At 50.9% G+C, this 57,671-nt stretch carries 50 protein-coding genes (2 of these 50 running past the window's edge); 23 read left to right on the forward strand and 27 right to left on the reverse strand.

From position 1 onward, the window contains the following. Positions 1 to 1,323, reverse strand: partial view of an L-fucose/L-arabinose isomerase family protein gene (locus ACYVJM_RS11965; RefSeq protein WP_461148458.1) — the 5' portion only. It extends 174 nt beyond the left edge of the window; 1,323 of the gene's 1,497 nt are visible here — the first part of the coding sequence; its start codon is at positions 1,321 to 1,323; the stop codon falls past the left edge of the window. Between the two features lie 119 nt (positions 1,324 to 1,442). Further along, positions 1,443 to 2,696, reverse strand: coding sequence for an MFS transporter (locus tag ACYVJM_RS11970; RefSeq protein WP_461148459.1), 1,254 nt, complete (start codon positions 2,694 to 2,696; stop codon positions 1,443 to 1,445). 210 nt (positions 2,697 to 2,906) lie between these two features. Here ACYVJM_RS11970 and xylA point away from each other — a divergent pair, with 210 nt between their 5' ends. The 3 genes from xylA to ACYVJM_RS11985 all read left to right on the forward strand — a co-directional run bounded on the left by xylA (position 2,907) and on the right by ACYVJM_RS11985 (position 5,075). Beyond that, on the forward strand, positions 2,907 to 4,247 hold the full coding sequence (gene xylA / locus ACYVJM_RS11975; protein WP_461148460.1) for a xylose isomerase: 1,341 nt from the start codon (positions 2,907 to 2,909) through the stop codon (positions 4,245 to 4,247). Positions 4,248 to 4,389: 142 nt separating this feature from the next. Then, a complete protein-coding gene (locus tag ACYVJM_RS11980; RefSeq protein WP_461148461.1) occupies positions 4,390 to 4,608 on the forward strand; it encodes a PLDc N-terminal domain-containing protein in 219 nt (72 codons plus the stop codon). Beyond that, positions 4,605 to 5,075: a DUF2059 domain-containing protein gene (locus ACYVJM_RS11985; protein WP_461148462.1), complete on the forward strand. Its 471-nt coding sequence runs from the start codon at positions 4,605 to 4,607 to the stop codon at positions 5,073 to 5,075. Before ACYVJM_RS11980 ends, ACYVJM_RS11985 begins: the two co-directional genes overlap by 4 nt. A gap of 23 nt (positions 5,076 to 5,098) precedes the next feature. Here ACYVJM_RS11985 and ACYVJM_RS11990 read toward each other — a convergent pair whose 3' ends face one another. After that, the gene (locus tag ACYVJM_RS11990; protein WP_461148463.1) at positions 5,099 to 5,926 is read right to left on the reverse strand and encodes an enoyl-CoA hydratase/isomerase family protein; all 828 of its coding nucleotides are present in this window, start codon (positions 5,924 to 5,926) and stop codon (positions 5,099 to 5,101) included. 107 nt (positions 5,927 to 6,033) lie between these two features. Here ACYVJM_RS11990 and ACYVJM_RS11995 point away from each other — a divergent pair, with 107 nt between their 5' ends. Then, entirely contained in the window at positions 6,034 to 7,155 is a 1,122-nt protein-coding gene (locus tag ACYVJM_RS11995) for a T9SS type A sorting domain-containing protein (RefSeq protein ID WP_461148464.1), read from the forward strand. A 32-nt stretch (positions 7,156 to 7,187) separates the two neighbouring features. Here the strand turns inward: ACYVJM_RS11995 and ACYVJM_RS12000 are convergent, their stop codons facing one another. The 3 genes from ACYVJM_RS12000 to accD form a co-directional block, all read right to left on the reverse strand. After that, positions 7,188 to 8,840 carry a hypothetical protein gene (locus ACYVJM_RS12000; RefSeq protein WP_461148651.1) on the reverse strand — a complete coding sequence of 551 codons (1,653 nt, stop codon included), beginning with the start codon at positions 8,838 to 8,840 and terminating at the stop codon, positions 7,188 to 7,190. A 54-nt stretch (positions 8,841 to 8,894) separates the two neighbouring features. Continuing rightward, on the reverse strand, positions 8,895 to 9,875 hold the full coding sequence (locus ACYVJM_RS12005; RefSeq protein WP_461148465.1) for a radical SAM protein: 981 nt from the start codon (positions 9,873 to 9,875) through the stop codon (positions 8,895 to 8,897). Between the two features lie 96 nt (positions 9,876 to 9,971). Beyond that, the gene (gene accD, locus ACYVJM_RS12010; RefSeq protein WP_461148466.1) at positions 9,972 to 10,814 is read right to left on the reverse strand and encodes an acetyl-CoA carboxylase, carboxyltransferase subunit beta; all 843 of its coding nucleotides are present in this window, start codon (positions 10,812 to 10,814) and stop codon (positions 9,972 to 9,974) included. 196 nt (positions 10,815 to 11,010) lie between these two features. Between accD and ACYVJM_RS12015 the strand changes: the two genes are divergently transcribed. Next, positions 11,011 to 11,454, forward strand: a complete 444-nt coding sequence (locus ACYVJM_RS12015; RefSeq protein WP_461148467.1) for a hypothetical protein — start codon at positions 11,011 to 11,013, stop codon at positions 11,452 to 11,454. An 87-nt stretch (positions 11,455 to 11,541) separates the two neighbouring features. On the opposite strand, the gene ACYVJM_RS12020 is transcribed toward ACYVJM_RS12015, so the two are convergent. Then, positions 11,542 to 13,248: a S41 family peptidase gene (locus ACYVJM_RS12020; protein WP_461148468.1), complete on the reverse strand. Its 1,707-nt coding sequence runs from the start codon at positions 13,246 to 13,248 to the stop codon at positions 11,542 to 11,544. 252 nt (positions 13,249 to 13,500) lie between these two features. On the opposite strand from ACYVJM_RS12020, the gene ACYVJM_RS12025 reads away from it, so the two are divergent. From ACYVJM_RS12025 to ACYVJM_RS12050, 6 genes are all read left to right on the forward strand, one after another. Continuing rightward, entirely contained in the window at positions 13,501 to 13,800 is a 300-nt protein-coding gene (locus ACYVJM_RS12025) for a Dabb family protein (RefSeq protein WP_461148469.1), read from the forward strand. Positions 13,801 to 13,977: 177 nt separating this feature from the next. Then, positions 13,978 to 15,786 (forward strand): tetratricopeptide repeat protein, encoded by a 1,809-nt coding sequence (locus ACYVJM_RS12030; protein ID WP_461148470.1) that lies wholly within the window; start codon positions 13,978 to 13,980, stop codon positions 15,784 to 15,786. A gap of 88 nt (positions 15,787 to 15,874) precedes the next feature. After that, the gene (locus tag ACYVJM_RS12035; protein WP_461148471.1) at positions 15,875 to 16,771 is read left to right on the forward strand and encodes a DUF4292 domain-containing protein; all 897 of its coding nucleotides are present in this window, start codon (positions 15,875 to 15,877) and stop codon (positions 16,769 to 16,771) included. A gap of 105 nt (positions 16,772 to 16,876) precedes the next feature. Next, positions 16,877 to 18,223, forward strand: a complete 1,347-nt coding sequence (locus tag ACYVJM_RS12040; RefSeq protein WP_461148652.1) for a murein hydrolase activator EnvC family protein — start codon at positions 16,877 to 16,879, stop codon at positions 18,221 to 18,223. Between the two features lie 109 nt (positions 18,224 to 18,332). After that, the gene (gene panB, locus ACYVJM_RS12045; RefSeq protein ID WP_461148472.1) at positions 18,333 to 19,151 is read left to right on the forward strand and encodes a 3-methyl-2-oxobutanoate hydroxymethyltransferase; all 819 of its coding nucleotides are present in this window, start codon (positions 18,333 to 18,335) and stop codon (positions 19,149 to 19,151) included. 64 nt (positions 19,152 to 19,215) lie between these two features. Further along, on the forward strand, positions 19,216 to 19,962 hold the full coding sequence (locus ACYVJM_RS12050) for an RluA family pseudouridine synthase (RefSeq protein WP_461148473.1): 747 nt from the start codon (positions 19,216 to 19,218) through the stop codon (positions 19,960 to 19,962). A gap of 704 nt (positions 19,963 to 20,666) precedes the next feature. Here the strand turns inward: ACYVJM_RS12050 and ACYVJM_RS12055 are convergent. From ACYVJM_RS12055 to ACYVJM_RS12065, 3 genes are all read right to left on the reverse strand, one after another. Further along, complete coding sequence (locus ACYVJM_RS12055; protein WP_461148474.1) at positions 20,667 to 21,884, reverse strand: pyridoxal phosphate-dependent aminotransferase; 1,218 nt, start codon at positions 21,882 to 21,884, stop codon at positions 20,667 to 20,669. 118 nt (positions 21,885 to 22,002) lie between these two features. Then, complete coding sequence (gene folK, locus ACYVJM_RS12060) at positions 22,003 to 22,479, reverse strand: 2-amino-4-hydroxy-6-hydroxymethyldihydropteridine diphosphokinase (protein WP_461148475.1); 477 nt, start codon at positions 22,477 to 22,479, stop codon at positions 22,003 to 22,005. Positions 22,480 to 22,599: 120 nt separating this feature from the next. Continuing rightward, a complete protein-coding gene (locus tag ACYVJM_RS12065) occupies positions 22,600 to 23,604 on the reverse strand; it encodes a formylglycine-generating enzyme family protein (protein ID WP_461148476.1) in 1,005 nt (334 codons plus the stop codon). Between the two features lie 179 nt (positions 23,605 to 23,783). On the opposite strand from ACYVJM_RS12065, the gene ACYVJM_RS12070 reads away from it, so the two are divergent. Both ACYVJM_RS12070 and ACYVJM_RS12075 read left to right on the forward strand, forming a co-directional pair. Further along, a complete protein-coding gene (locus tag ACYVJM_RS12070; protein ID WP_461148477.1) occupies positions 23,784 to 25,676 on the forward strand; it encodes an ABC-F family ATP-binding cassette domain-containing protein in 1,893 nt (630 codons plus the stop codon). Between the two features lie 65 nt (positions 25,677 to 25,741). Then, positions 25,742 to 26,389 (forward strand): DedA family protein, encoded by a 648-nt coding sequence (locus ACYVJM_RS12075; protein ID WP_461148478.1) that lies wholly within the window; start codon positions 25,742 to 25,744, stop codon positions 26,387 to 26,389. On the opposite strand, the gene ACYVJM_RS12080 is transcribed toward ACYVJM_RS12075, so the two are convergent. Beyond that, a complete protein-coding gene (locus ACYVJM_RS12080) occupies positions 26,386 to 27,765 on the reverse strand; it encodes an NAD-dependent succinate-semialdehyde dehydrogenase (RefSeq protein ID WP_461148479.1) in 1,380 nt (459 codons plus the stop codon). The two genes, ACYVJM_RS12075 and ACYVJM_RS12080, sit on opposite strands and share 4 nt — an antisense overlap. Before the next feature lie 117 nt (positions 27,766 to 27,882). Continuing rightward, complete coding sequence (locus tag ACYVJM_RS12085) at positions 27,883 to 28,368, reverse strand: MarR family winged helix-turn-helix transcriptional regulator (protein ID WP_461148480.1); 486 nt, start codon at positions 28,366 to 28,368, stop codon at positions 27,883 to 27,885. Positions 28,369 to 28,543: 175 nt separating this feature from the next. On the opposite strand from ACYVJM_RS12085, the gene ACYVJM_RS12090 reads away from it, so the two are divergent. The 5 genes from ACYVJM_RS12090 (at position 28,544) to ACYVJM_RS12110 (ending at position 33,570) form a co-directional block, all read left to right on the forward strand. Beyond that, positions 28,544 to 29,656, forward strand: coding sequence for an HlyD family secretion protein (locus ACYVJM_RS12090; protein ID WP_461148481.1), 1,113 nt, complete (start codon positions 28,544 to 28,546; stop codon positions 29,654 to 29,656). 100 nt (positions 29,657 to 29,756) lie between these two features. Further along, positions 29,757 to 31,370 carry a DHA2 family efflux MFS transporter permease subunit gene (locus ACYVJM_RS12095; RefSeq protein WP_461148482.1) on the forward strand — a complete coding sequence of 538 codons (1,614 nt, stop codon included), beginning with the start codon at positions 29,757 to 29,759 and terminating at the stop codon, positions 31,368 to 31,370. 69 nt (positions 31,371 to 31,439) lie between these two features. After that, positions 31,440 to 32,774 carry a TolC family protein gene (locus tag ACYVJM_RS12100; RefSeq protein ID WP_461148483.1) on the forward strand — a complete coding sequence of 445 codons (1,335 nt, stop codon included), beginning with the start codon at positions 31,440 to 31,442 and terminating at the stop codon, positions 32,772 to 32,774. A gap of 99 nt (positions 32,775 to 32,873) precedes the next feature. Further along, positions 32,874 to 33,107, forward strand: a complete 234-nt coding sequence (locus tag ACYVJM_RS12105; RefSeq protein WP_461148484.1) for an acyl carrier protein — start codon at positions 32,874 to 32,876, stop codon at positions 33,105 to 33,107. Between the two features lie 154 nt (positions 33,108 to 33,261). Next, on the forward strand, positions 33,262 to 33,570 hold the full coding sequence (locus tag ACYVJM_RS12110; RefSeq protein ID WP_461148485.1) for a plasmid stabilization protein: 309 nt from the start codon (positions 33,262 to 33,264) through the stop codon (positions 33,568 to 33,570). Between the two features lie 69 nt (positions 33,571 to 33,639). On the opposite strand, the gene ACYVJM_RS12115 is transcribed toward ACYVJM_RS12110, so the two are convergent. The 5 genes from ACYVJM_RS12115 to ACYVJM_RS12135 form a co-directional block, all read right to left on the reverse strand. Further along, on the reverse strand, positions 33,640 to 34,350 hold the full coding sequence (locus tag ACYVJM_RS12115; protein ID WP_461148486.1) for a 2-phosphosulfolactate phosphatase: 711 nt from the start codon (positions 34,348 to 34,350) through the stop codon (positions 33,640 to 33,642). An 88-nt stretch (positions 34,351 to 34,438) separates the two neighbouring features. Next, positions 34,439 to 35,530 carry a glycine cleavage system aminomethyltransferase GcvT gene (gene gcvT, locus ACYVJM_RS12120; RefSeq protein WP_461148487.1) on the reverse strand — a complete coding sequence of 364 codons (1,092 nt, stop codon included), beginning with the start codon at positions 35,528 to 35,530 and terminating at the stop codon, positions 34,439 to 34,441. 204 nt (positions 35,531 to 35,734) lie between these two features. After that, positions 35,735 to 37,189 (reverse strand): TonB family protein, encoded by a 1,455-nt coding sequence (locus tag ACYVJM_RS12125; RefSeq protein ID WP_461148488.1) that lies wholly within the window; start codon positions 37,187 to 37,189, stop codon positions 35,735 to 35,737. A 70-nt stretch (positions 37,190 to 37,259) separates the two neighbouring features. Further along, complete coding sequence (locus ACYVJM_RS12130) at positions 37,260 to 37,901, reverse strand: deoxyribose-phosphate aldolase (RefSeq protein WP_461148489.1); 642 nt, start codon at positions 37,899 to 37,901, stop codon at positions 37,260 to 37,262. A gap of 97 nt (positions 37,902 to 37,998) precedes the next feature. Continuing rightward, positions 37,999 to 39,966, reverse strand: coding sequence for a pseudouridine synthase (locus ACYVJM_RS12135; RefSeq protein WP_461148490.1), 1,968 nt, complete (start codon positions 39,964 to 39,966; stop codon positions 37,999 to 38,001). A gap of 275 nt (positions 39,967 to 40,241) precedes the next feature. Here ACYVJM_RS12135 and ACYVJM_RS12140 point away from each other — a divergent pair, with 275 nt between their 5' ends. Next, on the forward strand, positions 40,242 to 42,212 hold the full coding sequence (locus ACYVJM_RS12140; protein WP_461148491.1) for an acetoacetate--CoA ligase: 1,971 nt from the start codon (positions 40,242 to 40,244) through the stop codon (positions 42,210 to 42,212). A 46-nt stretch (positions 42,213 to 42,258) separates the two neighbouring features. On the opposite strand, the gene ACYVJM_RS12145 is transcribed toward ACYVJM_RS12140, so the two are convergent. The 5 genes from ACYVJM_RS12145 to ACYVJM_RS12165 form a co-directional block, all read right to left on the reverse strand. After that, entirely contained in the window at positions 42,259 to 42,810 is a 552-nt protein-coding gene (locus tag ACYVJM_RS12145) for an RNA polymerase sigma factor (RefSeq protein WP_461148492.1), read from the reverse strand. A gap of 212 nt (positions 42,811 to 43,022) precedes the next feature. Next, positions 43,023 to 45,473 (reverse strand): 3-hydroxyacyl-CoA dehydrogenase/enoyl-CoA hydratase family protein, encoded by a 2,451-nt coding sequence (locus ACYVJM_RS12150; RefSeq protein WP_461148493.1) that lies wholly within the window; start codon positions 45,471 to 45,473, stop codon positions 43,023 to 43,025. Between the two features lie 10 nt (positions 45,474 to 45,483). Next, positions 45,484 to 45,966, reverse strand: a complete 483-nt coding sequence (locus ACYVJM_RS12155; RefSeq protein ID WP_461148494.1) for a DUF6036 family nucleotidyltransferase — start codon at positions 45,964 to 45,966, stop codon at positions 45,484 to 45,486. Between the two features lie 122 nt (positions 45,967 to 46,088). Further along, the gene (locus tag ACYVJM_RS12160; protein WP_461148495.1) at positions 46,089 to 46,559 is read right to left on the reverse strand and encodes a MarR family winged helix-turn-helix transcriptional regulator; all 471 of its coding nucleotides are present in this window, start codon (positions 46,557 to 46,559) and stop codon (positions 46,089 to 46,091) included. A gap of 84 nt (positions 46,560 to 46,643) precedes the next feature. Continuing rightward, entirely contained in the window at positions 46,644 to 47,897 is a 1,254-nt protein-coding gene (locus ACYVJM_RS12165) for a TlpA family protein disulfide reductase (protein WP_461148496.1), read from the reverse strand. A 129-nt stretch (positions 47,898 to 48,026) separates the two neighbouring features. Here ACYVJM_RS12165 and rsmH point away from each other — a divergent pair, with 129 nt between their 5' ends. Beyond that, positions 48,027 to 48,932: a 16S rRNA (cytosine(1402)-N(4))-methyltransferase RsmH gene (rsmH, locus tag ACYVJM_RS12170; RefSeq protein ID WP_461148497.1), complete on the forward strand. Its 906-nt coding sequence runs from the start codon at positions 48,027 to 48,029 to the stop codon at positions 48,930 to 48,932. Between the two features lie 25 nt (positions 48,933 to 48,957). Here rsmH and ACYVJM_RS12175 read toward each other — a convergent pair whose 3' ends face one another. The 5 genes from ACYVJM_RS12175 to ACYVJM_RS12195 all read right to left on the reverse strand — a co-directional run bounded on the left by ACYVJM_RS12175 (position 48,958) and on the right by ACYVJM_RS12195 (position 53,444). After that, complete coding sequence (locus tag ACYVJM_RS12175) at positions 48,958 to 49,557, reverse strand: hypothetical protein (RefSeq protein WP_461148498.1); 600 nt, start codon at positions 49,555 to 49,557, stop codon at positions 48,958 to 48,960. Between the two features lie 95 nt (positions 49,558 to 49,652). Further along, a complete protein-coding gene (locus ACYVJM_RS12180) occupies positions 49,653 to 50,150 on the reverse strand; it encodes a hypothetical protein (protein WP_461148499.1) in 498 nt (165 codons plus the stop codon). Between the two features lie 266 nt (positions 50,151 to 50,416). Continuing rightward, positions 50,417 to 51,304: an FKBP-type peptidyl-prolyl cis-trans isomerase gene (locus ACYVJM_RS12185; RefSeq protein ID WP_461148500.1), complete on the reverse strand. Its 888-nt coding sequence runs from the start codon at positions 51,302 to 51,304 to the stop codon at positions 50,417 to 50,419. A gap of 158 nt (positions 51,305 to 51,462) precedes the next feature. Continuing rightward, a complete protein-coding gene (locus tag ACYVJM_RS12190) occupies positions 51,463 to 52,398 on the reverse strand; it encodes an FKBP-type peptidyl-prolyl cis-trans isomerase (RefSeq protein ID WP_461148501.1) in 936 nt (311 codons plus the stop codon). A gap of 89 nt (positions 52,399 to 52,487) precedes the next feature. After that, complete coding sequence (locus tag ACYVJM_RS12195; protein ID WP_461148502.1) at positions 52,488 to 53,444, reverse strand: fasciclin domain-containing protein; 957 nt, start codon at positions 53,442 to 53,444, stop codon at positions 52,488 to 52,490. 226 nt (positions 53,445 to 53,670) lie between these two features. Between ACYVJM_RS12195 and ACYVJM_RS12200 the strand changes: the two genes are divergently transcribed. The 3 genes from ACYVJM_RS12200 to ACYVJM_RS12210 form a co-directional block, all read left to right on the forward strand. Next, positions 53,671 to 54,408: an isoprenyl transferase gene (locus tag ACYVJM_RS12200; protein WP_461148503.1), complete on the forward strand. Its 738-nt coding sequence runs from the start codon at positions 53,671 to 53,673 to the stop codon at positions 54,406 to 54,408. A 109-nt stretch (positions 54,409 to 54,517) separates the two neighbouring features. Next, positions 54,518 to 57,118, forward strand: a complete 2,601-nt coding sequence (gene bamA / locus ACYVJM_RS12205) for an outer membrane protein assembly factor BamA (RefSeq protein ID WP_461148504.1) — start codon at positions 54,518 to 54,520, stop codon at positions 57,116 to 57,118. Positions 57,119 to 57,267: 149 nt separating this feature from the next. Further along, positions 57,268 to 57,671 carry the 5' portion of an OmpH/Skp family outer membrane protein gene (locus tag ACYVJM_RS12210; protein ID WP_461148505.1) on the forward strand. 169 nt of this gene lie beyond the right edge of the window, so 404 of the gene's 573 nt are visible here — the first part of the coding sequence; its start codon is at positions 57,268 to 57,270; its stop codon lies off the right edge, out of view.

Genomic DNA, 57,671 nt, shown 5'->3' on the forward strand with positions numbered 1-57,671 from the left:
TGGCGGAATCGGCCCGGCAATGGATTCGCCTTCGGCAATGACAAATTTCATCTTGCCCTCGTAGGTCGAGCTGATGCTCAGCATGGTAATGGGGCCTTCCTTGATCTTGAATTCGACACCGGCCCCAAAGCCGGGTTTGCCGTGGTATTTTTTCAGACTCCGCAACACCGGCTGCCCTTCGGCAATGGCAATGTTGTGCGGCCCATCGTGGCCGACAAGCACAAAATCCTCGTTGAAATCGACCGGGTGAAACTCGGCGAAACTGCCGCCAATACCCAGCCGTTCCATGATGAGCATGGCAATGCAGGTTTTCAGATCCGATTCGCCACACATAGGGAAGCCCGCACCCTGGAGCAATGAATTACCAACAATCAGGTTCGACATGACCACCCGCGTATCACTGCCATCGGGGCCGTCGTAGTAATAGGCCAGCCCATCCAGCTTTTTGGCTTTTATGAACCGTTCAAGCGCCACAGCCGCCTGAGCCGCAATGTGCAGATCGGAATCCCGCAACTTTTCGGAGATCGGGTCGGAGACGGGATCGGGTGTATCGAAAAAGGCCAGAATACGCTCTTTGACGGCATTGATTTCGGCTTCTGTCGCCTGCTGGTACTGCGTCACAATTTCGTGCGCTTCGCACTGAACGATGTGCGCGCCAAAATGAGCCGTCAACATGGTTGAGTCGGAGTGCATATCGAGCATGGCTTCGATGGGGTGGCCGATGTGCCCGATCCTGGCCGTCTTCAAATCATGCAGCACGGCGGCAATCCGGCAGTATTCCTCAATTTCAGCATCAGCAGCAGGGTCGTCGTACAACGTACCGATAATCATCTGCGGCACCTTTTTGCCCATCCGAACCGCGACTCCGGCAAACTCGGGCAACGAACAGATATCGTCGTTGTATAGCTGCAGGTAGGTCGACGCCTGGCTGTAATTCATGGCCTTGTCGGGCTGAAGGGCCACCAGCACAATAGGAATGTCGACGCTTTTAATGATGATCCCGAACGTGCTGGATGTGGCATACGTCAGCATATCGCAGAAAATCAGGTCCAGATTGGCCGCATTGAGTTTTGGCACCAGCTCATAGGCTTTCGTCACATCGTCAATCAGCCCGAAGTCGACGACTTCAACGGGCCCCATCGATTCGACTTTGTCGATGAAAATGGCCTGCTTCTTCAGCAGATCGTCCAGCAAACCCTCAAACTGACTCCAGTATTTGAAGTAGCCAACACCAAACACCCCGATTCGGGCAGTCGTTGGCTTTCGTTTGACAAATGCGGCCTGATTGGCCAGTGTGACTCCATTCGGTGATAGGTTCTGCATACTATATAGTTGGTGTATCTGTGCAGTTGAGTTAGTGCACTAAGTTTATTCAGCTACTCGTTTGCCTGCCTGACCAGGCCACTTGCCGGGTTGCTTATGCCAACCCAGGCTTACTACGTTTATAGGGGTGAAGGCGAATGAACCGGTACTGGTTCTGAGCCAATAGCCAGCGCTTTTATTTTGGGAATCAGCACAATAAGTAAAATAAATGCCAGTGGATAAAGCAATCCGGACGCTACCCACAGCGGGGTGTACGAATACCGCTGAATAACTACGCCCATTAAAGGATTGAGTAATAAACTGGAGACAGCACCGGCCGTTCCGGATAGCCCAACGACTGTCGACGTTGCTTTTTGGCCAAACATATCCGAGATGGATGTGATGTAATTGGTAATCCAGAAGCCGTGCGCAAACATGAAAACCGACATCAGGCCAACGGCGACCTCTACCGACGACACCCAGGAGATGGCCGGGGTAGCCAGCGTTAATACGGCCGCTATCCCCATGACCGTCTTACGCGCTCTGTTGACTGAATACTGGTGAGCAATCAGTTGCCCCGAAAACCAGCCCCCCAGAATATTGGCGATGCCGAGGGCCAGAAAAGGTATCCAGAACAGTTTTCCAATCGCTTCGAACGATACATTCCGTTCCGAACTCAGGTACTTTGGAATCCAGAACATCATGAAATAGAACACAGGATCGAGCAGAAACCGGATCAGGATGAACACCCAGGTTGGCCGTAACCTGAGTAAATCCAGAAACGGAACCGTCTTTCTGTGCGAAGAGGGCAACGGTTGTTCAGCAACAAGACTTTCTTTCTTCCAGGGCGTTAGTAGCCAGACAATTACCCAAACGATGCCAATTAAACCCGGAATCAGGAACCCACCCCGCCAGCCGTAATGAGTAGATAACCAGATGGTTAGTGGCGGAGCTATAACAGCGCCAATGGCCGAGCCACCAATGGCTATCCCGTTTGCCAGGGCGCGTTCTTCCTTATCGAACCACCGGTAAACCGTCCAGGCAGCCCCCGGAAAACAGCCGCCCTCACCTATGCCCAGCAGAAACCGGAACGCCAGCAATTGCGAGAACGTAGTCATCACCGCGTGCAGGCTATTGGCCACCGACCACAAACCTACCGAAATGGCCAGCCCGAGCTTACCCCCTACCCGATCGATCAGCCAGCCGCCCAACGTGAACATGATGGCATAACTGATCAGAAAGCTGGTGTTGATCAGTCCGTATTGTACGTCTGTAATATGAAACTCCTGCTGAATCTTAATAATGGCAATGGACAGCACCTGACGATCCAGAAAGCTTAGGCCTGTAGCCACAAAGAGTAACGAAACGATCAGCCAGCGGAGATTTCTTCTCATACTACTTAACGCACTAAGTTAACGACAGCAAAGATATAGGCCTAAACCTAATAAAATCAAATTTTATAGTATTTTTTTTTAATCGAATAGAAATAATTCAACATATCACCTAAAGCCAAACGACCGTGTACAAAGGCTTTGCTGGCTGAATAAGGAGAAACTACAGTTCACTTCCTTTTCTTTCACTTAAATACCTCAATTTCTACTGCTATGTCTGACGTTAAATTGACCCTCGGCGAGAAAACTTACTTTCCGTTTATAGAAAAACCAATTGCCTACGAAGGCCGCGAATCGGACAATCCGCTGGCGTTTAAGTTCTACGACGCTAATCGGCTCATTTTGGGCAAACCAATGAAGGACTTGTTTCGGTTTGCTACGGCTTACTGGCACACCTTCTGCGGCACCGGAGCCGACCCCTTCGGACCGGGCGTCAAGCATTTCCCCTGGGATGCCAACCCCGACCCACTGGCTGCAGCGCACGACAAGATGGATGCCGCTTTTGAGTTCATTACCAAAATCGGCATGGAGTATTACTGCTTCCACGATGTAGACGTGGCTCCCGAAGGCAATTCCAACAACGAGTTTGAGAAGAACTTCCGGGCTATTGTCGACTACGCCAAACAGAAGCAGGCCGCCAGTGGCGTTAAACTGCTATGGGGAACGGCCAACCTGTTCTCGCACGAGCGCTACATGAATGGAGCCTCCACCAACCCGGATTTCCATGTGCTTGCCCACGGTGGCTGGCAGGTGAAAAACGCCATCGATGCTACCATCGAGCTGGGTGGTGCAGGTTATACCTTCTGGGGAGGCCGCGAAGGATATATGTCGCTGCTGAACACCAACATGAAACGGGAACAGGAACACCTGGGCAAGTTTCTGCAAATCAGCCGTGATTACGCCCGTAAGCAGGGTTTCAAAGGCTCGTTCTACATCGAGCCCAAACCGATGGAACCCACCAAACACCAATACGATTTCGATGCGGCAACCGTTGTTGGTTTCCTGAATCGCTTTGGTTTACAGGACGATTTCGAACTGAACATCGAAACAAACCACGCCACCCTGGCCAACCATACGTTTGCCCACGAATTGCAGATTGCCGCCGATAACAATATGCTCGGCAGCATCGACGCCAACCGGGGCGATTACCAGAACGGCTGGGATACCGACCAGTTTCCGGTGGATGTGTATGAATTGACGGAAGCCATGCTGGTCATTCTGGAAGCGGGTGGCCTCAAATCCGGCGGGGTGAACTTCGACGCCAAAACGCGCCGGAACTCAACCGATCTGGACGATATTTTCATCGCCCACATTGGCGGTATGGATACCTTCGCACGGGCAGCCATCGCGGCCGAAGCCATTCTGGACAAGTCGCAGTATAAGAAGCTCCGGGCCGAACGCTATGCCAGCTACGATTCGGGCGAAGGGGCACGTTTCGAAAAAGGTGAGCTGACGCTGGAAGACCTGCGCCAGTATGCCATGACCAATGGCGAACCCAAACAGCTCAGCGGCAAACAGGAGTTGTACGAGATGATCGTTAATCAGTATATTTAGTCAAATCTTACCTATGGCACGGCTAAGATACGTGACTGAACACCAGACACCTGCCTGAGCCGTGCCACAGGTTAACCAGTTAACCAGACCCTACCGGACTTGTCGGCCTTAGAATCGACAAGTCCGGTTAAACTCTATCTTTATGCAGGCATTTATTGGTATTGGCGGGATAGAGCTTTTCTTACTACTGGGCGTTTTGGCGTTTCTGTTCATCCTCCCGATCATCGCACTCATCGATGTGGTTCGAAGCAACTTCCGTGGACCGAACGACAAGGTGATCTGGGTAATCATTATCGTTTTCCTGAACCTGATCGGAGCCCTCCTGTATATTTTCATTGGCCGTAAACAGCGCATTTCATGAAGCATTTAGTCCTGTTCGTCAGTTTCCTATCAACCGTTTCGGCCTTTGCCCAGACCAGCACCGACGAAGCCGCCGTTCGAACGACCATCAAAATGATGTTCGATGGCATGCGGAAAGGAGATTCGACCCAAATAAAGAATACGTTTATGTCTGGCGCGTCTTTACAGACCATCGCTAAAAATAAGGAAGGTGAGGTGTCCGTTCGGACCGATGATATTGGCAAGTTTGCGGCTTCGGTGGTTAAGTACCCCGCCTTCACGCTCGATGAACGGCTATCGGGTATGGAGATAAAAATCGATGCTGAGCTGGCCACCGCCTGGACACCGTACGTTTTCTATTTGAAAGACCAGAAAAGCCATTGCGGTGTCAATGCGTTCACCCTCGTGAAGGTTAGCGGCAACTGGAAAATTCAGGGCATTATCGACACCCGCCGGAAAGACAACTGCCCGGATTTACCGAAGCCATGAGTTACCAAGCTTACAAACAGCTTCTAGCTGTTTGATACACTTCCCCAGTTTGGTTTGCGTTTTTCCAGAAAAGCGGCCATGCCTTCCTTAGCGTCCGGCGTTTGCTGGAGTTGCTGAAACTGATCGAATAAGTAGGCCTGCTGTTCACCCGACGGCAGGTCTTTTAGTTGCTGATAGGCCCGTAAACCAAATTGCATAGCCGTGGGCGAAAGTTGTTTCAATTCATCGGCTAAACAGGCGACGGCACTGTCCAGTTGATCGGCAGGAACAACCTCCGTTACCAGACCAAGAGTCAGGGCTTCGCCTGATGGCAGCGTTTTGGCCCGAAGGCACAGATCGAGCGCTTTGCGGGCGGGCATGATGTCCAGCAGAATAGCCAGTACCTGAAACGGAAATAATCCCCGTTTGACTTCCGGCAGACTAAACGTTGCCGACTCCGCTGCGACTACGTACGTGCTGGCACCCACGAGCAAAAAACCACCGGCATACACCGGTCCCTGTACCCGCGCAACAGTGGGCTTATGTAGACCCGCCATCAACTCCCCCAGCCGAATCGGCCCCGCAGGCGTGGGAACCGAGGCCGTTTCCGTATCGCCCGCCGACAAACTTTTCAGGTCCATCCCGGCGCAAAACGTATCGCCCGCAGCGGCCAGCACAACGAGCCAGATATCAGCCGTATGTTCGGCATAAGCAATCAAAAAAGCCAGCTCGGCCAGCATGGGCGGATGGAGAGCGTTCTTTTTTTCTGAACGGTTCAGCGTAATCGTCAGCACATGGTCATCGACCGAAGCGAGCAGGTAACGGAAGCCATCGGCGGGTAGTTGAGCAGTTTGTTGGGGCGTATACAGCATGGGTGAAAAGGTACAAAAATACCGCTTACGAAATGTTCCGGCACCGGCATATGGTTAGTTGCCCATTTGAAGTTATCTCGTTACGTTCTCCTTCTCCTAAATCCGTTATGAAAACCATTACCCTGTTATGCCTGATTCTGATTGGTTCAGCCACCGCGCGGGCAAGCCATTTGCTGGGTGGTTATATTCAGGCTACGCCAATTAGCGGCTCCCCCCTAACCTACCGAATTTCAGCCCTGCTTTATATGGACGAAGTTCGCGGAAAATCGGCTGCCGATCAGGCCGAAGTTTTGGAAATTTGCTTAGGCGATGGCAGCACCATTAAAGCGTTCCGGGCCAGCCGGTTGTTCATTGAGAATAAAACAACGAGTATCAATAGCTACACGCTTATTCACACCTATGCGGGACCGGGCGTATATCCCCTAACTCTCGTGCTCTCAAACCGAACGGGTGTAAAGAACATCACAAATGCCGACGCGCAATTGTTTACCCTGGCTTCGGTCGTATCGACTAACCTGGTCAATCAGACACCCACGCCGGGTTATCCCGAAAATGGCTTCCACATTGGCGTTGGGCGTCGGGCAACAATTTCACTGGCGGCAACCGATCCCGAAGGCGATAGTCTGGTGTATGGACTGGCAAAAGCGCAAACCAGCGCCATGCAGGCTTCGTGTACTGCACAGTCGGTCAGCTCCTACCAGTATCCGAACGATGTAACGCGCCGGGGCACCTTCAAGCTCAACAGCCGAACGGGCGAACTCATCTGGGATGCCCCTACCGAACTGGGGTACTACAGCGTTACGTTAACCGTCAATGAGTACCGACGCGGTGTCTTGATCAGCCAGACAACGCAGGAGATACCCCTGGTTGTTGAAGATATTCCCGGCACACCGGGCACAGTTCCCCCATACGAACCGGCCGCCGACGGGCCATCGGCGACGGGCCTCGTGACGGCCACGACGGAGTATGAGGATGTAAATATCCGGCTCGTTACGTTTCCAAATCCGGTTGATGATCGGTTGCAGGTGGTCATTCAGACCAGCAATCCGGCAACGGCCACGATACAGCTAACGGATAGCAACGGCCGCAAACTTCATGAATTATCGTTTCATCGGATGACCCGCCAGCATGAGCAGGTTATCAGCATGAGCAGCCTGACGCCGGGCGTTTACGTACTCCGTGCCGAAGTAGACGGACGAATATTGACGCGTAAAGTTGTGAAGCGGTGACCGGATTGCACTACAAGACGGACTTCTAAGACTTACTGACCGCTGGTAACGATCACATCCCGGAACATGAACGGATTATCGCTGATTCGTATGGGTTTGCCGCTGGCAGTCGTTACGTTTTTCAGGATGACCTCTTTCGTTTTGACGTAAGGAAATTTTTCTTGGTAGGAAGCGTCCGTCTGTTGCGGATTGAAATTGGCGAAAATGGCCGGTCCCTGATACGTGTCGCTATGCCGGGAGTCGTCGATCCGGAGATTTTCGATGGTAATTCGTTCGGGCATATAACAGGTGTAGCCGAAATCATGTTGACCTGAATAGGCACCGCTTATCAGCGCAGCACTGATGGGTTTACCATCGGCTGGCACAAAAACACAGTTACGGATCACCAGTTCTCCCTGCCAGCTGCTACCATAATCGGGCCGCAGGTTGACAACGCTCCGGCCACGGATAGTCGAATTTTCGACCAGCAGAAGGCCGCTGCCAATCGCATTAATCCCCATGTGGCCGAGCGTCGAGTTACGAATGGTGGCATTGGCAACGCCCTGATGCGCATCGAATCGGGAGAGGGTACACTGATCGTAAAGAAGGTTTTTACAAAAGTTAGATCCCAGAATGCCCCAGTATGTGTTGTCGTTGATGTCGTTGGTCTGGCTGCAATTGACAAACGATACGTTGAGCGCCCGGTTGACAGACAGATCGTACGTGCCCACAGTAACCGGCTTGTCGGCCGCGCCAATAGTGCTATAGGTCCGGTGGCCGGTCAGGATGGTGTTTTTTACCGTTACGTAAGCGCATTCTCCGATGTTGATGAAGCCGCCATAGGGCGCCCCGTGGTCTTCTTCGCCCTTAATATCGTGCCGCAATCCGTCAACCAGCACGTTGGACCGTCTGATGGCAATGTTCCGGTTGTAATAGGTGTACTTCGATTCGGCTTTGTTGGCGATGGTTGTAAAACGTCCCCCCATGATCGTCAATGGCTTCTCATCGATGGGGAGCGCCGTGATGTCGGTAATTTGAGCGAAATCCCAGATGATCGGGGCGTTCATATCAACATTACCCTGTTTATCAACGACAAAAATATCGGTCTGCGGAGAGCCGTTATTTTGGTTAAGGCCAAACCGGATGTATTGCTTTACGTTCGTATTCGTCACCGTTATGAGACAGGAAGCAGGCAGAACCACGTCGATTTTTTGCTGGTTTCGCTTCAGGGACGTTATCGTTTCCAGCTTAAACGGTTTGAGGTCTGAACCGACCGTGAATACCGAAGCATTGCGATTTTGAACCTCCGTATCGTCAATAATAAAGGTAGCCGTACCAAAATCGGTGTTCGTACGAATGAGGGCGGTGCGCTCCCTGCCGCCAATGTAGTAGGTGGCTTTCGGATCGGCTTTCACCAAAAGTCCATGCAGATTAGCAAAGGCATGCGTGGCCGCAATGGCATTGATATCATCGGTTTTGCCATTGCCGCTGGCGCCGAAGTCACTGTAATGAACCAAACCGGCGGCTCTGAATTTAACTACATCTTTGGGCGGCACATTCAGTTGCAATTCGCCGTTTTCCTGGCTGACCAACCGAATCTTGCCCGTTGAAGAGGTGATCACGACCTGTTCTGGCGGACTTTTAGGCTGGCCTTGTGCCGCCAATGCGCCAATGGATAAAAGGAACGTCAGGAGTGTATACTTCATCATGAGGGCGAGTTTAGTCGGCATTCATGACTACAAGCGGCTAATTCAAATCATTTACTTAAGCAGCTGTTTCCAGGTGCCTTTTACCCAGTTGTATTTGAGGGTGCTGGGCAATGCCCGCCAGAAGTATTTGTTTATTTCGACCGCGAATGATGGCTGCATGTAGCAGTTAATGGCGCACCCCTCGCAGGCCGGCAAACGCCCTTCCAGGGCTACCAGCTTTTGTACTTCGCCGGATCGGTAGAGGTCGAATAGATTGTTATCGATGGCAAAATCCTTCAGTCCCAAATGATAACAGGGAAGCACGAGTTTGTTTTCCGGAGAAATGACAATGGTTGTGCTGGCGGCCCGGCAAACGGGGTCCTCGATGTGGTTGCCGCCGTCGCGCCGAAGCTGGATAAAAGCATCGTTCAAATACACATTTTTCTGCTTTCCCCACCACGACATCTGGCCAAGAGCCTCCTCCGAAAGCCGGTCGCCGGTGTCAACGGTATTGTACTCAAATACAGGATTGAGAATAAGGACGAGATTATTGGGCAGACAGATTTCCTGATGCATCTGTTTGATCTGATGCACATTATGCTCAAAAACCGTAAAGAGAATGTCAGGCCGTTCGCCAAGGCTCCGGGCCAGCGCGATTGACTCCATCACCTTATCGAAGCACTTCACCCCGCGCGAAGTATCGTGTTCTTCAGCAATGGGCGAATCGAGCGAAAAGTGAAGCATGTCGACCAGCCCACGTAGGCTCTCCGCCTGTTTCGGGTAGAGCAGCGCATTGGTCGTAACGGTTGTAATCAGGCCAAGGGCCCTGGCTTCGCGGAGAAGTTCGGGAAGCTGGCGGTGCAGCAGGGGCTCGCCACCCGTAAAGTCGACCACCCGAACGCCTAACCGCTTGAGGTCGCGCAGGTTCTGCCGGGCATTTTCGAGGGTAACGTAAGGCGACGGACGCTCCCATATATCGCAAAAACCGCAGCTCGCATTACAGCGATAAGTGACGTAGTAGTTGCAGAGAACAGGCTGGGAGACAAGGCGCATACCAAGAGAAATGAGGAGTCAGGAGCGAGGAGTGAGGAGTTGCTGACGCAAGACGCCTGCTCCTCACTCCTCGTTCCTGACTCCCCAATCCTAGTGTTACAGAAGCATGTTGAACAGGCTCACTATTTTATCTTTCAAATCTTTCCGGTCGACGATAAAATCGAGGAAGCCGTGTTCGAGGACAAACTCAGCGCTTTGGAAGCCTTTAGGCAGATCTTTACCAATGGTTTCACGGATTACACGCGGTCCGGCAAAGCCGATCAGTGCTTCGGGTTCGGCAATGTTAAAATCACCAAGCATGGCATACGAAGCGGTCACGCCCCCCGTAGTCGGGTCGGTCAGCAGCGATACATACGGTAATTTGGCTTTATCAAGTAAAGCGAGTTTTGCCGACGTTTTCGCCATTTGCATCAGCGAGAAACCGGCTTCCATCATCCGCGCCCCACCCGACTTCGACACCATCAGAAACGGCGTCCGGTTTTCGATAGCGTGGTCGATGGCACGGGCAATCTTTTCACCCACAACTGAGCCCATCGAACCGCCGATGAAGTTAAAATCCATTACGGCAGCTGTCACCATCAATCCATTCATGGGCCCATATGCCGTACGGACAGCATCTTTCAGACCCGTTTTGGCGATGGTTGCCTTTACCCGATCCGGATAGGCTTTGGTGTCCACGAATTTGAGCGGGTCGGCCGATTGCATATTGGCATCGAGTTCGGTGAATTCGTTTTCATCGAACAAGAGGGAGAAATACGCATCGGACCCTATTTTTTCATGGTAATTGCAATGAACACAGGTATACGCGTTGAGTTTGTGTTCCCGCGTGTTCATTACCTTTTTGCAGTTCGGACATTGATACCACAACCCGTCGGGAGCTTCCCGCTTCATTTCGGTTGGGGTCTGAATACCCTTATCTTTTCGGACGAACCAAGACATCTTCAGTAAGTAATTATCAGCAAAGGAGCGGCAAAGGTACAAAGAAAAGAAGCATCAACCAGTATAGTTCTGCATTCACGAATGATCAACTGAGAAACCCGCTTCTGACTGAACTCGGCAACCCCGAAAAAAACCAGACAGTCAGTTTCGGGCACATCGCGTTTTTTTATACTAATAAAGTTGTTGTTTTGCGCCCATGAAACATGCTTTAACTGCGCTTCTTTTAGGAGTTGCGATGAGTGCTTTTGGCCAGGCATCTGTAGCCTATTATCCGTTTAACAGCCTGATTACGGTCAGCACCAACGCCGACCGGGCCTTCTGGGCCGATGCCCGTATGCAGACGAATACGTTGTTTGGCTCATTGAGCACGACGATCTGTCCAATGGTCAACGTAGCCCGTAAAGCGCAGGTAAACTATTATACTGGTCTGGGGGTGCGCTTCAATGCGCTGAATGGCATCGACAGTCGGGACGTTCTGGAGGGGTATTCGCTGCACGTAGGCGTGCGGATAAAGCCGCTTCTGTTCATGCCCAACCTACGGGTGGCCTTCGAACTGGCACCCTATTCCAGAAAAGATTTCAAAACGGGAAATCTTCAATCTTTCCTGGGCTTCGCCTATCAGTTTTCGAAGAAACCCTGAAGGAAATAAGGAGTGAGGAGTTAGTATGTAGGAATGAGGAGGACTCGCGCGAGTCCTCCTCATTCCTACATACTAACTCCTCACTCCTTATTTCTGATTATACGTCATTGCTCCGTGTTCGAGTTTATTGGCCCGATCAAAGAGTTTCAGTGCTTTCTGATAGGTATCGTCCGACTGGGAAATGATGCGAAAGAACTCATTGTTTTGTCCGCCTTTGCTGTTCTTCTGGAAAACAGACCGGGCTACGAGTGCTTTTATCTGCGTACGGATGTAGTTTTTCGAGCGATTGTATTCCTTCTCGTTGAACTTGATACCTTCCGCAGTAGCATCTTTTACCAAACGGTTCATCTGCTCATCATTAATGGTAACAGCCTTGTCGAACTCATCGAACGACATTTTTTCCAGTTTCTTCCGATTATCGTTGGCGTACTCCATCGCAAACTCGCGAATGATGTTTTTCCCATAAAGCTGCACCAGATAGGCCGTTTGCCAGGTTGAATCCCGTGGAATAAAGTAATCCGGCGTGATACCGCCACCACCATACACAACCCGTCCGCCGTCGGTTTTGAATTTCAGCTTGGGATCGTTTTTGATCGAATCGGCAATATAATATTCGCCCCGTTTCGATCGGAGTTCGAGGTCTTTCTCATAATCCCCTTCCTGACCCGGCACGTACGGTTTTTGAATACTACGACCGCTGGGTGTGTAATAGCGTGAAATGGTCAACCGCAGTTCGGAACCGTCAGACAGCGTTACCGGCATCTGTACCAGCCCTTTCCCGAACGACCGCCGACCGGCGATCAGGGCCCGATCATGATCCTGCAAGGCCCCCGATACAATTTCAGAAGCCGACGCGCTGCCTTCATCGATCAATACAACCAGAGCACCCTCCTCAAACTGCCCAGCAATATGCGCCATCGTTTTGCGGTCGTACCGGTTGTCTTTACCGTCGGTATAGACGAGCAACTTATTGCCCGAAATAAATTCGTCGGCAATGTTGGTAGCCCGATCCATGTATCCGCCGGGGTTGTTCCGTAGGTCCATCATCAACTGCGTCATTCCTTTTGCCTTGAGCGATGCCAGTGCCGTCTTGAACTCATCGTAAGTTGTTTCCGAGAACCGGTTGATTTTAATATATCCGGTTTTAGCATCGATCATATAGGCGGCATCCACCGAGTAAGTCGGAATCCGGTCGCGCGTGATCGTAAAGTCCCTGGGTTGCTTATCCCCTTTCCGAAGAATCGTTAACCTGACATCTGTACCTTTTTTCCCGCGGAGGGCCTTAAATACAGCGCTGTTTTCAATTTTACCACCGGCCAAAGGTTTATCATCGACCTTGATAATTTTGTCGCCACTTTGAATACCCGCCGTTTCAGATGGTCCACCTGCCAGGGGCGTCACCACATAAACGGTGTCTTTGTAAATATTGAACTCAACACCGATGCCATCAAACCCACCTTCGAGCTGGGCCCGGGCGGCCACGGCATCCTGCGGATTCATGTAGGCCGTATGCGGATCGAGCCGTTCGAGCATTTTGGTAATCGAGTAATCGACCAGATCATCTGTATTGACCGTATCGACATAATTGTTCTCGATCAGTTGTAGAATCTCCTTGTATTTACCGTACCCACGTCCAATATTATTCATACTCCGAGTCCCGCCAAAAAACGTCGCTCCAATCAACATACCTCCGGCGAGTGCAATACCTAATAGCATCGGTATACGCACCGTTGCTTTATCATTCTGAATCCGGTTCTTATTCTCCTGACCATCAGGATTTCCCGGCGTTTTCATAGCGTTACCATCTCCATCCATTCGTTCGCTGCGTAAATAATGTCTTTTATACCCCCATAACGTTTTTAAGGTAGCGAAATGTTTGCCATAAAAGCGATATGCCAATAAAAAAAACTCAACGGCTGGCGTTCATGATCAAGCATTTCCCTCAACCGGTTGGGCGACATCGGTTTCTGCTGATTTCCTGGCAGTGTTTACTGGAAACTATGCTTACTTTTACGGAGCAGCCAGTAAATCGCCTGCTCTACGCTTATGTTCGTTCATACTGTTTTTTTCTGGCTTCGCCATCCCGAAAGCCAGGACGACCACCAGGCCTTACGCGCCGGTCTCGAAACCCTGAAATCCATAACCGACATCTCAACGGCTTATGTAGGCACTCCTGCCGAAACCCGTCGCCCGGTTATCGACCACTCCTACGATTTCTCGTTAACGCTGGTCTTCACCGACAAAGCCGCCCACGATGTCTATCAGGAACACCCTACCCACCTGGCTTTCGTGGCCAACTGCGCTCACCTCTGGGAACGTGTGCAGATTTATGATGCGGTGAGTTAGTGGGTATCAGGAGTGAGTATGTAGGAGTGAGGAGGGCCAATGCCCGCGTCAGCCCTCCCCGCTCCTACATACTCACTCCTTAAAGAAGACATTCGATCATTTTAAACTACCTTTGTCTTAGCGGTTTATTTAAATCATTACCGCAATAGACCGGGTTGAGCCGCGTTTTTCGTACGTATGCATCACGACACGCTGACCAACATGAATTCAATATATTTTACATATCGAAGCCATCGGCTACTCATTAGGTTAGCAAGTAGTGTCAGTCTGCTTCTTTGCTTTACCACTTCGCCTGCCCTGGCGCAGCGCAAACGCGACAAAGCCGATACGGCACTCGCCAAACCTGGCTCTACATCGACGACCACCGTTCGAATGGAAGCCGAAACGCAGTTTACCGAGGGGATTCGGTATTTGATGACGGATGAGCCGTCCAAAGCCATTCCCCAGTTTGCCAAAGTACTGCAGAAAGACCCTAACAACGCAGCCGCTCAGTATTCTACAGCCAGTGCTTACCTCAAAAGCGGAAAAGTGGCCGAAGCCCTTCCCTTTGCGGCTAAAGCCCATTCACTGGACGTCGACAACAAATTCTATTCTCTTCTGCTAGCCGAACTGTATGTCAAACAAAAGCGATACAGTGAAGCCGAAGACTTATACGAAGCCCTGCTGAAAAAAGGCCCGGAAAACGCAGAATATGGCGTCGAGCTGGCCGCTATCTACCTCTTCAACGAAAAGCCCGACAAGGCACTTGAAGCCTATAACAAAGTAGAAAGAGAACTGGGCCTGAATGAAGAAATCACCCGCCAGAAGCAACGCATCTACCTTAAACAGAATAAAATAGACAAGGCGATCGAGGAAGCGGAAAAGCTGGTAGCGTCCGAACCATCCGACCCTGATTACCTGCTCGAAGGCGCCGAAATGCTCATTGCCAACGACCGCACCGATCAGGCTATCAGCTGGATTGACCGCGCCCTTAAGTTAAGTACCGATTTACCCCAAGCCCATGTGCTGCTGGCCGATATCTACCGCAAGAAAGGAGATATGGCCCGGGTTACCAAAGAGCTGAATCAGGTACTGGCCAACCCCAACCTCGAAGCCGGCCTGAAAGCGCGTATTCTGTCGAGCTACATGGGCATGACCGGCTCTAATACAGCAGCGCAGCAGGACGCCCTGGTTATGGCTCAGAATCTCGCAAAGACATCACCCAATGACCCCAAAACGCAGGTAATGCTGGCCGATCTGCTTATGCAGCAGGGTAAGAAAGCCGAAGCCCGCGATGCATACGCCAAAGCAGCCCGTCTGGACGGCTCCATTTATGAAGTTTGGGGTGCCCTGCTCCAGCTCGATAACGAACTGAATCAGATTGATAGTCTCCTGGTACACTCCGAAAAGGCGCTGGAAGTGTTTCCAACACAGGGACTGTTCTGGTATTCCAACGGGTCGGCCAATTTGTACAAACGCCGGTACCAGCAGGCAGTCGATGCCCTTGAGGAAAGTCAGAAGTTACTGGCTGCCAGCGCGAGCAACGAGTTAAAAAAGGGAATCAGTGCCCAGTTGGGCGATGCATACAACGGCCTTGGTGATTATGCCAAATCAGACGAATCGTATGAAGCCGTGCTGAAGGTGGATCCTTTGAACGATTACGTTCTGAACAATTACAGCTATTTCCTGTCTTTACGAAAAGAGAACTTGCCTCGTGCCTTGCAACTTGCCCAGAAACTCGTGGAGCGTAACCCAGGCAATGCGACCTATCTGGATACCTACGCCTGGGTGCTTTACGTCTCGAAAGACTACGCTAAAGCAAAGCAATACCTCGAAAAAGCCCTGGCCGATCCAGCCCACGTAAGCGGAACCATCATTGAGCATTATGGCGATGTTCTTTACCAGTTAGGCCAGGCAGACAAGGCACTTGAGCAGTGGAAGAAAGCGAAGACGAAAGGTGGTGCCAGCCCCGAGATAGACAAGAAAATAACCTCTGGCAAAATGTAAACCGGTTTACAGTCCATGTACGGCCTTACCTTATCAACCCATTTTCTGATGGCCGTCGATGGAAAACGATAAACCGAAAAACACCTAAATGAACAAATACCTGCTGTTTACGCTCCTGATAAGCGTATTATTGAGTTCGGAAGGCTGTCGACGTCAGCGTATGTCCCGCAATACTAGCCCGACGCCGGTTTCATCCGTCCCCGCGACTGTCGATTCTACCCTTTCAGCTAACCCTGCCCCAAAACTGCCTACCGACTCCACAAGGGTCGAACCTGAATTAGCCAAAACGGACCCATCCAGGCCCGGCATTGAAGAGGCCCGCGCCCATGTTGCCGAAATCGACTTTCGCTACCTGACGGCAAAATCAAAAATTTCATTTAAAGGGCAGCAGCAGGATATTGACAATGCCAATGTGAGTATCCGGGTGCGGAAAGACAGCCTGATTTGGGTGTCGGTATCCAAACTCGGCATCGAAGCCGTTCGGGGTATGATTACCCGTGATTCGATTACGATTGTGGACAAAATACACCACGAATATTCCGTGTATGATTTCCCGACACTGAGCAAGCGGTTTAACTTCAACCTGAGCTTCGATTTGCTTCAGGCACTAATTGTAGGTAATCTGCCACTACCTAAACGACCGGCGCAAAAAATAAAGAATGAGCGGGATTACCTGCTGCTTCGGCAAAGCGAAGGAAAAGTGCTGGTTGAAAACTACATTGGTGAGCAGGACCGAAAGCTAAAGAAACTGATGGTAACCGAGCAGCCAACGAAGAATACCCTTCGGCTGGATTACGAAGATTTTACTTCGCTCAACAACTTCCTCTTCCCCTATACCAGTCTGGTTACGGTCGACTATAAATCGAAATCCGACGGGCAGTTTTATCAAACGCTGCTGCGTATCAAGCACAATAAAGTTGAACTGGTAGACAAAGCGCCGGGATTTCCTTTTACTATCCCATCCAATTATACCCGTCGACCCTAAGTTTATTCGTTGGTTTAAGTCCTTATGCAGGTGAAAATTTCCCACACTCGGTATGTTATTCGCTGGTCGGTAATCGGGCTGGTCATCATTGGCTGGGTGTGGTCAATGCCATCCGTTCAGGCACAGCAGACGGTGCGTGACCGACAGGTACTCGAAAAAGAAAAAAAGCAGAATCTGGAGAAGATGAACCAGATTCGAACCATTCTGAAACAGACTGCCTCCGAAAAACAAGCCGGGTTGGGCCAACTAAAGGCGCTTGATCAGCAGATCCAGACGCAATCGCAGCAAATTGGGCTACTCAATAAAGACCTTCAGCTAACTGAAGCAGAAATCGCCGAACTCCGGCGGGCCAGCACAACCCTGTCCAGAGACCTTGATAAACTCAGGGACGAGTACGGCTCCATGATTTACGCGGCTGATAAACGTCGGCAGCAGGTCAATCCGCTAGGCTTTTTGTTTGCCGCCGATAACTTCAATCAGTTAGTGGCCCGTTACCGGTATTTGCGGCAGTACTCCGATGCCCGACAGAGTCAGGTGCGGCAGATGTCGAACGTAAAGACAATGCTGGATGGGAAACAAAAGGCTACTCAGCGCAAACGACAGGAACAAAAAAATACAATTGGTGCCAAAGTACAGGAGACTAAAAGTCTCGAAACCCTCAAAGTTGTCAAGAACCAGGTTGTTAAGGAACTGGGGCAAAAAGAGGCAGAGCTGAGAACGGAACTGGCCGAAAGCCGCCGGGCGGTGGGGCAACTCGAAGCATTGATCAAACGACTGATCGTTCGTGAAGCCAGAGAACGCGCCGAACGCGAAGCCCGTGAACGTGCCGAGCGCGACCGAATTGCCAGACTCGAAGCTGCCCGCAAAGCAGCTGAACGCAAACGGGCTGAAGACGCCATTGCGGCTGCGGAAAAGGCCGGAGAAAAACCTGCCCCGGCGGATGTAGCCAAAGTCGAACGGCCGGCAGAACCGGAACCAGCGCCCAAAAAACCGGACGAACGCCGAAATAATAATCTCAATGATGAAGAGACAGCACTGGCTTCGTCCTTTACATCGTCGCGGGCGCACCTGCCCTGGCCAGTGACCAAAGGGTTTATTTCTGACCGTTTCGGCCGCAAACCACACCCAGTCCTGAAGGGGATTTACGTAGAGAATCAGGGGGTCGATATTCAGACGAACGCGGGCGAGGGCGTCCGGTCGGTTTATGATGGCATTGTACAGGACGTGACGAGTATGCCCGGCATGAATAACGTGGTAGCCATTCAGCACGGCGATTACTTCACGGTTTACGCCAAACTCCGCAGCGTATCGGTTCGGGTCGGGCAACGGGTAAAAGCCCGTGAATCCATCGGTACAGTAGCAACAGACAAGAACGGAGTGTCTGAAATCCAGTTCCAAATCTGGAAGGAATTTACCAAACTCAACCCCGAGTCGTGGCTCACTCCCCGCTAGCTTAACTCCTCGTAGTTTGAGCCGATAAGGTACTGATGAAAAGGGCATCGGTAAAAAAACCGTACTTTTACAGCCTTTTACCGAAATCCGTAAACAGTAAACCGACACTATGTCTGTTCATAATCCCGATATCAAACGCGTTACGACGCATACCATTCAGGAACTGAAGAATAAAGGCGAGAAAATCTCGGCGCTGACCGCCTACGACTATTCCATGGCCAAGGTGGTTGATGCCGCTGGCGTCGAACTGATTTTAGTGGGCGACTCGGCTTCTAATGTTATGGCTGGCCACGAAACCACGCTGCCCATTACCCTCGACCAGATGATCTATCACGCCTGTTCGGTAGTGCGGGGGGTTAAACGGGCGTTGGTGGTGGTCGATTTGCCCTTCGGCTCATACCAGGGTAACTCAACGGAAGCCCTGCGGTCGGCCATTCGGATCATGAAAGAATCGGGGGCCCATGCGGTGAAAATGGAAGGGGGGCTGGAAATCAAAGAATCTATTGTGCGGATTTTAAGTGCGGGGGTACCCGTCATGGGGCATCTGGGCCTGACCCCCCAATCCATTTATAAATTTGGCACTTATGCCGTGCGCGCCAAAGAAGAAGCCGAAGCCCAGAAGCTGATCGACGATGCGCATATGCTTCAGGATATTGGCTGTTTTGGACTGGTACTCGAAAAAATTCCGGCGGCACTCACCAAAACCGTTTCAGAAAGTCTGACCATTCCAACGATTGGTATCGGTGCCGGCCCGGACGCCGACGGGCAGATTCTGGTTGTCCACGACCTGTTGGGAATCACCAATGAATTCAAGCCACGGTTCCTTCGCCGATACGCTGATCTGCATAAAATTATGACCGAGGCCATAGCTCATTATGTAGACGACGTGAAAACCAACGACTTCCCGAACGAGAAAGAAGCGTATTAAGTTAAATAAGGTGGGTGTGAACCGGCCTGTTAACTATTAATGCGGGTTCTCACCCGCACGACTCATGAAAAAGAAACCATTTCAGGTGGTCTATGAAGACAACCACCTGCTTATTGTCAATAAGGACCCCGGCATTCTGGTACAGGGAGACCGCACCGGCGATACGACCTTGCTGGATGTCCTTAAAGATTATATCAAGGAAAAGTATAACAAACCCGGCGACGTTTTCTTAGGGCTCGTTCATCGGCTCGACCGGCCCGTTAGTGGTCTGGTCGTGTTTGCGCGTACCTCGAAAGCACTGGAACGCATGAACGAAATTTTCCGGAAACGTCAGGTACAAAAAACGTACTGGGCCGTGGTTCGGCGCAAACCACCCAAGGATGCGGATAAGCTGGTTAACTGGCTTGTTAAAGACGAGCAGAAAAATCAGGTAACAGTGTATGACTACGAAGTCCCTAAGTCGCAGAAAGCTGAACTATCGTACCGGGTGCTCGGCAAGATCAATGAGCATTACCTGCTGGAAGTAAACCCGATTACGGGTCGGCCTCATCAGATCAGATCCCAACTGGCGCATATGGGCTGTCCTATTCGTGGTGATGTCAAGTACGGGTACGACCGGGCTGTTCCCGACAAGAAAATTTATTTACACGCCCGTCGGCTGTATTTCATCCACCCAATCAAACAGGCTGGAGCGGAGGATCGCCCCATTATTTGTAAAGCCGGGTTGCCGAACGATCCATTTTGGGAAGAGTTCCTTGAACTGGACACGGAGATTTACAACGATAAGAACCTGGATATTACGTTCGAGTAATTGCAATCAGCATGCTGACCCGGTATATAAAAAAGGCTCTGCGTTTCCTTCCCGGAACACAGAGCCTTTTTTATATACTGACGTGTTATCAGTGTTCAGTCAATGTAGAGGTGTTAGGCTCTGTAGGCGCTACATCCAGCACGATTTGCTCCATTACACGCTCAATCATCTGAATAATCCCGCGAAGAGCTCCGAAGACTATGCACAGAGGGAGAATAATTGGCAAAAAGAAAATCCACTGAAAAGCCATATACAAACGAAAATTCTTCATCGGCTTAAATGATAATTTTAAAGTTAAGTTTACGGTATAAAAAAAGTGATAACTAAATATGTGCGTTAGCAGCGACACTTTCTATCGATATTCAAAAATAACCTTGCCTTTGTACAAAAACAAGACATCTGATAAAAAGTTCTTTACCTAAGAGCTCACATTTTAGTATGAATAAATAAATTAGTTGTCACCATCATTACCTTACACTCTCTATTTCAATTACTATGCCAGAAGTTTTTTATTTACGATAAAATGCAAATTTTTATTATGAATTAACATTGAAACGCCTAATATATAGGCAGTTAGATTGCATTTTGAACAATCAATTAGTCTACTAAATATACGAGTTTAACAGATATAAAAAGCATCGGGGACGAAAAAAGATGTGACAAACCACACTCCTCTTTCGTCCCCGATGCTGTTTTTTCTTTGCTTATTTTAATGTGGCAACTGCATCTTTAATGCGTTGTACTGCTTCAACAAGAGATTCGTCGGATGCGGCCGTTGAGATGCGCAGGCAATCCGGAGCTCCGAAACCCGAACCCGCAACGGTTGCTACATACGCGGTGTTCAAGAGCCAGGCAGCAAAATCATCTGAATTCTGGATTGTTGTCGTTCCATCCGACTTGCCATAATAATAACTGATGTCGGGGAACGCATAGAAGGCTCCTTCCGGTACGTTCGTACGGAAATGAGGAACTTCTTTCAGCAAGCTTACGACCAAATCACGCCGACGATGGTAGGCTTTAGCCATTTCCATAGATGGTTCCATTGGACCATTCAGCGCAGCTACCGTCGCTTTCTGGGCAATGGAGTTCGTTCCCGAAGTTACCTGTCCCTGTAGTTTCTCAACCCCATCGGCAATCCATTTGGCGGCACCAATGTACCCGATCCGCCAGCCCGTCATGGCATAGCCTTTAGCTACTCCATTAACGGTAATAACGCGCTCGGCAATTTCAGGAATCGACCCCATGCTGAAGTGACCTTCCGGGGTGAAGTTGATGTATTCGTAAATTTCATCGGCAAGCACATGTACGTTCTCATGGCGAGCTACCACATCGGCAATGGCGCGAAGTTCGGCTTCTGAATAAATAGAACCCGTTGGGTTATTCGGCGATGCATACATAACAATCTTGGTCCGGTCTGTGATCGCGGCCTCAAACTGCTCGGGTGTTACTTTGAAGTTATTTTCAAAGCTACCATCAACGACAACGGCTTTACCTTCGGCCAGTTTCACCATTTCGGAATAGCTAACCCAGTACGGCGAGAAAATGATCACTTCGTCGCCGGGGTTTACCAATACCTGAATGACGTTCGCCAGCGAGTGCTTGGCACCTGTTGACACGACGATGTTCTCGGGTTTCCAGTCGATGTTATTGTCGCGCTTGAATTTATCGGCAATGGCTTTGCGGAGGTCGGGATAACCCGCAACGGGCGAATAGCCATGGAAACCATCGTCAATGGCTTTCTTGGCCGCTTCGCAGATGTGGGCGGGTGTTTTAAAATCCGGCTCCCCAACGCTCAGGCTAATTACTTTGTGGCCCTGAGCGGCCAATTCACGGGCTTTTTTGGTCATCGCCAGCGTGGACGACTCCTCCAGCGCGTTGATGCGGTCGGCTAACAAACTCACGGTGTCAAGCGTGGCAGACATAATCGGTGATGTTTTTGAGAAAATGATAACAAACTGACCACAAAGGTAGTGGGTTTTCAGCGGAAGGGTACGGATTTTGGAAAATTAAAAATGATTGTTACACAGAGATTCTCAGCTTTTACCGTAACCTTAAGACCTCCCCCTTGTCCTCGCATTGATCCAATAACTCACTCGTTGTTTTACCCAAAACAGGATGCACGAAATCAGGAGCTATTTCATTGAGTGGCACGAGTGTAAAGCGTCGCTGGTGAAGGAACGGATGCGGGACTGTCAGCGTGTCGGTTTGCAAAAGGAGCTGACCATAAAACAGGATGTCAATGTCAATGACGCGGGCACCCCACTTCTCCAGCCTCACCCGACCGAGCTCCTGCTCAATATTCTGCGTCTGCATGAGCACTTCTTCAGGCCCCAGCGTAGTCTCAATTGCCAGCACCTGATTTAAGTAAGCGGGTTGGTCGATAACACCCCAGGGGGCGGTTTCGTACAGACCCGACTGTTGAACTACCCGCCCGACGCGTTCTGAAATCAGGTAAACGGCCCGGCGAAGGGTGTGGGGACGGTCGCCGAGGTTCGCGCCGAGGAGGAGATATAGCATGATGTGTGACGTATGATGTATGCTATAGGGTGTATGATGTATGATGTATGCGTACCAGCCCTTCATTCTTCTCAAAGCTCAGGCTATATCATACACCCTATAGCATACATCATACATAGTTTAATAATCCTTAATCGGCTTAATATCATAATAAGCCTTGATCTCTTCTTCGCTGGGCGTTTTGGCTGGACGTACCAGGCGGAACCCCACGAACGAGGCTGAAGTCAGCCACCAATCCGACTTGGGGCTTTGGGGGTCGAGTACTTTCCAGGCCGGGGCCGAGGGGGTCCGGGCCGCCGACCGAAGTACGGTGGCGGCATCGTCCCAGGAGCCACCCCGAACGGAGTTTGGATAAAGGGTTGTGGTGGGCGCGAACGGTTCTTTTACTTTGCCACTGGCCACCTGTTTGTAATAATCCGCCACGTACTGATCCTTGGTCCACTCCATTACGTTGCCGTGCATGTCGTACAAACCAAATGGATTCGGCTTTTTGGTACCTACCTTTTTATAGGCACCATCGCTGTTGCCGGTAAACACAGCATATTCACCAAGCTTTTTCACATCAGCGCCGAACGAGTAGGGCGTTGTTGTATTAGCCCGACAGGCATACTCCCACTCCGCTTCGGTGGGTAACCGGAAAAATACACCCGTTTTAGCATAGAGCCAGGCGCAGAATTTAATGGCCGCGTACTGAGTCATGTTGATGGCCGGGTAGCCCGCGCGCCCCATGCCAAACGACATGTCCACATAAGGTGGGCTGGGGCGGGTAGTGGCATCTGTTTTTGTTAAATTTGCCTCCGATTCGGTGTATTTAGCGGCCATTTCCTTTTCCATGTTGGTAAAGGCGAACAGGTCGTAAAGATCCCAGGTTACTTCATACTTGCCCATGTAAAAGGGTTCAACCTGCACCTTATGCTGTGGTCCTTCATCGGCACTACGGCCTTTTTCGGTGGCCGGGCTCCCCATCATGTACGTTCCGCCGGGAATGGCCACCAGCGCATAACTCTGGTTACTCCCCGGAACGGTTTGCGTGTAGGATTTGAAATCGGTTGTAGTCTGGGCACTTGTACGAACCAAAACGCCTGATAAAAAGGCGATGGTCAGTAAGCGATATTTTAGACGCATTGCTGGTTATGTAGGAAAAGGAATCAGTATTGATTGACAGGTAAAAGTACGAACGATTTCCTTTGTTGTACCTTTGTAAAAATAAATGAAAATGCGGTCGGACTGCTACGGCAGTCAAGCGAGTCAGGCAAACAGAAATCCTGTCGCCTTTTCTCCTCCGCCCGTTATACGATTAGCGAATGAATTATTTCTCAGCCGAAAATTTATCAAAAACCTACGGCGACCGCACTCTGTTTAAAAACCTCACGTTTGGTATCAACCGGGGTGATAAAGTAGCTATTGTTGGGGCCAATGGCTCCGGTAAAACAACGTTACTGTCTATTTTGGCCGGTGCCATGCCACCCGATGCGGGCCTTGTGAGTCATCGTAAAGACATAAGCATTGGTTATCTCGACCAACAGCCCGAGTTCAATGATGCCCTGACCGTTATGGAAGTTGTGCTGGCGGGCGAAAGCGCTCAGCTCGATGCGGTTCGGGCTTATGAACACGCGCTGGCTCACGAAGACAATAAAGGTCTCGAACAAGCCATGGCCGACATGGAGAAACTCGAAGCCTGGGATTACGAAGCGCAGATCCGGCAAATCCTGGGTGAGTTGGGAATCCAGGATTTTGAGCAAATCGTTGGCTCCCTATCCGGCGGACAACGCAAACGTGTTGCGCTGGCACGGGTACTCATTCAAAATCCCGATCTGATCATTCTGGATGAGCCGACCAACCACCTTGATCTGGAAGCCATTGAATACCTCGAAAATTACCTGAACACAAACAATGGTACGCTGCTGATGGTCTCCCACGACCGGTACTTTCTGGACCGGGTCTGCAACCAGATTGCGGAGATGGACAATGGGCAGTTGTACACCTACAAGGGCAATTACGCGTATTTTCTGGAGAAGAAAGACGAACGCGAAGCAGCCGCAGCCTCCGAATTGACCAAAGACCGCAACACCTTCCGGCGGGAGCTGGAATGGATGCGTCGGCAACCCAAAGCACGCGGTACCAAAGCACAGTACCGGATCGACGCCTTTGAAGACCTTAAAGAAAAGACCAGCGGCAAAAAGAACGACGGCGATCTGGACCTGAACCTGCGCATGGCCCGGCTAGGCAGCAAAATTCTGGAGGTTGAGAACCTGAGCAAACGCTTCGGCGAGAAAGTGTTGCTCGACCATTTCACCTATACCTTCAAACGGCCCGACCGCGTTGGACTGATCGGGAAAAACGGCATGGGCAAAACCACGCTGATGAATATGCTGACCGGCCAGCTCCGGCCCGACTCCGGTAAGATCAGCACGGGGGGCACGGTTAAGTTTGGCTATTACACCCAAACGGAGCTGGACTTACCCGAAAACCAGCGCGTTATCGACGTGGTGCAGGATGTGGCCGAGGTCATGAAACTGGCTAACGGCGATACCATCACGGCAACACAGCTCCTGAGCCGGTTTCTGTTCGATCGCTCCAAGCAGTATGATTTTGTTGCCAAACTGAGCGGAGGAGAAAAACGGCGTTTGCAACTTCTGCTGGTACTGGTTCAAAACCCAAACTTCCTGATTCTTGACGAGCCGACTAACGACCTCGACATTACCACGCTGAACGTACTGGAGGACTTTCTGCTCAACTTCCCCGGCTGTGTCCTGATTGTTACACACGACCGGTATTTCATGGACCGGCTCGTGGAGCACGTGTTTGTTATGGAAGGCGAAGGAAAAGTGCGCGATTTCCCCGGCAACTACACCGATTACCGGGAGTGGCGGGATTCGCAGCCCAAAGTCAATGCACGTTCGGGTAAACCAGCACCGGCTGATGTTAAGAACCAGACAATGGCTCCCGTCGCGTCGTCGGTACCCGCCAATCAGAACGGGGCCAAACGAAAGCTATCCTTCAAAGAGATTCGTGAGTACGAAACACTTGAAAAAGATATTGAGTCGCTGGAGCAACGCAAAACCGAAATCGTGAGTCTCCTCAACACAGGTGGTCACCACGAACAGTTAATAGCATGGTCGCGGGAGATCGAACAGATTGATCAAACCATCGCTGAGAAATCAGACCGCTGGCTGGAACTGGCGGAGTTTATTTAAAAGGCGAAAGAGCGAAAGAGCGTACTGTGCTGAATTTCGCTCTTTCGCTCTTTCGCGCTTTACTTATGGATCAGATCATAGCTTTTTTCCAGACATTACTCGACTCCGAGGATATTATCCGAACGGGTGGTCTTGTATTAATTACGCTGATTGTCTTTGTTGAAAACGGTATTTTCTTCGGCTTCTTCCTGCCGGGCGATTACCTGCTTTTTCTGTCGGGTGTGTTTGCGGGGATAAAGCTGTTGAACGTACCCCTCTGGCTGTTGCTGACCTGTGTTTTTGCGGCAGCCGTTCTGGGCTCGCTGACCGGCTATCTGACCGGCTATTATTTTGGTGGACGAATCAAGAATCGGCCCGATTCGCTGTTTTTTAAACAGAAATACATCGAAAACACGCGGGAAGCCTTTATCAAATACGGAAATAGTGCCCTGATCATTTCCCGATTTCTACCCATTGTCCGGACGTTTGCTCCGCTGCTGGCCGGGCTTATTCACATGCCGCCCCGCTTTTTTATGCTTTACAATATTATTGGGGGCGCTATCTGGGTGATTACACTGGTGGGGGGCGGTTTCTTCTTCGGTGAGCGGTTTCCGGGCATTGTCGACTATGTCCAGTACATCATTTTCTTCTTCCTGGCCGTAACCACGTTCACGGTCGTGAAGGGCTACCTGAACGCCCGAAAAGAAAAGAAAGCCGAAATAAACGCCGATTAACCTTGGGTCTTTTCAACCCAAACGGTTTTAATATTCACAAACTCCCGAATACCGACCTCTGACAATTCGCGGCCAAAGCCCGAGGTTTTGATACCGCCAAAGGGCACACGAGCATCGGAACGCATCAGGCCGTTGATAAACACCGACCCCGCCTGAATCTGGCGGGCCAGCCGCTCTGCCTTATCCAGATCCTTCGTCCAGAGGGCCGAGCCCAGGCCAAAATCAGAGTGGTTTGCCAATCGGATGGCGTCCGTTTCGTCTTTGGCATCGATCAGAACGGCCAGCGGCCCAAAGGTTTCTTCGTCGAAAGCCGCCATACCGGGCTTCACATTATCCAGTACCATTGGTTGAACGTTACACCCTTCGCGCTCACCGCCCGTTAGTCGTTTAGCCCCTTTAGCGAGCGTTTGCCGGTATTGCCGCTCAATAGAATCGGCCAGATCGAGCCGTGCCATTGGGCCCATAGTGGTCGCTTCATCCAGAGGGTCGCCCTGGCGGATTTGACTGACCTGATGCAGCACCCGTTCGGTGAAGGCTTTTTTTACGGATTTTTCGATAATGAATCGCTTGGCAGCAATGCAGCTTTGGCCGGCGTTTTGCATGCGCGACTTCACGGCTACTTCCGCAGCTTTGTCCAGGTCAGCGTCGGCCAGGACGATCAGCGCATCGGAGCCACCCAGTTCCAGTACCGATTTCTTGATCTCCCGCCCCGCAATACCGGCAACGGATGAACCGGCGCGACCGCTGCCCGTAAGTGTTACAGCTTTGACTCGTTTGTCTTTCAGCAGGTCTTCGACAACGGGCACATCGATCAGCAGCGACTGGAAAACACCCGTAGGCAACCCGCACTCCCGAAACGCTTCCTCAATAGCCAAGGAACAGCCAAATACGTTGGGAGCATGTTTAAGTAACCCAACATTACCCGCTATAAGGCCCGGAATGGCAAAGCGCATGACCTGCCAGAACGGAAAATTCCAGGGCATAATGGCCAATACTGCACCGAGTGGCTGGTAAGTGACAAAGCTCTTTTCGGCCGGTCCGTCGGTACGGTCGGATTGTATGGCCTGATCGGCGAGAAAGGCTTCAGCATGGTCGGCGTAGAACGTACAGGTAGCAGCACATTTCTCCACTTCGCCCACGGCTTCCTTGAGCGTCTTCCCCATCTCTGCCGTTATCAACTCGCCGTATCGCTGTTTGTTATCGGTTAAATACTGTCCGGCTTTGCGTAAATAACCCGTACGCTCCGGAAGCGACAAAGCCGACCAGTCGGCAAAGGCCCGGTCGGCTTGTTTAAGTTTTCGCTCAATGACACCAACGCTATCAGCGCGATAGGTTTTAATGTGCTTCTGCGAATATGGATTTATGGAGGTAAACATAAAGGGATATACTATGTATGATGTAGGATATAGGATGTCGGTTATCTAATGTATGCATAACTGTTTCTGGCACTACATCATATATCCTGCATTATACATCATACATCTCCCATCCCGCTATTGTTCGTCGTTCTCTAATTTATTCACTAGCTCGGCCATGGTTTCAATAACCTGTTCCATTCGGTCGTAACCAACAATACCGTCAAATTTGTCGCGGGCTTCCTGCATACAGTCTTTCAGCGAAACGAACAGCTCTTTGCCCCGCTCGTTGAGAAAGATGATGCTGGAGCGGGAATCGCTGGGATTTTTCTGCGTATAGATATACCCTTCCGTTTCGAGCAGTCCAACGATCTTACTCATCATCTGTTTCGTAACACAGGCTCGTTTGGCCAATTCGTTATTGGTCGTTCCCCCCTCTTCGATATTAGAAAGGAACATCAGGTAACTCATTTTGAAATCGGTAAATCCCTTTGCGTGCAGACGCGGCTCGATAAAGTTACTCGTAAATCGTTTGAGCCGCCAGAACAAACGCCCAATCGAGCGATCTCGAATCGCCTGATATTGGGTGAAATCAAAGGAATTTTTATCTGTTTCCACGAACATGCTGGCAAAATAAAAAATACTGAAACAATTCTTTTCAAAAGATTGTACAAATATAGTCAACCTGCTTGACTTTATAGTCAACCTAGTTTACTTTTGTTGCACAATAGTCAAACGCGTTGACTATCTACTTAGTTCTTCTCACGACATCGGCCTATGTCTAAACACTACTCAAACTATGGCAACCATAACTGAACCAATGGCAACCACAGACGAAAAAAGCGGAATTAAAGCGTACTTACCTCGTATCATTATAGCCCTTGTTTTACTCGTTGGGGGTTATTTTGGCTACAAGGCTTACGTACACAGCCAGCAATATGAAACGACCGACAATGCACAGATCGAAGGCAATTCAGCGCCTGTACTCGCTCGGGTAGCCGGTTACGTTACCGCCGTGAATGTAGCTGATTATGCCACGGTGAAACGCGGTCAGCCGCTGGTTACCATCGACCCCCAGGAATACGATGTGGCGCTGGCCCAGGCCGAAGCCGATTATCAGCAGTCACTGGCCGACCTCGAAAACGCTCGTGCTGATTTGCAGAATGCCCAGGCCAACGCCCGCAATGTTGCCCAGAACACCCGCGTAGCCTTGTCGAACGCCCAGGTACAGGCCGCCCGGCGGGATAAGTCACGGCAGGATCTACAACGCGACCAGAATCTCTACAAAGAGCAGTCCCTGACGCGTAAGCAGCTGGAAGATTCGCAGAATAACGCTGAAGTGCAGGGACGCCAATACGACGCTAACGTTGAGCAGATCAACCTCGCCAAAACATCGCAGGGGGTAGCGCAGGCCGGTATCGCTAAAGCGCAGGCCAACATCCAGAAAATTCAGGCAGTTCTGAAGGTAAAGCAGGCCGCCATCGACAATGCTAAACTACGCGTAGGTTACGCCCGTCTGACCGCTCCGATTGCGGGCAAAATAGGCCGTAAAAACGTAGTGGTCGGTCAATATGTACAGCCTGGTCAGAATCTGTTCACCATCGTTGCCGATTCGACGTTCTGGGTTGTTGCCAACTTCAAGGAAACGCAGCTGGAGAAAATGCAGCTTGGTCAGGCCGTCGACATAAAGCTCGACGCGTATCCTGATCTCGACATTAAAGGACGCATCTCCTCTTTGTCGGATGCTACCGGAGCGCGGTTTGCGTTGCTTCCGGCGGATAATGCCTCGGGTAACTTCGTCAAAATCACCCAGCGCGTGCCGGTAAAGATCGAGATTCTGAATCCGGAGAAATACAAAAATCAACTGCGGGCGGGCCTGAGCGTCGATGCTGAGGTACGAGTCGCTAATTAAAAAGGAGAAAAGGGAAGAGAGGGAGGAATAGGACGAAAGGGGTTTCCCTTATTTTCCGCCAACTCCCTTTTATCTCCTTCCTCTCATCCTCCCCTTTATTATGGCAACTCAACCATTGGCCCTTCCGAGGCAAACGGCAATGCCCACTGGCTTCAAAAAGTGGATTATTGTCGTAACCGCTATTTCGGCAGCCATCATTGAACTAATTGATACCTCCATCGTGAACGTCGGCCTGACCGACATTGCGGGGAACCTGGGCGTTACGGTCGAAGATGTATCGTGGGTGGTAACGGCCTATGCCATCGCCAACGTCATTGTTATTCCGATGACGGGCTTTTTGCAGCGGTATTTTGGTCGAAAAAATTACTATATCGGGTCCATTATTCTCTTTACCATAGCCTCTTACGGCTGCGGATTTGCCGATAGTTTATGGACCCTGGTCGCTTTCCGCTTTTTACAGGGCATTGGCGGTGGCGCGTTGCTGTCTACTTCGCAAGGGTTGATGTTCGATGCTTTTCCGCCATCACAACGCCCGCTCGCATCGGCACTTTTCGGGATGGGTATTGTCCTCGGCCCGACGCTCGGCCCAACCCTCGGCGGGTTTATCATCGACAATTACCACTGGAGCTGGATGTTTTACATCAACGTGCCCATCGGCATTGCGGCTGTTTTGCTGAGTGTTGCGTTTATCGATAAGAAAGAAGACGAACTGGCCATTGACCGAAAATCCATTCATATCGACCAGATGGGCATTCTCCTGCTGGCCGTTGGTATCGGCAGTCTGCAATACGTACTGGAACGGGGCGAAGCCGACGACTGGTTCGACAGCAACGTGATCATGTGGCTGGCGGTGGCGGCTGCGGTAGCGATTCCGGCGTTTATTCTGTGGGAACTCAAGGGCACGAAAGAGCCGGTAGTGGACCTCCGAACGTTCAAGAATCGAAACCTGGCCATTGGCTCCATTCTAATGGTGGTAATTGGCTACGGCCTCTTTACTTCGGTCCTGCTCTACCCGCTTTTTGCCCAGCGTATTGTTGGGTTAACCGCTACCCAAACGGGTAAGCTTCTCATTCCGGGCGGCATAGTCACCTTGCCGATGTTCGCCATTGTTGGGCGGTTACTGGCCAAAGGAACATCGCCAAGAACGCTCGTTGCGGTGGGCTACGTTGCATTCGCTTCGTTCTGCTTCATCATGGCCACCTATAACATGGATGCCTCGAACGGCGATTTTATTACGGCGCTGATCATTCGGGGAATCGGGCTGGCCTTCGTAAACGTGCCACTCATCAACCAGTCGGTAGCAACGCTGGAACCCCGGCAGTTACCAACCGGCATTGCCATTGTCAACATGATGCGTCAGGTGGGTGGTGCCTTTGGGGTAGCCATCACAAATACCTACGTTACCCAACGCACAGCGGTACATCGGGGCGACCTGGTATCAAACCTGCAGCCGGGCGAAATGCTCACGATGGAGCGACTTAACGCCATCACGCAGGGATTAATTGCCAAAGGTGTTAACTCCTTCGATGCGGTGACGGGCGCTTACAAAAACATGGACCTGATCATTTCCCGGCAGGCCCTGATGGTCTCTTACCTGGATACGTTCCGGCTGGCGGGTCTATTCTTTGTGATCTCGTTCCCGCTGTTGTTCCTCCTAAAAACTAAAAAAATGGACGCGGCCGCTGCCAAAGCGGTTGCCGATGCTGCTCACTGATTCAGGCTTCCGTTTGCTGGCTTTCATGTGTTTGAAAGACGACGAATGGAAACCCTAACATCTTCAACCATGATTCACAGACTTTACACAGTAACGGTTCTACTACTCACCGCAGGGGCCGTTACGGCACAAACCCCGTCGGTGCAGTTACCCGACGACCTGCGGGCGCTGGTTCAGCAGGCAAATACCAACTACCCCAGCCTTAAACAACAGCAGCAGCTTATTCAGGCGGGTGATCTGCGGGCCGATATTGCCCGGACAGCCCTCCGGCCTAACGTAAACGGTACGGCGTCTTACCAGTATTTAACTCCCGTTGCACAGGCGACGCTACCGGTGGATGGCGTAAATCGAACCATTCAGTTTCAGCCCAACCACAACGTGAATGCTTCTGTTGGCGTTGGCCAAACCATTTACGACTGGGGCCGTACCAATGCAGCAGTTCAACAGGCCGCCGATAATGTGCAGGTGCTCCGGCGGGGTTTGGAAATTACACAGCAAACACTGGCTTATCAGGTGGCTGCGGCCTACTACGGCGTTGGGTTTCTGCAACGGAGCTTGTCGGTGCAGGATTCCGTTATTCAGACCGCCGGTGCCAACGTACGACTCCTGACGACACGGCTGCAAAATGGCGATGCGCTGGAATATGATGTACTGACCCAACAGGTGCGGGTAAAAACGGCACAGAACCGGAAAATCGAAATCCAGAATCAGTTGGAGCGGCAACTGGCTTTTCTAACCTATCTGACCGGCAATCCAACTCCCGACGTAAGCCGGGCAATGACCCAGTTCAGCCTGGAAGCCACGGGGGGCCGTATAGCTACACAACCGCTTATGCTGGCCGAAGGTCAAACCCAGCTGGCGGGCAATAAAGATGTGCAGCTGGCGCAGGATCGGGTTCGGCAGGCCGAAACGGACATACTGGTTTCGGACTTATCCGGTCGACCGAACCTCAGCTTCTCGGGTTCGGCAGGTTACCGGAACGGGTATCTGCCGGAGATCAATACTCCTCGTTTTAACATAGCTGCGGGTGTGTCGCTTACCGTTCCTATCTATGCGGGCAAGCGGTATCAATTACAAAACCAGGCGGCTCAGCTAAATCTGAACGCCAGCCGCTATGCCGTGGAAAACGCCAATGCACAGGTGAAACAAAGCATTGCCCAACTCAACGCCGACATTCGGAGCAATCAATCCCGCCTTACCAACCTCGAAACGCAGGTGTTGCAGGCACAAAAAGCGCTTCAGATTGCCAACGCCCGGTTGAGAAACGGGGTCATCACCAACGTGGAATTACAAAGTGCGGAAACGGGGGTGGAAGAAGCGGAACTGGGTCGATTAAATTTCCAATACCAGCTCATGCTCAATCAGCTCGAACTGAAAAGGCTGCTCGGAGAGCCCTTACTGTAGGGTTAAAATTTGTTAATCCCTTCCGTTGGCACATACTAAATCGGATTAAAAAGGATTCTATAAATAAACAGGCAGGTTGACCATGTAACTAGCGTAGCCATGAGAAAGCGAGTAATTGACATTCTGAAGGAGTTCGGAGTACCCGAATCAGCCATTACGGACCAAACCCATTTTTCACGCGATTTAGGGATGGATAGTCTCGACAGCGTTGACTTGATCATGCAACTGGAGCGGGAGTTTGGTATTCGTATTCCGGATGAAGATTACCATAAGCTAACGACCATGCACGATGTTTTAACCTACCTCGAAGCCGAACAGGCAACAACCGCCTGATATTGTCGAATTCTATAAAAGTATATTTCAGCGGGAAAGGTGACCAATCGGTCATTTTTCCCGCTGATTTTTTTGCGGCTAAAACACAATGAAATGGTGCGGGTTGTACTGGCTATATCCTAAAAGCACATGTTGAATAAAATCAATTAAAGCTATGCCACGAGGAGATAAATCGGCTTATACGGATAAGCAGAAGCGCCAGGCCGAACACATTGAAGAAAGCTACGAAAAACGCGGGGTTCCCGAAGAAGAAGCTGAAAGCCGGGCCTGGGCCACGGTAAACAAGGTATCGGGCGGAGGAAAGAAAAGCGGTTCCGGACGCGGACATGCCGAAAACAAAGAACCCGAAAAGAAAGGCGGTCGAAAAGGAGGAGCCGCATCGGCATCGCGCACGCCGGAAGAGCGGTCGGCATCCGCAAAAAAAGCGGCCGCTACCCGGAAGAGGAATGCGGCCGCTAGTTGATAGTTGATTAGTTATTGGTTGTTAGGCTATTGGTTGGACATCATCAATAACTTAACAACCAGTAACCAATTAAACCTGCATACTCACCAGCGCGTTGCCCCGCAAAACCGGAACAACGTCGTATAGATCGTGTTGGAGGCAATAGGTGATATCTTTCTGAATGCCCAGCCGCTGCAACCGCCGGATGTGCGATGAATTAGCCAGATAGCTTGGCAGGTTGTCTTTCCCCTGGCAGTAGAGCCGCCAAGACATGATGGCGCTGTCTTCGGCCATGGCGTAGCTGTCTTTCAGCCGATCGACCAGCGCCCCGGCAAAAAGGGTATCCTCCATGTTAACGCGCCCTTTCCAGCCTGCGCACAACACCATGACATCGTACCGCTCACTTTTCAGAAAGCGGGCAATGGCATCCAGATTTAGAAACGATCCCACGAGTACCTTCACCGCCGACCGCGATTTGGTAATGGCCAGGGTTCCGTTGGTGGTTGTCATGGCGACGTTGGCTCCCCGAATCTGTTCGTTCATATACGTGAATGGTGAGTTGTCCAGTTCGAACCCATCCACTTTCTGGGCATTACGTTCGGCAGCGGCCAGATACCCCCGTTCCTGCCAGTCGCGACATTCATCGATGGTAGCCACCGGAATAATGCTGTTTACGCCGTAGGCGAAGGCCGTCACCATGCATGATGTGGCGCGGAATACATCCGCCACCACAACAATTGTGTTCTCAACGGTGTGTAGATGTAATAATTCGGGGGTTAAGCAAACGTCAATTTGTTTCATTATGGTTAAATGTGGTGTCGGTTTCTCAAAACCGACACTTATGTACAAACTAGTGTCGGTTTTGAGAAACCGACACCACACATACCTGTTATTTTTTCACGAAAGGAGGTTTAACGACCTGGGCTTTCAGCAGCCGGTCGCGCACTTTAACGAAGATTTCCGTTCCCGGTTTGCTGAACGCCGTCTGGATATAGCCCAGACCAACCCCTTTGCCAAGCGTGGGCGACTGCGTGCCGGATGTTACCTCGCCGATAGCGTTACCATCGGCATCGGTGAGTTCATAATGGCCGCGGGGAACGCCCCGGTCAAGAAGTTCGAAGCCAACCAGCTTACGCGGCACACCCTGTTGTTTCTGTGCTTTCAGCACATCGGCATCAATGAAATCATGGGTAAATTTTGTTACCCAACCCAGACCCGCTTCTATGGGCGAGGTCTCGTCGGTGATGTCATTGCCGTACAGGTTGTAGCCCATTTCAAGGCGGAGCGTGTCGCGGGCACCCAAGCCAATGGGTTTGATACCAAATGGCCCGGCGGCTTCCATGATGGCGTTCCAGACACCCTCGGCCTGGTGATTCGACACGTAAATCTCGAAACCACCCGCCCCTGTATAGCCCGTTGCCGATACAATGACGTTGGCATAACCGGCAAAATCGGTTTTCTCAAACGTATAATAATCCATCGACTCCAGATCGGCCGGGGTCAGCGACTGTAACGCTTGAGCGGCCAGGGGTCCCTGAACGGCAAACAGACACATATCGTCGGATACATTCACCATCGTAAGGTCGTACTCGGATGCATACTGGCTAATCCAGTTCCAGTCTTTTTCGATGTTCGATGCATTCACGACAAGCATGTATTCGGTAGCACTGATCCGATACACCAGCAGATCATCGACAATACCGCCCCGACCATTGGGCAGGTAGCTGTACTGCACTTTACCATCGAACAGAATACTGGCGTCGTTAGCCGACACCCGCTGAATGAGATCGAGCGCACCCTCCCCTTTGAGGATGAATTCGCCCATATGCGAGACATCGAACATACCAACGGCGTTCCGAACGGTATTGTGTTCATCGAGATCGGAGGAGTAGCGAACGGGCATCTCGAAACCCGCAAACGGCACGATCTTCGCACCTAGCTGCTGATGAATATGATGAAGGGGAACTTGCTTAAGCGACATTTGCGCAGGGGTTATCCGGCAAATTTACAAATGTATCTACGGCTTTCAACCTGTATCGTTCTCTTAAACGCTGTTTGACAGAATTTTCCTGTTGCCAAAAAGGGTGGTACCGGGTCCTCAAACCCGACAGACTCGCGTCAGCCAATGTGTCGGGTCTGAGGACCCGACACCACAGCATTCTCTTACATGACCTAGTTAGCAACTCTATTGAAGCGTAAAATTGATGGGCAAGTTATACTTCACCCGAATGGGCTTTCCACGCAGATAGCCAGGGTGCCACTGGCCATTCATGGCCTTTACAACCCGCAGTGCTTCTTCATCTGCACCGTAGCCCACTCCTTTCAACACGGTGGCATCGACAATACTGCCATCCGCGTTGATCACAAACGTGATAAAAACCCGCCCCTGTACTCTGGCTCGCTGGGCATCGGCGGGGTAACGCAGATTCGCGGCCAGAAACTGCCCCAGCGCAGACATCCCGCCCTTGTACTCAGGCTGTTTCTGAACCTCCTTGTAGGATAACACCGTACCGTCGGCCTGCCGTGCCTTCCCCGTTTGACAGACCCCTTTTTCGTACTTCTCCTCGTACGAATAGGAGCCATCAGCATATTGACCTTTCCAGATACCCTCCTTGAATCCGTTTTCGTACTGGCCTTCTTCAACAAGCGTGATGAGCTTTGTCGAGTCAGTGGGTAAGGGTATCTGGATTTGGTAAACAGCCCGACCAGCACCATCCTTTACCAGTTGCCGGCCCGTATCTTCCCAATAAGCCAGTACATGATCGGGCGGGGTGGGCACATTTATTTTTTGTTTGACACTGGATTGAATTTGCCGGATCTGCCCGTTTGTGTACCAGGAGGTTGTTACGTATCTATCGTCAAACTCCTCGATTTTTTCGGCAATCAGCCCGTTCGGGTGGTAGACCAGTTCGGTACCCGACCGCTTCCCGTCCTGAAAATAGGTTTGCCGAAGGAGGGCTCCTTTATCATCAACAGTAACCAGCAAACCATTCCATTGAATGATACCGTTCTGATAACCAATCAGGTAGCCACTTTTACCCGATGCGCCCCGAACGCCATTTTCTTTCCGTATCAGGGGCATCCGGGTTTCCTCTTTCCAAGCTTTCCCCCTGACCTTGTAGAGCACGATATCCCCGCTGGGTATGCCTAGTGAGTCGGTGGGTACAATTTGTTTGAACTGCGCCTTACTGCTATCGGCAACCATTTTATCCTCTCCATCGAAGTAGCTGACCCGTGCGCCATTTTGATAGACGAAGGGTGGATTTGGCTTGAATGTTACCGGAATGTTCACGTACTGCCGAACGGGTTTTCCACCTTTGTAGCCGGGTTTCCAGGCGTTGAAAAGGGCGAACACGCGCACCGCTTCCCGGTCATAATCGGGTCGAAATGCATTGACAACTTTCACGTCGGAGATACGGCCGTCGGGTTCAACGATACCCGTTACAACAACACGTCCGCCAATGCCCTGGGCTTCTGCAGCGATTGGTTTACGGAGGTTCGACTGAAGAAATGTAGTCAGATACGGCATACCGCCACGGGGTTCGGCGGCACTATCTGCTTCAAAAGCCTGATAAATAGTCGTTTGAGCAAATAACGAAACGGTACAAAGAAGAAAGAAGAGAGTAGCGCGGAATTTCATAACGTAACGAAAAGATGAATCGTCCGTAATATATAAAAAGCGCGCAAAGCACCCAAAAGCGGCCAGGCAATTACAAATCCAGACGCCGGGCCGACAGCCGCTCTACGCCAGCCGCCACTAAAGCTTCCAGTTGTGGTTCCGTGGCCCCATCGGCCACGATCTTAACGCCAACCGATTTGGGAACGAATTGACGAAACTGCAAAGCGGCTTCGAGAGAAAAGCTTTCAGGTAGGGCACCTGTAGCATTTTTGATAAAATCGGCTCCGGTATCCGTTGCGGTCCTGATCATCTTCTCTTTTTGATCAGGGTCCAGCAGGGAGCTTTCCATAATAACTGTAAAAAGCTTTTCCTGCGCATGAACCAGCGCAACCAGTTTAGCCAACTCGATCTTGAGCCAGACCGAGGTAGAGGAGAACAGGGCCGATGTATTCAGGACAACTTCTATTTCGGTAGCACCATCCCGCAAGGCCCACTCAATTTCGGTTTGTTTGGCCTCGGTACGCTGGTAGCCGAATGGAAATCCAATTACAGTCGACAGCACGGCCGGATGCGTATCGCCCATCTCCCGCCGAAACTTCTTCACCCAGAACGGTGCCACGGTGAGCCCAGCCATACCCAGTTGCGTTACTTCATCGAGCGCGTCGTATTGCTCATTGATGGTCACGCCCGGATGCAGCAGCGTTCGCTCTATGTAAGGGAAGAGATGGTTCATATTTATAAAGAGCGAACGAGTGAATGAGTGAAAGAGCGGTCAATACTATGTCAGTAATACGCTCTTTCACTCATTCACTCGTTCGCTCTTTGAGTATTTACGAATTTAGATACTTTAGTTTCACAACCTCTTTCGGGTCGAGGAAGCGCCACTTGCCGCGGGGCAACTCTTTCTTAGTCAAACCAGCGTAAGTCGTGCGGTCGAGCTTCGTTACTTCGTATCCGAAGCTTTCAAAAATACGACGTACGATGCGGTTGCGTCCCGAGTGAATTTCGATACCAACCACATAGCCGTCTGGCGTAACAACACTTATAGCGTCGGGTTTGATGGGGCCATCTTCCAGTTCGATACCTTTTTTAATGGCCTCGAAATGCTCATCCGTAATGGGTTTGTCTAACTCAACCTGGTAAATTTTACGAATGTTGTTCGATGGATGTGTCAGCTTATCGGCCAATTCGCCGTCGTTGGTAATCAACAGCAAACCAGTGGTGTTTCGGTCAAGGCGCCCTACGGGATACATCCGGAATTTACCGGCGTCGGCTACCAGTTCCATCACGGTTTTCCGATCTTCAGGATCTTCGGTCGTGGTGATGTAATCTTTTGGTTTATTGAGCAGCACATACACGAAGCGTTCGGGGTTCAGAACTTTGGTGCCGTATTTAACGGTGTCGCCTTCTTTTACCTTGTACCCCATTTCGGTCACGACTTTTCCGTTTACCGAAATATCGCCGTGGGCAATGAGTTCGTCGGCTTCCCGGCGGGAACATACACCTGAGTTGGCAATGAATCGATTCAAACGGGTTGTTCCCGGTCCATCATTGGCAGGTGTACGCTGTCCTTTTTCCGAATCGGTATCCTGACTACGACGCCGATCATCGGGACGAGGCCGTTTGGCAGATTGGTTGGCCCGTACCTGCTCCAGGTTGTAATCCGGTGCTTTCGTAAAGGTACCCGTGCGTCGGTCACCGGACTCTTTACGCTGACGACCGGTGAAACCCGTTTCTTCGGTACGGTCGCCCCGCCGGTTAGGCGTACGCCGGTCTTCACCGCGACGATCTTCACCACCAAAATTATTGCGCTCATCAGCTTCCCGACTGAAACCACCTACCCGTTTGAACGCGGGCTTTTCGGGTCGGCTAAATCCACCCGGACTTTTACGCTCACGCGGAAAACGCGCCGGGCCATCATTTCCTGATTCACGGTTGGTATCACGAGGGGCATCGGTCCGGTTGAAGCGTGGACGCTCCGAATCCCGGTTGAACGAAGGTCGGTCGTCGCGCTTGGGCCGGTCATTGTCCGAACGGTCATTGCTTCGGCTTCTGTCGCTGTTAAAACGAGGGGAATCGGTATCGCGACGAGGGCGCTCCGGACGGTCGTCCCGATTTGAGCGCGCCGATGAATCGGGGCGCGGTCCGGCTCCGGCGGGTCGGTACGTACGCTCATCGCGGTTAAAACGCGGCCGGTCGCCATCGGCAGGCCGGTTGAATTTTGGACGGTCATCCCGGTCATTGTCCCGGTTGAAGCGTGGACGCTCCGAATCCCGGCCAGATGAAGAACGGTCATTATCCCGGCTGAAACGCGGACGTTCAGAATCGCGGTTGAAAGAAGGTCGGTCGTTTGAATTGCGGTCAAAACGGGGTTTACCGGCTTGATCACTGTTACGGTCATTAGTACGCGGTCCGTCGTTACGCGGTCCGTCGTTACGCGGTCCGTCGTTACGGGAAGGTCGGCCGGTATCGCGGGAACCCCGGAAATTGCCACCTCTCGGTCCGTCGTTGCGCGGTCCGTCGTTACGCGGTCCGTCGTTACGCGGTCCGTCGTTACGGTCATCGCGGTTGAAACGGGGGCGGTCCGAATCGGCAGACCGGTTAAATTTTGGCCGGTCGTTCCGGTCGTTGTCCCGACTAAAACGGGGGCGATCGGAATCCCGGTTAGGGCGTGACCCGCTTGTGCCACTGTTGCGGACGTCATCCCGACGGCCGAAGGAACGACCGCTCTGCCGGTTCGAATCACCATCACGGCTTGGGCCGGTGTTTCGGTCGTTCTGTTCTGAATCTTGATTCATGGAAAAATACAGTAAATCTGGTATTTTTATAATTAATCTGACTGATAATCAGCGCACCTTTTTTAATAAAATACAAATGGGGTGCAAAGTTAGGGCTTTTCAGGATAACCTGACTATATCCCTTTTGTTGCAACGCTTTTTATACTAAAAACAATCCGCAGAACCCATTCCACGTTAGTCAATACCGAGCTATCGGTACAATTGCCGACGTATATCGATAGTAGCGCACCACTACCTCCTTTTCTACCATCAATTGCTACCATATCATTACCCCTATGCCCCGACCAACCGTAACCCCACTCTACACGCCCGACCGCACTACAATTGAGCAAAGCCTGCTGAAGCGCTACATGAACTGGCTCTTCGTGAAGAAAGGCCTGTACTTTCGGGACTACGACGATTTGTGGGATTGGTCCGTTACTGACCTGGAAGATTTCTGGGAAAGTATCTGGCAGTTTTTCGATGTCCAGAGCCACACGCCCTATCATCAGGTGGTTTTCAGGCCCAGTCAGCAGGATATGATTGGAGTGAGCTGGTTTTCGGAGTCAACGCTCAATTACGCTGAACATATTTTCCGTCACCGCAATCCCCAGCGACCGGCAATTCTTTATTCGTCGGAACGCCAACCCGCCGTACAAAGTATAGCTTGGGACTCGCTGGAACGACAGGTAGCCGCTGTGGCTGCTCACCTCCGTAATCAGCAGATCGGTGTTGGCGACCGGGTGGTAGCCGTTCTGCCAAACGGCCCCGAAGCCATTATTGCCTTTCTGGCAACCAATGCCATTGGCGCCGTGTGGTCGAGCTGCTCGCCCGATTTTGGTACGTCCAGCATCGTTGACCGCTTTCAGCAGATCGAGCCAAAAATTCTGATCGTTGCCGATGGCTATTCGTACAATGGCCGACAGATCGACAAGACCGATATAGCGCGCGAGCTTCGCGATGAGCTGCCAACCCTTCAGCAGGTCATCTGGGTGCCTTATCTGGACACCAGCAGCCAGCTTGAGGGCACTATCTCCTGGCTTGATGTGCTGGAAACGTCGGCTCCCGACGGACTGATATTTGAGCCCGTTCCTTTCGCGCATCCTATCTGGGTATTGTATTCATCGGGCACAACGGGTAAGCCCAAAGCCATTACACACAGCGTAGGCGGCTGTCTTCTCGAACACCTTAAAGCCCTGGGGCTGCATCAGGACGTTCGACCGGGAGAGCGCTATTTCTGGTACTCCACCACCGGCTGGATGATGTGGAATTATGCCCTCGGGTCAATGCTGGTTGGGGCAACGCTGGTGCTGCACGACGGAGCTGCGGGCTTTCCCAACCTAAACGTCCTCTGGAAACTGGCCGATGACGCGAAAGTCACTCATTTTGGCGGAGGAGCCGCTTACTATCTGGCCTGCTTACGGGCGGGCCTCAATCCGATTGATACCGTAAAATTAACGCACCTCCGAACGATTGGCTCTACGGGTTCTCCCCTTCCACCGGAAGGCTTCCGGTGGATTTACGAATCCGTTAAACCTAAAGTCTGGCTGATTTCGCTCAGTGGCGGCACCGATGTATGCAGTGGCTTTGTAGGCGGCAATCCGCTGCTACCCGTTTACGAAGGTGAAATTCAGTGCCGCTTGCTGGGCTGTAAAGTAGAGGCTTTCGACGAAAATGCGAAACCTGTCCGGGGGGAGTTGGGCGAAATGGTCATTTTAGAACCCATGCCCTCCATGCCGGTCTATTTCTGGAACGACCCCAAAAACGATCGTTACCGCAAGAGTTACTTTGACGAATACCCCGGCATCTGGCGGCATGGCGACTACATCCGGATTACTGAACGGAATGGCGTGATCATTTATGGCCGCTCTGATGCAACCCTCAATCGGGATGGTGTTCGAATTGGCACCAGCGAGATTTATAGTGCGGTAGAGAGTATTCCTGAAATTATGGATAGCCTGATAGTTGGCCTGGAACAGCCCGGCGGACAGTATTTTATGCCGCTGTTTGTGGTACTGCGCGACGGTGTTACACTGACGAATGAGCTGACAACCCGCATTAAAGATACATTACGGCGTCAGTTTAGCCCTCGTCACGTGCCGGATGCTGTTTATTCCATAGCCGACATTCCGTACACCATTAGTGGAAAGAAACTGGAAACACCCATCAAGAAAATCCTGTCCGGCATGGATGTTTCGCTGGCAACCAGCAAAGATACCCTCCGCAACCCGGCGGCACTGGCTCATTTTATCAACTTCACAAGATAAAACCCGTTTCGACTACTCCCCTGCCTTATTCAACCGCAAGCAACTTTTAAGCTGCATACAGTTTGCCATATAGTTTGTAGATCTTATCCCGACTCCGCTTAAGCCGCATTTTTACGGTGCTTTCTTTCAGGTCAAACAGTTCACTGATAGCTGTGATGCTCATGCCATCTTCGTATTTGAGCCGTAGGAGGGCCTGTTCGCTTTCAGACAGCGACTCCATAGCCCGATTTACCAGATGAAGCGTCTCCTCATGCAGGAGCTCTTCTTTTACTTCAGGAATATTGTAATTGGCATGGTCCTCGATATCCGTCATCTGGAGCCGTCTTGCCAGGCGAATCTGGTCGGAGCAGTAATTATATGAGATCGAATAAAGCCAGGTAGAAAAACTCGACCGTTCCTGAAAGGCGTCCAGTTTGTTAAATACTTTCAAAAAGATATCGTGGGTAAAGTCTTCCGCTTTCAAAGGGTCTTTAGTCATGGACAAACATCGTCTGTAGACTTTGTTCACGTACCGCTTGTAAAGAGCCTCAAAACAGTGCGCAGGCTGACTCGGCAGATACCGTCGAATCATCTCTTCATCACTTAAAGGAGTACTCATTGGTGGTGTATAAAGGTTAGGGTGCTGTTTAGATTTTTACTCTTCTGTCTACAAGATAAGTAAAGACTCCCATATACGGTTTCCAGGTGCTGATAGAAACATATCTAATGGTACACATCTGAAACTTGAATCAAGCTCATAACGAAGAAGCCAGCAAAGGCAAAGAGTGTGACCCTTTGCCTTTGCTGGCTTCTTCGTTGATTGAAAAAACGTTAGTTCCGCAGCGGTTTACCACCAGTTAGCAGGCTCTGGATACGCTCCAGCGTTTTCTTCTCACCCGTGAGCGAGAGGAACGCTTCCCGCTCCAGATCCAATAAATACTGCTCCGAAACGACCTGTGGTGCACTCAGGTCGCCCCCGCAAATGACGTAAGCCAGTTTATCGGCAATTTTCATGTCATGGTCCGAAATATAGCGTCCCATCCGCATGGCTGTCAAGCCAGCCTTGAACAAAGCAATTCCGGTTTTCCCCTGCACCTTAATATCTGCGCGGGGTTTAGGCTGCGTGTAGCCGTTGTCAGCCAGTTCAATAGCGGCCTGTTTGGCTTCGGCCAGCAGTCGGCTCCGGTTGAGCACAATCTGATCGGTCGGGCGGAGGTAATTCATCTCGCGGGCTTCCTGGGCCGATGTAGATACCTTGGCCGTAGCTATGTTCATAAACACGTTTTGCAGGATGTTCAGCTCAGGATCGCCCGATTGATACAGATCCGACGCACGAGCGGCCATCTCTTTGGTACCACCACCCGCCGGAATCAGGCCAACGCCCACTTCTACCAGGCCAATGTAGCTTTCGGCATGCGCCACAGCACGATCGGCGTGCAGCACGGCTTCGCAACCGCCCCCAAGGGTGAGCGTGTGCGGAGCAACCACCACCGGAATGGATGAGTAACGCAGCCGGGTAATGAGTTTCTGGAACTGGGCAATCATCAGGTTTACCTCGTCGAACTCCTGCTCAACGGCAAACATAAATAACGTTGCCAGGTTAGCTCCGGCTGAGAACGCTTCGGCTGAGTCATTGCCGACAACAAGTCCGCGGAAATCTTTTTCGGCCAGCGAAATCCCCTTGTTGAGCGCTTCCGAAACACCCTGCCCAAAGGTGTTCATCTTGCTTCGGAACTCAACGTTCAGAATGCCGTCGCCAATGTCGTAGATGGCGGCATCCGCGTTTTTCCAGACAACCTTGTTACTGGGTCCGTCGCCACGGAGGTTTTCCAGAATCGTAAAGGCTTCGGCACCAGGAATGGCCTTGTAGCTTTTCGTCGGAATGTCGTAATAGGTACGCTTGCCCCCTTCTACTTTATAGAAGCTATCGAAGCCGGCATCGAGCATGTCATACACCCACTGGGCAGGCTTCTTCCCCTGGGCTTCAATCATATCGAGACCGTTTTTCACACCGATGGCATCCCATGTCTCGAATAAACCCAACTGCCAGCCGAAACCAGCTGTAATGGCGGCATCGATGCGGTACAGTTCATCGGAGATTTCAGGGATGCGATGCGTGGCATACTGGAATCCATCGGCAAAGGTTTTGCGGTAAAACTCACCGGCATTGTCTTTACCAGCCACCAGCACCGGAAAGCGTTTCTTAAGGTTGTCAATTGCCTTGGTACTCTCCAGCGTAGCGAATTTTACCTTCTGCGACGGCTTATACTCGAACGTTTTGAGGTCGAGTGCCAGAATCTGGGTCTGGCCTTTCTCGTCTTTTGTCTTCTTATAATAGCCCTGACCGGTTTTATCGCCAAGCCATTTGTTCTCCATCAGTTTCTGCACCGAAGCGGGCAACTCAAAACTCGCCCGCGATTCGTCGTGCTCCATCTTAACCAGATTTCCGGCTACGTTGACGGTCGTATCCAGCCCCACCACATCCGACAGCCGGAACGTTCCCGATTTGGGTCGTCCAACAACCGGACCAGTAAGCTTATCTACTTCCTCAACCGTCAGTCCCAGTTCTTCGGCTACGCGAATGGTCTGGATAAGGGACTGTATCCCGAGCCGGTTGGCAATGAAGCCGGGGGTATCTTTGCACAATACAGTCGTTTTACCGAGGTACAGATCACCGTAGTTCATCAGGAAATCAATAACGGCCGGATCAGTGTCGGGGCCGGGTATGATCTCAAGCAAGCGCAGGTAGCGGGGCGGGTTAAAAAAGTGCGTTCCGCAGAAGTTACGGCGAAAATCCTCACTCCGCCCTTCGGCCAGCAGATGCATGGGGATACCCGACGTATTCGAGGTGATGAGCGTCCCCGGCTTGCGAAACTGTTCAACGCGTTCGTAAACCGACCGCTTGATATCCAGTCGCTCCACAACGACCTCAATAACCCAATCGTAGGCAGCAATTTCTTTGAGGTTATCGTCGAAGTTACCCAGCTTGACCCGTTCCGCAAATTTCGGGCTGTATAAAGAGGCCGGGCTGGCTTTCAGCATCGTCTGGAAGGCATCGTTGACAATCCGGTTACGTACCGCCGGGCTGTCGGTTGTCAATCCTTTTGCCTGTTCGGCCGCGCTGGGTTCTTTGGGGACAATGTCCAGCAGTAAAACATCGGCTCCAATGTTGGCGAAATGAGCCGCAATTCGCGAACCCATAATGCCTGAGCCCAGCACGGCAACGCGCCGTATGGTTCTATTTTTCGTATGGGCTTTGGGTTTTTCTAAGGTAGCTTCCATGGGTTTTGTTTTACTCGGCGTTCCTATCTTTTTTGATTTTAATTAACTCATCAACATCCGTCAAATCCTTTGGGCGACCGGTTGCCAGCTTCTCTGTTATCAGGTCGTTCAACTGAATAACTTTAAATGGCACTTCGTCAAATACTATATCAATTGCGCGCTCGTAACAGGCATTGAAATCAACCTCGCGAAACGCCTTTAACTGATACCTCATATCTAATGTAAATCCGTATTTCCCAACGGCAACAGATGTCCACCCGAAGATCAATGGTACATCAATTAGGTAGTCTGCACCGATCACATTGTTCTCTTTGAGGGCTAAAATCAGATTCGACTTCGTTTCCGCATCTGATTTTAGCCACAAATCCATGTCTTGAGTGGTTCGAACATGGCCATGTACAACACCAGCCATGCCCCCTACCAATAAAAACTGAACCTTATACCTGTTCAAACTAATCAACAGAGACAAGACATCATCATCGGCAATGTTCATTGGTTTCGGTGGATTCTTTGGGTTAGCATGATACAGTTTAGACGCCAGGCTCATAAGCCGTGTGAACGCCTTTAGTCGGTTCTCGGCGAGGTTATCGAGCGTAGTGTCCATCGTATCTATCGTTACTCCAGAGACAACTCTTCCGGCTCGGTGGCTTTGATTTTGATGTTCTCTTCTTCCACCATTTTGTTAATTTCCTTCATTACGTCGAAAAAGACGACGAGTTTATCGAGTGGGATTTTCTCACGAATCATGTTGTTGAACTGGATAACGCCATCGCGGGCCATCTCCCGTTTTGCCTTTCCTTCGTCGGTGAGATAAATCCGTACGAAGCGTTTATCATTTCCGTCCACCTCCCGCCGAATCAACCCCCGTTCTTCTAGGCTCTTAAGCATCCGAACCAGTGATCGAGGCTCCATACCCAACAAGGGGCCAATTTTAGTAGCTGGCGTACCTTCCTCCAGATCGACATTCAGCAACACATAACCAATCGCCATAGTAATGCCGAACCGGGAAGCATAGGCGTTGTACATGCGTGAAATGGCATGCCAACCCCACTTTATGTGAAAATCAACCGTTTTCTCCTTCTTCATAACTGGTGTCGTCTGCAACTTATGAGCGTAAATCTACTATTTTTTTTCAAAATAGTATGCGTGCATACTAAATGTCTGCTCGGATTACTCTGCCAGCAGTTTATCAACCAGTCGCGTGAACTCTTCTACGTACTGATCGTAGTATTTGCCCGTACCGGGGCCGGAGAAACCGGTGTGTATGTGCCGTACCTGCCCTTTTTTATCAATAAAGATGGTGGTGGGAAAGGCGACCACGGCGCTTAAATCCGGTAAGGCTTTAGAGGCTTGCACTTTGTCGTTCGTACCGGCCAGTACGACAGGGTAGTCGATCTGGAATCGCTGCTTCATCCGCTCGATCTTGGGCCCGGACTCGCTCATTTCCGGCGACCGCTCAAAGGCCAGACCAACGATCTCGACACCACGCTGTTTGTTGCGCTTGTACCAGGGGCTCAGGAAGTTGGTTTCATCCATGCAGTTTGGGCACCAGGACCCCATGATCTGCACAATGGTCACTTTATTTTTAAAGCGGGGGTCGGTTGTCGATATGGTTTTGCCACCCGGCTCAGGAAAGGCAAAATTGAGGGTTTTGGCACCCGGCTTCAGATACGTCAATTTAGCCGGGTCAGGAAGATCGGCCTTGGGATCGAAACGAGCCACCCAGGATTCATAACCTGATACGCCCGCCCAGTGCCCGCCCGTAAGGGTTTTGGTAGCCGGGTCGTGTTTCGCTTTGAACAGGTAAATATGCGAGCCATCGAAACAGGACAGAAACAAACTGTCGCCCACTACATTGCCGTCGAGGTAGCGGTAGTCGCCGGTGGGGGTCAGGAACGTACCGGCCAGGTGATTGCCCTTCTGATCAAACACGCCTACTGCATTCACCGTATCCACTTTACCACTTTTACTGCCGAAGTCTGTGGCCCACTTCCCCGTTAAATTGGTAGCAGCCGATTTATCCTCGGGCACAAACCGATACGTCACGCCATGCTGGGCACTAAAGGGCAGTGTTTGCACCTGTTGGGCAGTTCGACGCCGACGCCATACACCCCGTAGCTGATTACCGTCTATCTTTGCAACTAATTCTGACTCAAACAGGGCCATCGGGATGCGAATGGAATCATCCTGAACGGTAGCGGGGTCCATTTTTAGCCGTTCGTTACCGTTGATCGCAAAGACCGTGTAGGATTTGGCGTCGGCGGCTGCTGGCTGAATATCCAGGCCAAACGGCAAGTCGCCCCCTTTCGTTTTCAGGACGGCCCGATACATACCGGGTTTAACGGTGGCGGGAGCTGACTGGCTGGAGCAGGCCGATGGCAGAAGCAGCAACGTAACGGCTGCTGTAGAAAGAAGATGTTTCATAGTGTTTACTAAATTCAGGATGCAGGCTGTAGCTGATAGGCAAGTATACGTACTAAATGGTACAAGTAGGGTCTACTGGCTGAGTGTCAACGTCCAAAATAACGACTGCTAACGGCGGTTAGTTTCTGAATGGCTAATTACCACGAACCCGTTTTATTACAGGCCTGTATCGATGGGCTGAACCTACAACCCGACGGTACTTACGTCGACATTACCTTTGGCGGTGGCGGACACAGCCGGGAAATTCTGAACCAGTTGGAAGGGGGCAAGCTTTTTGGGTTCGACCAGGACGCCGACGCCCGCGCCAACGCCCAGGCCATTGGCGACCCCCGGCTTACGTTTGTGGCGTCAAACTTCCGTAATGTAAAGCGCTACCTGCGGCTCTACAAAGCGGAACAGGTAGACGGCATTCTGGCTGACCTCGGCATCTCGTCGCACCAGATCGACACCCCCGAACGCGGGTTTTCGACCCGTTTCGACGCTGACCTCGATATGCGGATGAACCAGAACGCTGATAAAACAGCCCGGCAGGTTATCAATGAGTACCCGGAGGCCGAGTTGCATCGGATTTTGGGCATGTACGGCGAGATCACCAACGCCCGAACGGCAGCTGCAGCGCTGGTATCGGCACGCTCCAACCGGCCCCTCAAAACGGTCAACGACCTGAAGGCCGCTCTGCAACGGTATGCTCCACGGGGGAAGGAGAACAAATACTTTGCGCAGGTTTTCCAGGCACTGCGTATTGAAGTGAACGAGGAGCTACAGGCGCTGGAGGAGTTTCTGGAGCAGGTGCCGGATATTCTCAAACCCGGCGGCAGGCTGGTTGTTATGTCGTATCACTCCCTCGAAGACCGGCTCGTGAAGAACTTCATCAACAAAGGTAAATTTCAGGGGGAAGTAGAGAAAGACCTGTTCGGCAATGACCTCAAACCGCTGCAATCCATCACGCGTAAACCCATTGAAGCCACACCCGAAGAAACAGCCCGTAACCCCCGCGCCCGCAGCGCCAAACTCCGGATTGCCGAGAAGCTGTAAGCGGAAACTTGGCAGTTTAAAAGCACTACAGCTGCTTTATGAACTTAACGTGTGTCAATCCTATCGATGAGACTTGACCTGTTCCTCGCCAATGCATTACGGATGAATCGGATGGAGCTGCCAGCGTAAAGTCGGTATGAAAGAAGCCCAATTTTTTAAACAAAACGGCTTCAGCTTCCGGCTTAAAATTACCAGGGAGGAAGTTCCAAAGTTTAATTACTCCATTACGGGTACCGGTCACTTCGTCTGGCATGACCAGGCTAATATAAACCGGATACGATCTGCCACCGTAGTCAAGCGTGCCCTCCAGTTCCGTGTAACTGGATGACGGCCAGCCCTGTGTTAGTCGATTTGTCGTTGGCGCAGGTTGGATTGTCAGGGTAGCCAGATCGCGCAATACGGTATCTTTGGAAATAGCCAGCTCTGTCTGATACGGGTTAAACTGGCGCGGCTCAATAGTTGATTCCTGTATACGCCATTTACCCACGAGCTGATTTACTTCGTTTGTAAGTAAAGCCCTGGTAGCCTGTTCTTCATGAACAACAGGAGTTGCTTGCTGGTCGGGCTTGCATTGACAGAAACATAGCGTACTTAGTACGATAATGGTGAAAAGAGATGTTCTCATAAAAGTCGGAAGATGACTGGATGACGGAGCAATATAACTTCGACCTGTATACCCTGTAGCTGCTGATTCATGTGTTGAGTGACTAATTTGTTGCTTTAGTTAGCGTAAGGGACTGTGATGGTATCGGTTTCGATTTCGTTGCTGATATTCAACGCCCGGTCCCGAACCTGAATCCGGTATTTGACCCGGTAGTTCGTGGACGTTCTACCATATTGATAAATCTTCCACAGGTCGAGGCTGCCCTCAATGGGACCGGTTTTTCCTTCGCGGGCCAATCGGGGAAATAGCATGAATCTATCTTCTGTATTGGCCAGTTCTCTAAACTGGTTGTTCTCCAGGCGAAACGTCCGAATCCGGTAGTTACCCCACCCACCGGCTTGCATATACCGATCCTCCTCAGCGCTGCTAATCGGCATGTCGTTTCCCAGATCGCCATCGCCATCTTTGAAGCCAATCGTAATCACCAGCGAATCGCGCCGTTGCTGACCTACGCCGGTTCCCGCTTCCAAGGTGTACTTACTAAATCCTTTAAACTCAATTTGCGGGACGTTCGAATAGTCAGGCTCGTTGAAACAAGCAGTAACTGTAGCCACAAGCGCCCCCAATAGGGCACAACGACTTACGACCAATCTGAGGTTATGCAACGGCTTCATGTGCGTTGAGTTATCTTAACAATACCTAACTGAAACACCTTCAGGCTACGTATGTTTAGGTTTCAGATAGAGACCCTCCCATGCACCGGAAGGTTGTAAATAGACACTGGTTTTTCAGCGTAATCAGGCTTTTACTGCCATTGCACAAAAAAAGAGTCGGATAGGCGCGCTGGCCTACCCGACTCTCTCTAAAAAAATGACCGTAGTTACTGAACCGACACCAGTTCAATATCGAAGCGCATGGGTGCGTACGGCGGGATAACCGACCGGCCTGTGGCGCCATAACCTATCTTAGATGGCATGATGATCGTTGCCTTCTCCCCTACTTTAAGTTTAGCTAACCCTTCATCAAAACCGGCAACAGACTGGCCCAGCGTAAACCCAACGGTACCCGTGCCCGTGCTGTCAAAAGCCGATGAGGAGCGCAGGAGCGTTCCCCGGTATCGCACATTAAGGGTTTGATTGCCCAACGGAGTTGCACCGCTGCTGTTACTTACCGTTTTAATAAACCGCAGGCCACTTACCGTTACCTCCGTAGGCGTCAGTTTGTTAGCGGTCATGTATTCGTTTATCTGTTGGTCCTCAGTGCGTACTCGTTTCAGGGTTACGTTCAGCCGAACCGGCGTGTTGGGCGGAATAGCGCCATCCAAACTTCCCGATGAACCAAATGCATAATCAGACGGCAACAGGATAGCCCCCTGATCGCCCTCCCGCATACGGAACAGACCTTCCGTCAAACCCGGATTTGTAGCTACCAGATAGGCATAGCTGGACTTGGTGGCATAGGTCGAATCAACGAATTTATCGGATACGGCAGTGCCGCTACCCCGAACCAGTGTGTATAGTGTGTAATTGAACTCAGCTTCCTGTCCATTAGCAGGGCTCACGGTGGATGCTCCGGCTTTGGTCAGCGCATAATACACGCCAGTAGCGGTCATCGACCCATTAAGTCCTTTACTGGTCGCATAATTCTGAATAGTTGCCTTATCAGCTTCAAAAATATCACCTCCGCTGGTATCAACATTTTCTTTCTGACAGGCAGTCAACCCGCCAGCCAGCAATAAACCAAAAATCAGTAGTCGAGAGTTAGGCATGTAAATAAAAGGTAAAGACGTATAGCCGGGTACATTACCCGGCAAAGGTAGTAAAGTGCCGGTGTTTCGTTGAATAAATGCCCCACAGTAGCCTTAATCCATAAAAAATGGTTTGTGCTGGCCAACACAAACCATTTGAATCCCGGAACATAAAGCGATTACTTCACAGACACGACTTCGAGATCGAAACTTAAGGGCGAGTAGGGCGGAATCACGTACATTTGATTCTGGGCCGCTCCCGTGGCCCCATACCCGAGCGACGACGGGAAAATAACGGTTGCCTTCTCGCCCACTCGAAGTTTAGATAGTCCCTCTTCAAAACCAGGTACATATTTCGATACGCCAACGGTTTTGGTATCGGTTCCGGTACCACCCGCAAAGCCGGTTGTAGCCCTTAGCAGTTTACCGGCAAAGTTTACCGTTATGGTTTGATTCGCCGTTGGGGTTGCGCCGGTTGGATTATCTTTCGTTTTAATGAAGCGCAACCCCGTCGTTGTTTTCTCAGTAACCACCAGCTTGTTGGCAGCTATGTAGTCGTCGATCTGCTGATCTTCGGTCCGTGCCCGACGCATGGTAACGTCGAACCGAACGGGTGAATTGGCAGGAACGGTGTTATCCGAGGAAGCCACATTACCAAAGGCAAGCAACGATGGCATGATCAGGATGGCGGATTCGCCCTCGTGCATTTTCTTGATGCCTTCCTCCAGACCTGACTTTAACGAACCGGCAAAAAATGGGAAGTAGGCAGATGTTTTTACATAGGCAGAATCCACTACTTTATCGGTAACGGCCGTCGTAGTGGTAACACCCGTATTACTCGGTCCATTCAACACATACAGCTTATAATTGAACTCAATTTCCTGACCATAGGTCGGTACGACTGTTGAGGAACTTGGTACGGTTGTCTGAAAAAAAAGACCGGAAGCCGATGTCGTTCCCGAAAGACCTTTACTGATCACATAATTGTTAATGTCGGCCTGATTAGCCTGAAAAATAGTGGCGGCATCGGCATTCGAGTCGATACTTTGTGGCTGGCAGGAGACCAGTCCGCCAATCAGCAACGCCCCCAAAATGGCAAAATGAAATGTACGCATGAAGAAGAGTATAACAAAGGAAACATAAATACTACGCCCATTGACCCTAAAACGTGGCAAAAGGTTGTATATCCTCTACTTTTTATCGATTAAGGGAGTAGTACCTGATCGATTATGTGAATCACGCCATTGGTCGCCGGTATGTTACCCTGCTTGACCGTGGCCGTTGTTGTGTTCTTGTTTCCCTTGATCGTGAGCAGGTTCGCCGTCGACAATACGGTCAGTCGGTTTCCGCTAAGTAACGTGTTCAATGTACCCGTTTGAAATTGGTTGGAAAAAGTAACACCGGATACCACATGGTAAAGCAGCAGATTTGTCAGCGTTTGTAGATTAACCGCATTTATGGCTGCAAGATCGGTATAACCCGCCGACCTGAAAGCCGCGTCGTTCGGTGCGAAAATAGTTACCAGATTGGTCGACGCATCGTTACTCAATGTGGCCAGTAACGTTGGATTGCTGGCAGCAACCCGATTCACGGCAGCCGTCAGCAGAGTCAGATTCGGATTGCTGCGAATGGCTGTTAGTAAGCTGCCAGCTGAAGGCGTTAACACTCGGTCAATACTGTGGATATACCCGTTCGCCACTTTAATATCGGCCTGAATCACCTGGGCGTTGTTAATAAAGACCCTGCCGTCCGACACTTTGTTGATGTAGGCAACACCTTTATCACCCGTTGTTACCGGATTGAGTCCGCCCGGAATTTCCGACGCCGATACGGGACCTTCCAGCGTATGGTACAATAAGATGGCCCGCACCTGCTCTTTCGATAAGGACGCGATGGTGGTTGGCGAACCATATCCGGCAGCCTGAAAAGCGGCATCGTTCGGCGCAAAAAGCGTCAGGTTACTTCCCTTCAGCAAATCGCCCATTTCTGCGTACGTCATGGCAGCCCGCAATACACTGAATTGCGTATCTTCCAGAATACGGTCTGTAACCGTTTGTGGTGTAGCAACGGTGTCGTCACTTTTTGTGCAGCCTGTTAAAACCATCAGTACCAGAAAAAGTACAGAAATGGAGCGGATACCTTTAAAAAAAACGGGGTTCATACGAAAGCAAATCGAGTTAATGAGCATCTGTACTTGAAAACGATGACGCTCAGTGTATAGTCTTTTCGACAAAGATACGGCAAGTGAGTGGGTAAGTGGTTAGTCGGGCAAGTACTAACTCATTGACTTATTAACTTATTGACTTACTAACTTATTGGCTTATCCGCTCACTAAAATTCCGTATCTTCGCGGTCTTGTTAACTTTTGTTAAAACTCCCCCATTGGGATGAAGGAACACATTGACCCGAGCAATCTGCCCCAGCACATAGCCGTTATCATGGACGGAAACGGGCGTTGGGCAAAACGGCAGGGCCTTGCCAGAGTATTTGGCCACAACAGCGCCATTAAGGCCGTACGGGAAGTAACGGAAGGATGCGCTGAATTGGGTGTAAAATACCTGACACTTTACGCTTTTTCGACCGAGAACTGGAACCGCCCCAAATATGAAGTAGACGCGTTGATGACGCTGCTGGTTCATACCATACGGGGGGAAATCAAAACGCTGATGGACAATAACGTACGGCTGGCAACCATTGGCCATACGGAAAGTCTGCCCGGCGACTGCCAGCGTGAGCTGGCCGAAGCCATGCGTGAGACAAGCCAGAACACCGGTTTAACGCTTATATTGGCGTTGAGTTATAGTGGGCGCTGGGAGATTCTGGAAGCAGCCAGGCAGCTGGCCGCCGATGTACGCGATGGTAAACTAACGCCGGATCAGATCGATGAAACCATGTTTGGCCAGCGTCTTTCCACAAAAGGTATACCTGATCCAGAGCTTATGATCCGCACCAGTGGCGAAATGCGCATCAGCAATTTTATGCTCTGGCAACTGGCTTACTCTGAGTTGTATATGCCTGATGTGCTCTGGCCCGATTTCCGTAAAGAACATTTGCATAAAGCCATAGTCAGTTATCAGCAGCGTGAACGGCGGTTTGGAAAAACCAGCGAACAATTGGTCAAGTAAGACAGGCGGGATAGTCTTTGCGTTAAAACCGGCAAAAAATGTAGGTACAGTCCAACCCTTTTGCCCGGCAGGGAGTCCTGACAATCAACAACATATTAGCTATTATAACTTGGAACACCGTATAAAATACCTAGTAGGAGCCGTTTGCCTGCTTGTCAGTCTGTTGCCTGCTCAGGCCTGGGCTCAGGTCCGTGTCGGCGTTGGTCGCGACGCCCCCCCCGCCCTGACAGAAACGAACGATCTGCTCAACTACGCCAACCCCAAAGAGTACGAAATTGCCGGGCTGAGCGTAACGGGAACCCGGTATCTGGACCCAAATTCGCTGGTTTCGCTCGGAGGCTTGAAAGTGGGGGACAAAATCCGCATTCCCGGCGAAGCCATCGGCTCATCGGTGCGAAAACTCATGGAGTCGGGTCTGCTGGACAACGTTGAGTTGTTTGCCACCAATTCCACTGACAACAAAGTGACCCTTATGTTTAAAGTGCTGGAGCGGCCCCGTCTTTACCGGGTTAGCTTCATGGGCATAAAAAAAGGTGAACAGGATAACCTGAAAGACAAAGTGAAGCTTAATTTGGGTAAGATCGTAACCAACACGATTATTAAAAACACCCAGATGGCCACTCGCAAATACTTTGTCGACAAGGGCTACCTGAACACCAAAGTAAAAATCACGACCATCCCCGACAGCACCCGCAACAACGCAACCATGCGCGTGCTGGTTGATAAAGGACAAAAAGTAAAGATTGCTAAAATCAACCTCGAAGGGGTTGAGGAAGTAGACGAATCGGCGGTGCGCATGAAAATGAAAGGCACCAAAGAACAACGGTTTGGCCGGTTATTTACGCCGTCAAAATTCGTCCCGAAAAAATACGAAGAGGATAAACAGAAGCTGATCGAGTATTACAACAAACTCGGCTATCGCGATGCCACTATCGAGAGCGACAGCGTCATTAACAACGGCGGTAACAGCAATACGATTACCATCAACATGAAGGTGAATGAGGGTCATCAGTATTACTACCGTAAGATCGACTTCTCGGGCAACTACCTGTACACCGCCGACCAGCTCCGCTCCGTATTGGGTATAACCAAAGGCGACGTATACAACCCGGAAGACCTGGACAAACGCCTGAATGGTAACCCAGGACAGGACTTGAGTTCACAGTATATGGATCTGGGGTATTTATATTACAACGCCCAGCCCATTGAGCGTGCTATTGAAGGTGACTCGATCGACCTTGAAATCCGTATTTTCGAGGGCAAACAGGCTACCATCAACAAGGTTATTCTGAACGGAAATACGAAAACCAGCGATCATGTGGTGATGCGTACCATCCGCACACTGCCCGGTCAGAAGTTTTCGAAAACGAACCTGATCCGTACCCAGCGCGAACTGTCGACGCTCGGCTACTTCGACCCGGAGAAAATCGGTATCAATCCCGTTCCGCAGAATGATGGAACCGTTGATATCGAATACACTGTAGAAGAAAAACCATCCGACCAGATCGAGTTATCGGGCGGCTGGGGCGGTTATGTAGGCTTCGTCGGTACCCTTGGCTTAACGTTCAATAACTTCTCAGCCCGCAACATTCCAAATTTGAAGGCATGGCGCCCACTGCCAGCCGGAGACGGTCAGCGAGTGCAAGTACGTTTTCAGGCGAACGGGTCTCAATACCAGGTGTACTCATTGTCGTTCACCGAACCCTGGTTAGGTGGCCGTAAGCCCAATGCGTTGTCGGTAAGTGCCAGCCATACGGTCTACCAGACCTTCTATGATCCGCTTAACCCGGCCAGTATTTACCAAAGCCTGAAGGGTCGCAAGCCCACCGGTTCCTACACCAATACGGCTGTTACCATTGGACTAGGACGGCAGTTAAAAGTCCCGGATGATTATTTCAGCTTAAGTAATTCGATCTCGTTCCAGCGGTATGACCTGAACAACCTCGATTTGTTCTACATCGGCTACAAGAACGGTATCTCGAACAACATCACATTCAATACAACGCTCTCGCGGAATAGTATCGATAACCCGCAGTTTCCGCGCGCCGGTTCGTCGTTTACGCTGAGCGGTTCGTTTACCCCTCCTTACTCGGCCTGGCGCACAACAACGACAACCGAGAAGCCTGAAGACAAATACAAGTTCGTGGAATACCACAAATGGATGTTTGACGCCAGCTGGTTCCAGACTGTTTTTGGTAAACTGGTGTTAAATACACGTGCTCACCTGGGCTTCCTGGGCAGCTATAATAAGCGCACCTCCATTGGCCCATTCGAGCGGTTTGTACTGGGTGGCTCAGGCTTGGCCGGGCAGGGTCAGTTTGCCCTGGCTCAGGACATTATCGGTCTTCGCGGCTACGATGACCGGAGCGTTTATACTGCCGATTATGACCGGGCTGTTGATGCACAGGCCCGTAGCCAGGGTGGTGTTGTGTACAATAAGTTTGTTGCTGAGTTACGTTACCCTGTTTCGCTGAACCCGTCGGCTACCATTTTCGTACTGACCTTCCTGGAGGCTGGTAACAACTGGGGAAGCTACAAGCAGTATAACCCATTTGACCTGAAACGGTCGGTTGGTTTCGGTGCACGTATCTTTATGCCCGCGTTCGGTTTGATTGGTATTGATTATGGCTATGGTTTCGACAAGATTCCGGGGGTAAAAGACAAGGCATCCGGTCAGTTCCACTTCACGATAGGGCAGCAGATTAGATAAGATTCAGGTAAATTAAACGTTTAGTAGATTTACAAAGCAGAAATGATATTTACGATTTAGTTCAGATCAGCCAGTTGTAAATCATCATTTCTGCTTAACAAATCCATTTGACAATCAATCACTTCCTGCAAATATTTGAGGCACAATCAATGAAGAAAGCCCTATTTTTCGTACTTTTGTGCGCCGTTTGGGCATCTACGCCCGCACAGGCGCAGAAATTTGGGTACGTAGATACTGAGTTCATTTTCGGTAAGATGCCCGAGTATCAGAAGGCATTAGGTGAGATTGACAAGTTTGCCGATAAGTGGTCCAAAGATATCCAGGACAAGTATGTCGAGATCGACAAATTGCAGAAAGCCTATCAGGCCGAAGAAATTCTGCTGACCGAAGACATGAAACGCGAGCGCTTACGCACCATTAGTGACAAAGAGCGGGAAGCAAGGGAGTACAACAACAAAGTATTCGGGTATCAGGGACTACTTTTCGAGAAAAAAAAGGAGTTGATGAAAGCTCCGATGGAGTTAGTGAACCGAGCCGTTGAAAAAGTGTGTTT

The organism is Spirosoma pulveris (assembly GCF_054781875.1).

Bases quoted from the DNA above. Each gene is read 5' to 3' on its own strand.
- ACYVJM_RS11970 (WP_461148459.1), bottom strand. From the start codon at position 2,696: ATGAGAAGAAATCTCCGCTGGCTGATCGTTTCGTTACTCTTTGTGGCT.
- xylA (WP_461148460.1), top strand. From the start codon at position 2,907: ATGTCTGACGTTAAATTGACCCTCGGCGAGAAAACTTACTTTCCGTTT.
- ACYVJM_RS11980 (WP_461148461.1), top strand. From the start codon at position 4,390: ATGCAGGCATTTATTGGTATTGGCGGGATAGAGCTTTTCTTACTACTG.
- ACYVJM_RS11985 (WP_461148462.1), top strand. From the start codon at position 4,605: ATGAAGCATTTAGTCCTGTTCGTCAGTTTCCTATCAACCGTTTCGGCC.
- ACYVJM_RS11990 (WP_461148463.1), bottom strand. From the start codon at position 5,926: ATGCTGTATACGCCCCAACAAACTGCTCAACTACCCGCCGATGGCTTC.
- ACYVJM_RS11995 (WP_461148464.1), top strand. From the start codon at position 6,034: ATGAAAACCATTACCCTGTTATGCCTGATTCTGATTGGTTCAGCCACC.
- ACYVJM_RS12000 (WP_461148651.1), bottom strand. From the start codon at position 8,840: ATGAAGTATACACTCCTGACGTTCCTTTTATCCATTGGCGCATTGGCG.
- ACYVJM_RS12005 (WP_461148465.1), bottom strand. From the start codon at position 9,875: ATGCGCCTTGTCTCCCAGCCTGTTCTCTGCAACTACTACGTCACTTAT.
- accD (WP_461148466.1), bottom strand. From the start codon at position 10,814: ATGTCTTGGTTCGTCCGAAAAGATAAGGGTATTCAGACCCCAACCGAA.
- ACYVJM_RS12015 (WP_461148467.1), top strand. From the start codon at position 11,011: ATGAAACATGCTTTAACTGCGCTTCTTTTAGGAGTTGCGATGAGTGCT.
- ACYVJM_RS12020 (WP_461148468.1), bottom strand. From the start codon at position 13,248: ATGAAAACGCCGGGAAATCCTGATGGTCAGGAGAATAAGAACCGGATT.
- ACYVJM_RS12025 (WP_461148469.1), top strand. From the start codon at position 13,501: ATGTTCGTTCATACTGTTTTTTTCTGGCTTCGCCATCCCGAAAGCCAG.
- ACYVJM_RS12030 (WP_461148470.1), top strand. From the start codon at position 13,978: ATGCATCACGACACGCTGACCAACATGAATTCAATATATTTTACATAT.
- ACYVJM_RS12035 (WP_461148471.1), top strand. From the start codon at position 15,875: ATGAACAAATACCTGCTGTTTACGCTCCTGATAAGCGTATTATTGAGT.
- ACYVJM_RS12040 (WP_461148652.1), top strand. From the start codon at position 16,877: ATGCCATCCGTTCAGGCACAGCAGACGGTGCGTGACCGACAGGTACTC.
- panB (WP_461148472.1), top strand. From the start codon at position 18,333: ATGTCTGTTCATAATCCCGATATCAAACGCGTTACGACGCATACCATT.
- ACYVJM_RS12050 (WP_461148473.1), top strand. From the start codon at position 19,216: ATGAAAAAGAAACCATTTCAGGTGGTCTATGAAGACAACCACCTGCTT.
- ACYVJM_RS12055 (WP_461148474.1), bottom strand. From the start codon at position 21,884: ATGTCTGCCACGCTTGACACCGTGAGTTTGTTAGCCGACCGCATCAAC.
- folK (WP_461148475.1), bottom strand. From the start codon at position 22,479: ATGCTATATCTCCTCCTCGGCGCGAACCTCGGCGACCGTCCCCACACC.
- ACYVJM_RS12065 (WP_461148476.1), bottom strand. From the start codon at position 23,604: ATGCGTCTAAAATATCGCTTACTGACCATCGCCTTTTTATCAGGCGTT.
- ACYVJM_RS12070 (WP_461148477.1), top strand. From the start codon at position 23,784: ATGAATTATTTCTCAGCCGAAAATTTATCAAAAACCTACGGCGACCGC.
- ACYVJM_RS12075 (WP_461148478.1), top strand. From the start codon at position 25,742: ATGGATCAGATCATAGCTTTTTTCCAGACATTACTCGACTCCGAGGAT.
- ACYVJM_RS12080 (WP_461148479.1), bottom strand. From the start codon at position 27,765: ATGTTTACCTCCATAAATCCATATTCGCAGAAGCACATTAAAACCTAT.
- ACYVJM_RS12085 (WP_461148480.1), bottom strand. From the start codon at position 28,368: ATGTTCGTGGAAACAGATAAAAATTCCTTTGATTTCACCCAATATCAG.
- ACYVJM_RS12090 (WP_461148481.1), top strand. From the start codon at position 28,544: ATGGCAACCATAACTGAACCAATGGCAACCACAGACGAAAAAAGCGGA.
- ACYVJM_RS12095 (WP_461148482.1), top strand. From the start codon at position 29,757: ATGGCAACTCAACCATTGGCCCTTCCGAGGCAAACGGCAATGCCCACT.
- ACYVJM_RS12100 (WP_461148483.1), top strand. From the start codon at position 31,440: ATGATTCACAGACTTTACACAGTAACGGTTCTACTACTCACCGCAGGG.
- ACYVJM_RS12105 (WP_461148484.1), top strand. From the start codon at position 32,874: ATGAGAAAGCGAGTAATTGACATTCTGAAGGAGTTCGGAGTACCCGAA.
- ACYVJM_RS12110 (WP_461148485.1), top strand. From the start codon at position 33,262: ATGCCACGAGGAGATAAATCGGCTTATACGGATAAGCAGAAGCGCCAG.
- ACYVJM_RS12115 (WP_461148486.1), bottom strand. From the start codon at position 34,350: ATGAAACAAATTGACGTTTGCTTAACCCCCGAATTATTACATCTACAC.
- gcvT (WP_461148487.1), bottom strand. From the start codon at position 35,530: ATGTCGCTTAAGCAAGTTCCCCTTCATCATATTCATCAGCAGCTAGGT.
- ACYVJM_RS12125 (WP_461148488.1), bottom strand. From the start codon at position 37,189: ATGAAATTCCGCGCTACTCTCTTCTTTCTTCTTTGTACCGTTTCGTTA.
- ACYVJM_RS12130 (WP_461148489.1), bottom strand. From the start codon at position 37,901: ATGAACCATCTCTTCCCTTACATAGAGCGAACGCTGCTGCATCCGGGC.
- ACYVJM_RS12135 (WP_461148490.1), bottom strand. From the start codon at position 39,966: ATGAATCAAGATTCAGAACAGAACGACCGAAACACCGGCCCAAGCCGT.
- ACYVJM_RS12140 (WP_461148491.1), top strand. From the start codon at position 40,242: ATGCCCCGACCAACCGTAACCCCACTCTACACGCCCGACCGCACTACA.
- ACYVJM_RS12145 (WP_461148492.1), bottom strand. From the start codon at position 42,810: ATGAGTACTCCTTTAAGTGATGAAGAGATGATTCGACGGTATCTGCCG.
- ACYVJM_RS12150 (WP_461148493.1), bottom strand. From the start codon at position 45,473: ATGGAAGCTACCTTAGAAAAACCCAAAGCCCATACGAAAAATAGAACC.
- ACYVJM_RS12155 (WP_461148494.1), bottom strand. From the start codon at position 45,966: ATGAACATTGCCGATGATGATGTCTTGTCTCTGTTGATTAGTTTGAAC.
- ACYVJM_RS12160 (WP_461148495.1), bottom strand. From the start codon at position 46,559: ATGAAGAAGGAGAAAACGGTTGATTTTCACATAAAGTGGGGTTGGCAT.
- ACYVJM_RS12165 (WP_461148496.1), bottom strand. From the start codon at position 47,897: ATGAAACATCTTCTTTCTACAGCAGCCGTTACGTTGCTGCTTCTGCCA.
- rsmH (WP_461148497.1), top strand. From the start codon at position 48,027: ATGGCTAATTACCACGAACCCGTTTTATTACAGGCCTGTATCGATGGG.
- ACYVJM_RS12175 (WP_461148498.1), bottom strand. From the start codon at position 49,557: ATGAGAACATCTCTTTTCACCATTATCGTACTAAGTACGCTATGTTTC.
- ACYVJM_RS12185 (WP_461148500.1), bottom strand. From the start codon at position 51,304: ATGCCTAACTCTCGACTACTGATTTTTGGTTTATTGCTGGCTGGCGGG.
- ACYVJM_RS12190 (WP_461148501.1), bottom strand. From the start codon at position 52,398: ATGCGTACATTTCATTTTGCCATTTTGGGGGCGTTGCTGATTGGCGGA.
- ACYVJM_RS12195 (WP_461148502.1), bottom strand. From the start codon at position 53,444: ATGAACCCCGTTTTTTTTAAAGGTATCCGCTCCATTTCTGTACTTTTT.
- ACYVJM_RS12200 (WP_461148503.1), top strand. From the start codon at position 53,671: ATGAAGGAACACATTGACCCGAGCAATCTGCCCCAGCACATAGCCGTT.